The following is a 57,671-nucleotide window of genomic DNA, read 5'->3' on the forward strand; positions in this document are numbered from 1 at the left end:
CGACTGGGGACTGGGGCTGGCACGGCGCGTCCCGGACGCCGCATCGGTACCGGTGACGATTGCCGCCTACGTCGCGGTCGCGGCCTGCGTCATGCTGTTCGCCCACCTGTGGCAGCGGCATGCGAAGCGGGGGCCACTGGAATGGCTGTGGCATGCCTCGTACGAGCGGCTGACGCGCGGGATGAGATCCGGGCCTGTCGCTGCGGCCTGATCCACGGCCGCAAGCGCAGCCCGTCCGTCATAATGGCGCCATGACCGCCGACCGCATCATCGATTCCTCCGCCACCCGCGAAGACGACGCCATCGAGGCCAGCATCCGGCCCAAGCGGCTGGACGAGTACCTCGGCCAGAAGCCGGTGCGCGAACAGCTGGACATCTACATCCAGGCGGCGAAAGGGCGCGGCGAGGCGCTCGACCACGTGCTGATCTTCGGTCCCCCCGGTCTCGGCAAGACCACGCTGAGCCATGTGATCGCCAACGAGCTGGGCGTGAACCTGCGGACGACCTCGGGCCCGGTGATCGAGAAGGCCGGCGATCTCGCGGCGCTGCTGACCAACCTGCAGCCGCACGACGTGCTGTTCGTCGACGAAATCCACCGCCTCTCGCCCGTCGTCGAGGAAGTGCTGTACCCGGCGATGGAAGACTTCCAGATCGACATCATGATCGGCGAGGGTCCCGCGGCCCGGTCGATCAAACTCGACCTGCCGCCGTTCACTCTGATCGGCGCCACCACCCGCGCCGGCTTGCTGACCGCGCCGCTGCGGGACCGCTTCGGCATCGTGCAGCGACTGGAGTTCTACACGCCGGAAGAGCTCACCCGCATCGTGCAGCGCTCCGCGCGCATCCTGGGCATGGACTGCGAACCCGAAGGTGCGGCCGAGATCGCGCGCCGCGCCCGCGGTACGCCACGCATCGCCAACCGCCTGCTGCGCCGCGTGCGCGACTACGCGCAGGTCAAGGCCAACGGCCATATCGACACGGACGTGGCGCGCGCCGCCATGCAGATGCTGAAGGTCGATCCGGAAGGCTTCGACGAACTCGACCGCCGCATGCTGCGCACGATCATCGACAGTTTCGATGGCGGGCCCGTCGGCGTGGAATCGCTGGCCGCCGCACTCAGCGAAGAGCGGGGCACGCTCGAGGATGTCATCGAGCCGTATCTGATCCAGCAGGGCTTCCTGATCCGTACCGCGCGCGGCCGCATGGCGACGCGCAAGGCCTACCTGCACCTGGGGCTGACGCCGAAGGGACGGGTGCCGGAGCCGGGCGAGGCCGGCGGCGAACTGTTCTGATCCACTGGTCGCAGGTTGGTATGCACGATTCCGTGCGGGAGCGCATGTTTTGACGACGGATTCCCCGATGATCGCCGCGGATGCGGCCCCGTTCATCTTTCCGACACGCGTCTATTGGGAAGATACCGACGCCGGTGGCGTGGTCTACCACGCGCAGTATGTGGCCTTCCTGGAGCGCACCCGTACCGAATGGTTGCGGGCCCGCGGTCATCACCAGGAGCAACTGCGCCAGACCCACGACCTGGTGTTCGCTGTCCGTGCGATGCGCCTGGATTTCCTGCGCCCCGCACGGCTGGACGACCTGCTGCAGGTGACCGCGCGCATCCACCAGTGCAAGCGGGCCAGCGTGGTGTTCGCCCAGACGATCGAGCGCGATGGTGAGCGGTTGCTCACCGCCGAGGTCAAGGTCGCGGCACTGAGCGCATCCGGGTTCAGACCCGTTGCGCTTCCCGACACGTTGTACGAAGAGTTCCGCCGGCTCGAGACACCGGGCCCACCGCTTTAACCGACACGCAAGACAACACGAGAATCGAGGAACGACGGATGATCGCAACGCTGCTGGCCTTCCAGGACACCGTGGTGGAGGCGCTGCCGCCGGAAACCGCCGCCGCTGCCGCCCAGGCGACGGCCGAGACCGTGCACAGCGGGATCAACTACATCGACCTGATGCTGAAGGCCAGTCTGCCGGTCAAGCTGATCGTGCTGCTGCTGCTGGCCGGCTCGCTGATCAGCTGGATCATCATTTTCCGCAAGGCGCGGGTGTTCAAGACCGCCAACCGCGATGCCGACGAGTTCGAAGGCCGGTTCTGGTCCGGCGCCGAGCTGCACAAGCTCTATGCCGGTGCCGCCGACCGCAATCGCGTCGTCACCGGGCTGGAGGCGATCTTCGAAGCCGGCTTCCGCGAGTTCACCCGCCTGCGCGACAAGCGCGGCCTGGACGGACGCGCGCAACTCGAAGGCGCGCAGCGCGCGATGCGCGTGACCTATACGCGCGAGGTCGACCAGCTCGAGCGCAACCTGGAATTGCTCGCCAACATCGGCTCCACCGCGCCCTACGTGGGCCTGGTGGGTACCGTGTTCGGCATCATGGTCACCATGCACGACATGCTCAACAGCGGCGAGCAGGCCGGTATCGCGGCGGTGGCGCCCGGCATTTCCGAAGCGCTGTTCGCGACGGCGATCGGCCTGTTCGTGGCGATCCCCGCGGTGTGGGCCTACAACCGCTTCACCACGCGCGTCGAGCGCCTGTCGGTGCGCTACGAGAGCTTCGCCGAGGAGTTCAGCTCGATCCTGCAGCGCCAGAACTCGGGCGAATAAGCGGAGCTCCCCATGGCCGGAAGCATCTTCCATCGCAAGCGCCGCAAGCTGAAGTCCGAGATCAACGTCGTGCCGTACATCGACGTGATGCTCGTGCTGCTGATCATCTTCATGGTCACCGCGCCGCTGCTGACGCTCAGCGTGGACGTCAAGCTCCCGTCTTCGAATGCGAAGGCGGTCGAGACGCGCAACGAGCCCATCATCGTCATCGCCTATCCCGACGGTCGCTTCGGCCTGAAGCTGCCTGAAGCCAAGCAGCCGGAGGTGCTGGACGCCGCCGCGCTGGAAGCCAGGGTCGCCGCGATCCGGGGCGAGCAGGGCAACGAACTGCGCATCATGGTGGCCGCCGAAGGATCGGCGCCGTACCAGAAGGTGCTGGACGCGATGGACGTGCTCCGTCGCGCCAAGGTCAGCAACGTCAGTCTGATGACCAACGCGGGTGGCAATGCACGCTGACGTCGCCCCGCGCCATCCGGCCCAACGCGACGAAGGGCTGGGCAGGGCGGTCGCCTGGGCGGTCGGCCTGCATCTGTTGCTGGCCGTACTGCTCATCGTGTCGCCCTTGCTGACATGGGACCGCGACCGCCTCAACGCGGCCGGCGCACCGACGATGGAAGCCACGCTGGATGCGTCGGCGGCCGATCAACGCGCGGTCGAACGCGCGCTGGATTTCACCCCCGCACCGATGCCCGAGCCCGTGGAAGAGCCGGCGCCGGAAGACACGGTGCCGCCGCCGCAGCCGATCCCCGAACCCGCCCCGCAGGATGCGCCGGTCGAACGCCAGGCCGAGGCGCAGGAACGCGTGCCTGTTCCCGACACAACCGAACAGGACGAGGCGCGGCTGGATGCGATCTCGCAGGAAAAAGCCCTGCAGGAGCAGGAAGCCAAGCGCCGCCAGGAGCAGATCGACCTGACCGAGCGCAAGCGCCAGGAGCAGGCCGAACAGCAACGCCGCCTCGCCGCGCAGCAGGAAGAAGACCGCCAGAAGCGCATCGCGACCGAGGCGCAGCAGAAGGCGGAGGCCGACAAGAAGCGGCTGGAGGAAATCCGTCGCCAGCGCGCCCAGGCGTCGCGCGAAGCCCAACTGGCCGAACAGAAGCTCCGCCAGTTGGCTGATGCGCGTGCGCGTCAGGCCGCGGGTGCGGCGGCGGCCACACCCGCGCCCGCGGCCACCAGTCCGACCGGCAACGGCGGCACCGACGAAGACCTGCGCGGCCGCTACGCGGCAGCCATCCAGGACGCGGTGCTCAGGCAATGGACCCGGCCCGAATCGGTCCCGGTGGGGACCCGATGCAAGGTCGTGATCCGCCAGTTGCCGGGTGGCGAAGTCGTCAGCGCTGAGGTCCAACCGGGCTGTGCGATGGATGCCGCGGGCCAGGATTCGGTCGAGCGCGCGGTGCTGAAAGCCCAACCGCTGCCGTACCGGGGCTACGAATCTGTATTCGCCCGGACCCTGACCTTGAACTTCGAGGCCCGGGACCGCTGACTTCACACGGCGTTTCGGCGCCCCTCGTTCACAATTGTTAAAACGTTCACGCGGAGGCTGGTATCCCTTTGCAGCCCCGCCCAACCGCAGAGTTGCCGTGCCCATGATGAAGTCGCTGCGCTGGTTCGCCCTCGTTCTCTTCACGCTCGCCCCGGTCCTGGCCGCTGCCCAGCAGCAGGGTCTGGAGATCGACATCATCGGCGGCAACGCCTCGGCGCTCCCGATCACGGTTGTGCCGATGCCGTACCAGGGCTCCGCCGCTGCGCCGCCCACCGACGTTGCCGATGTGGTCCGCTCCGACCTGGAGCGCTCCGGCGCCTTCCGCACCCTGCCGGAAGCCAGCATCACCGAACGTCCGACCCGTGGCAGCGAACTCCAGTACCCGACCTGGCGCGCGCTGCGCCAGGACTACATCGTGGTCGGCCGCGTGGTGGACGCCGGCGATGGCAGCTACCGCGTGGAGTACGAACTGTTCGACGTGGCCAAGCAGGAGCGCATGCTCGGCCTGGCGATGACCGCCCGCGCCAACGCCTTGCGCGACGTCGCCCACCAGATGGCCGATGCCATCTACGAGAAGATCCTCGGCGTGCGCGGCGCGTTCTGGACCCGCATCGCCTACGTGACCGCCGCCGGCACCGGCAAGGCGACCCGCTACGCGCTGATGGTGGCCGACTCGGACGGCTACAACCCGCAGACCGTGGTGCGCTCGGCCGAACCGCTGCTGTCGCCGTCGTGGAGCCCGGATGGCCGCAAGCTGGCCTACGTCAGCTTCGAGGGCGGCAACTCGGCGATCTACATCCAGGACATCTCCACTGGCGCGCGCGAGAAGGTGGCCAGCTTCCGCGGCATCAACGGGGCGCCGTCGTTCTCGCCGGATGGCCGCCAGTTGGCGCTCACCCTGTCGCGCAGCGGCAACCCCGAGATCTACGTGATGGACCTGGGCAGCCGCTCGCTGCGCCAGCTGACCAACACCTCCGCCATCGACACCGAGCCGGTGTGGAGCGCGGACGGCGGCACCCTCTATTTCACCTCCGACCGCGGCGGCCGCCCGCAGATCTACCGCGTGCCCGCTGGCGGCGGCAGCGCGAGCCGCGTGACCTTCGAAGGCACCTACAACGCGACCGCGAGCGTTTCCTTCGACGGCAAGAAGATCGCCGTGGTGCAGGGCTCAGGCAACAACTACCGCATCGCCCTGATGGATAGCAGCCTGGGCGGCGCCCGCTGGTCGTCGCTGTCGCCGGGTTCGCTGGACGAATCGCCGAGCTTCGCCCCGAACGCCAGCATGGTGCTCTATGCGGCGCGCGAAGGCGGACGTGGTGTGCTGTACGCAGTCTCGGCGGACGCCCGCGTACGCCAGCGTCTGGTCGTGGCCAACGCCGACGTCCGCGAACCGGCGTGGTCGCCCTATCGCACTGCGCGTTAAGTTTATGTCTACAATGTCGAACCCCTGATCCCCCTGTTCCAACGACGCAAGGAATGACCATGAACAACACCACCCGTGTTCTGATGCTGTCCCTGATGTCGGTCGCTGTGCTGGCCGGCTGTAAGAAGGCTGTCAAGCCGGAAGCACCGACCGATACCACCACCACGACGCCGACCACCCCGACCACCCCGACCACCTCGGGCGTGTACGGCCCGGGTGACCTCGACACCGACGCCTGCCTGCGCCAGCGCGTGGTGTACTTCGACCTCGACCAGGACGCCCTGAAGCCGGAGTTCCAGGCCATCATGGGTTGCCACGCCAAGTACCTGCGCGACCGTCCGTCCTCGCGCATCTCGCTGGAAGGCCACGCCGACGAGCGCGGCAGCCGCGAGTACAACCTGGGCCTGGGCGAGCGCCGCGGCAACGCCGTGAACTCGGCCCTGCAGGCGGCCGGTGGTTCGGCCAGCCAGCTGACCGTGGTCAGCTACGGCGAAGAGCGTCCGGTCTGCACCGATTCCAGCGAGTCCTGCTGGTCGCAGAACCGTCGCGTCGAGATCGTGTACACGGCGAAGTAAGCCGTCGTCATCACGATGATCGCGAAGAAGTACATGCTGGTCCTCGCGGCGGCCCTCGTGGCCGCCGCACCCGCCCACGCACAGCGCGTGAGCCTGGCCGACCGCGTCGCCGCGCTGGAAGCGAAGGCCAACAATCCCCAGCAGAACCTCGACCTGCTCAACAAGGTCACGCAGCAGGAATCCGAGCTGCGCGAACTGCGGGCGCAGCTGGAGCAGCTGCAGAACGAGAACGAGCAGCTCAAGCAGCGCAACCGCGACCAGTACCTGGATCTGGATGGTCGGCTCAATCGCCTGGAAGGCAGCGCCACGCCGACAGCGCCTGCGCCCGCCTCGACGACCCCGCCGCTGGGCACGGCACCGAAGCCGGCCACCGTGCCGGCCTCTGGCGCCACCACCGCCGAACGTCCGCCGAGCGTGCATGGCGACATGGGCGCGATGTCCGCCACCGGCGACGAGCGCACCGCCTACAACGTCGCGTTCGACAAGCTGAAGGCCGGCGACTACGCCGATGCCGCGCAGCTGTTCACCAGTTTCCTGCAGCTCTATCCGTCCGGTGTCTATGCGCCCAACGCGCTCTACTGGCTGGGCGAGAGCTATTACGTCACCCAGAACTACGCGCTGGCCGCGGATCAGTTCCGCGCACTGCTGGCGCAGTACCCGACCCACGACAAGGCCTCCGGCGCGCTGCTGAAGCTGGGCCTGTGCGACTACGGGCTGGGCAAGCTGCCCGAAGCCGAGCGCACGCTGGGCGAGGTCATCGCCAAGTACCCGGGCACCGACGTCGCCCGCACGGCCGACGACCGCCTGCGCGCCATCCAGCTCGGCCGCTTGCGCTGACCCCGCCGCGTCCGGTGCCCCTGCGGGCTGCCGGGCCGACAGGGCGTATCATGCGCACCCCATGAACGACGCCGCCCGCCCGAGCGAGATCGTCCAGTCCCCGCTGGAACGCCTCAAGATCACCGAAATATTCCTCTCGCTCCAGGGCGAGGCGAATGCGGTCGGCTGGCCGACGGTATTCGTGCGCCTGACCGGCTGCCCTCTGCGGTGCCAGTACTGCGACACGGCCTACGCGTTCCACGGCGGGCAATGGTGGGAGATCGACGACATCGTCGCCGAGGTCGCGCGCCAGGGCGTAAGGCACGTCTGCGTGACCGGCGGCGAGCCGCTGTCGCAGAAACGCTGCCTGCTGCTGCTGCAGAAACTCTGCGATGCCGGCTACGACGTTTCGCTGGAAACCTCCGGCGCGATCGACATCGCCGGCGTGGACCCGCGGGTGTCGCGCGTGGTCGACCTGAAGACGCCCGGTTCGAAGGAAATGGCGCGCAACCGGCTGGAGAACCTGCCGCTGCTCACCGCGCGCGACCAGGTGAAGTTCGTGCTGTGCGGACGCGAGGACTACGAGTGGGCGCGCGGCATGCTGGCCGAACATCGCCTGGCCGAACGCTGCGACGTGCTGTTCTCGCCCAGCAAGAGCGAACTCGATCCGCGCGACCTGGCCGACTGGATCGTCGCCGACCGCCTGCCCGTGCGCTTCCAGATGCAGCTGCACAAGCTGCTGTGGAACGACGAGCCGGGGCGCTGACGCAGCGCCTGCGGTAGCCTACCCCTCACCCCACGAAGCACCACGCCATGAAGAATGCCGTCGTCCTGTTATCCGGAGGCATGGACTCCGCCGCCGTTGTCGCGATCGCCCGCGAACAGGGCTTCGCCGTGCACGCGCTCAGCGTGCGCTACGGCCAGCGGCACACCTCCGAACTCGACGCGGCCGCGCGCGTGGCGCAGTCGCTTGGCGCGGTCGCGCACAAGATCGTGCATGTGGACCTGCGCAGCATCGGCGGCTCGGCGCTGACCGACGACATCGACGTGCCCGAGGCCGGCGGCCCCGGCATTCCCGTCACCTATGTGCCGGCGCGCAACACGATCATGCTGTCCGTCGCGCTGGGCTGGGCCGAGGTGCTGGGCGCCAGCGATATCTTCTGTGGCGTCAACGCGGTGGACTATTCCGGCTACCCGGATTGCCGCCCGGAGTTCATCGAAGCCTTCGAAAAGCTCGCCAACCTCGCCACCAAGGCGGGCGTGGAAGGCGCCGGCCTGCGTATCCACGCGCCGCTGCTGCGCCTGAGCAAGGCCGACATCGTGCGCGAGGGCATGCGGTTGGGCGTGGATTTCTCCCAGACCGTGTCCTGCTACCAGGCCGACGAGCAGGGCCGCGCCTGCGGGCATTGCGATGCCTGCCGCCTGCGTGCCGCCGGCTTCGCCGACGCGGGCGTGCCGGACCCCACGCATTACGCGTGAACCAGCCGGATTTCGCGCCCTCGCGGACGATGCGCTAGAATGCGCGTCCCGGTGCAAGGCCGGGATGCGTTTCCGGGCCGTTAGCTCAGTCGGTAGAGCAGAAGACTTTTAATCTTTTGGTCGAAGGTTCGAATCCTTCACGGCCCACCACTCGGACTCAGTCGCACATGCCGTCGCGGGCACCCGCGATACGGTCGCAAAGCGCTGCTCAGCACGCATGCGAATCCTGACGATGCAGTCCCGGTCCGCGTGACGTCCCACTGGTGTCGCCCGATCGAAGCGCTGCATGTGTCCGCACGGCGGGCAACACGACACGGACAGCGGTCGATCTCTTCTCGCGGAATCGGGTGGTGGCGGCGTTGTCGCAGGTCTACTGATCACGAAGAAGCGCGTGCCGCTTGCGATGCCAGGATGATCGCTAATGTGATGCATCTGGCCTGAAATACAGCATTGCCGCACGCGATAAACCGGTAGCCTGTGCATGGCTATCCGGCTGTTTCAGCTCACATTTTTCCGGATGGTACACGTGCGATGTCAAGTGCGATGCATCGGTTGCGACGCATCGGCAAATCCTACCTATCGGGGAGCAAGAGGATGAGTGCAGGGAAGGTGTGGGTCATGGTCGTGGCCGCGGCAATGACATTGGTTGCTTGCGACAAAACCGATCCACGAACGGACGCAGGCGCGGGCGCCGGCGAGAGTGCGGGCGTCGAGACGGTCGATGCCGAACAGCGAAGTGTCGAGAAGGTCAATGCCTACACGAAGGGTTACAACGACATGGCGGGCATGTTCTACGGCAGTACCAAGGGCCTGGACGGCCTGCTGGAGGACTACAAGGCGCAGGACATCGCGGGCATGACGTCGGCCAACGCCGATACGCGGTTGGTCGTGTACTTGAATACCAGCATGTTGCGCAACAGCCTGGGGAATCTGAAGAAGGGCTTGGCGCTTTCCGGCGGCGCGGATACCGCCAAGGTCGACCAGGTCGTCGAGAAAATGGTGGCCAACGGCGAGGTGCTGTTCAAACAGGCCACGGATCTCGATGGCTACATCGACTCCAAGAAATATCTCGAGGACAACCTGGCGAAGGCGAAGGCGATGGACGCCGAATTCACCCGGCGTTGGGCGCAGCTGAACGGTGATTTCGATGCACTCTCCGATGAGCTGGACGCTATCGAGCGGGCCAATCGGACCAAGGTGCTCGCCCGCCTGCAAGCCGATGGCCAGACCACGTGGGTCGACATCAAGAAGGGCACCTACGCGGCCAATGATCTGCTCGCCCTGTTCGACAAGGCTTCCGACTTCGAGGATGCTGGCAAGATGAAGCAGGCCGATGCGCTGGCCAAGCAGGTCGAGGACAGTGCGACCAGGATCAAGGCGCAGCTCGACGCGAAGACCGATGGCGAGCAGCATGGCGAGGAAATGGGCGCCTATGACGACATGATGTCGTTGCTCGGCGCGTATCGGCAGATCAAGGCCGGTGGCGACACGGGGCAGTTCGATGAGATGGTCCGTCAGTACAACGAACTGATCGACCGGGATCGTTCCTGATCCGCCAGGGAGGGCGCCCCGTGCGCCCTCCCACGGCAGCTTCGTCCGGGTGCCGAGCCAGTTCGGATCGGGCCGGGTTTGCTAAGCTTGGGCACTTGGCGCCGGGCCCATGCGGCGCAGCAGAGGAAACCGCGTGACCATGGCAGCGCGCGACTGGACGGCGCAGGCGATCCAGCGCATCGAAGCGGACTTCAACCGGTCCGCCGACACCCATCTGATTCCGATGCCCTTGCCCGGCTTCCCGGGCATTGATGTCTACCTGAAAGACGAATCCAGCCACCCGACCGGCAGCCTCAAGCACCGGCTCGCACGCTCGCTGTTCCTGTATGCGTTGTCGAATGGATGGTTGCGCGAGGGCGCGCCGGTGGTCGAGGCGTCGAGCGGTTCGACGGCCGTGTCCGAGGCGTACTTCGCGCGCCTGTTGCGCCTGCCGTTCATCGCCGTCATGCCGTCCTCGACTTCGCCGGACAAGATCGCCGCGATCGAGTTCCAGGGCGGCCGATGCCACCTGGTCGAAGAAGCCGGCGCGATCAATGAAGTGTCGCGCCAACTCGCCCGCGAGACGGGCGGGCACTTCATGGACCAGTTCACCTATGCCGAACGGGCGACGGACTGGCGGGCCAACAACAACATCGCCGAAGCCATCTTCCGGCAGATGGAGGCCGAACCGCACCCCGTCCCCGCGTGGATCGTCTGCAGCGCGGGGACCGGTGGCACGAGCGCCACGCTCGGCCGCTACGTACGGTATCGCCGCCATCCGACCCGGGTGTTGTGCGCCGATCCCGAGCACTCGGTGTTCTTCGATCACTACCGTGGCGCCTGCGACGGGCAGCAGGACGACCAGCTCACCTGCGAACGGGGTTCCGGCATCGAGGGCATCGGCCGGCCGCACGTCGAGCCGAGCTTCATCCCCGCCTGCATCGACGCCATGGTGAAGGTCCCCGATGCCCTGAGCCTGGCGGCGATGCGCCACGTCAGCGCGGTGCTGGGGCGCCGCGTCGGAGGCTCCACCGGCACCAACATGGTGGGCGTGCTGGCCGTCGCGGAGCGCATGCGTGCGGCGGGGCAGGGCGGCTCCATCGTCAGCATTCTGTGCGACAGCGGTGAACGCTACGCGCACAGCTACTACAACCGGGACTGGTATCTCGCGCGCGGCATCCCCATGGTGGAGAGCGACGATGCCATCGCCGCGGCCGTCGCCGGTCGCTGCCTGCCGGTCCTCGCCCACGCGCAGTGGCCGGCCTGATCCCATTTCCGAAGGTGTTCCCATGACCAATCCGTTGCTCGACTTCTCCGGCCTGCCGCGTTTCGACAAAATCCGTGCCGAACACATCGCACCCGCCATCGACCGGTTGCTGGCCGACGCGGAAGCCGCGGTCGCGGCCGCCGAGGCGGTCGCGCCAGTGGCGTGGGATACCTTCGTCGTGCCGCTCGATGACGCGACCGAACGTCTCGCCCGTGCCTGGAACCAGGTGACCCATCTGGAGGCGGTGGTGAACACGCCCGCGCTGCGCGGTGCCTACAACGCGCTGCTGCCGAAGGTGACGCGCTTCTGGAGCGCGCTGGGGCAGAACCTCGCGCTGTACCGCCAGTACCGCGCCCTCGGCGATGCGCCCGAGGCCGCGCAGTACGACGATGCGCGGCGGAAGGTGCTGGAGAACGCGCTGCGCGATTTCCGCCTGGGTGGCGCGGAGTTGCCGGAGGCACAGAAGACGCGCTTCGGCGAAGTGAAGGAGGAACTCGCCAGCCTGTCGGCCAAGTTCTCGCAGAACGTGCTCGATGCCACCGACGAGTACGAGTTCTGGATCAAGGACAAGCAGCACCTCGGCGGCTTGCCGCCCGACGTGGTGTCCGCGGCGCGCGCCGCGGCCAAGGCCGACGACGAGCCCGGCTGGAAGTTCACCCTGCAGATGCCGTGCTACCTGCCGGTGCAGACCTATGCCGACGACCGCGCGTTGCGCGAGACGCTGTACCACGCCAATGCGGTGCGCGCTTCGGAACTGGCCGAGAACGACGCGCTCGACAATTCCACGTTGATCGACCGCATTCTGGCGCTGCGCGCCGAACTGGCGACGCTGCTGGGCTTCCCCAGCTACGCCGCGTATTCGCTGGCCACCAAGATGGCCGATACGCCGGACGAAGTGCTGCATTTCCTCCGCGACCTGGCTGCGCGCGCGAAGCCGCATGCGCAGCGCGACCGCGCCGAACTGGAAGCCTTCGCAGGCGAACACCTCGGACTGGAAACCGTAGAGGCCTGGGATCTGGCGTATGCGAGCGAAAAGCTCAAGCAGGCGCGCTACAGCTTCTCCGCGCAGGAAGTGAAGCAGTACTTCACCGAACCGGCCGTGCTGAAGGGCCTGTTCTGCGTGATCGGCGACCTCTACGGCCTGCAGGTGGAACAGGACACGGCACCGACCTGGCACCCGGACGTGCGCTTCTACCGCCTGGTGGACGGCGCGGGCGCGCTGGTGGGCCAGTTCTACTTGGATCTGTACGCGCGTGAAGGCAAGCGCGGCGGTGCGTGGATGGACGATTGCCGCAATCGCCGCACGACGACGCGCGGCGAACAGACGCCCCTGGTCTACCTGGTCTGCAATTTCGGCAAGGGCGTGGATGGCAAGCCGGCGACCTTCAGCCACAACGACGTGACCACGCTGTTCCACGAGATGGGACACGGACTGCACCAGCTGCTCACCCAGGTCGGCGAACTCGGCGTGGCCGGCATCAACGGCGTCGAGTGGGATGCGGTGGAGCTGCCCAGCCAGTTCATGGAGAACTTCTGCTGGGAGTGGTCGCGCGTGCAGGCCATGACCGCGCACGTGGACGGCGGCGAGCCCTTGCCGCGCGCGCTGTTCGACAAGATGGTCGCGGCGAAGAACTACCAGAGCGGCATGGCCACGGTCCGGCAGCTGGAATTCGGTCTGTTCGACATGCAGCTGCACAGCGGCTTCGACGCCGCCGGCGATACGGTGTTGGCGTTGCTCGACCGGGTGCGTGCCGAGGTCGCCGTGAACCTGCCGCCGGAATGGAACCGCTTCCCCCACCAGTTCAGCCACATCTTCGCGGGCGGCTATGGGGCGGGCTACTACAGCTACAAGTGGGCCGAAGTGCTGAGCGCGGACGCCTACGAGGCCTTCGAGGAGGCCCCCGACAAGGTGGCCGAGACGGGTGCGCGCTTCCGCCATGAAATCCTGGCCCGCGGCGGCAGCCGCGGCGCGGCGGAGAATTTCAGGGCGTTCCGGGGCCGGGCGCCGCGGATCGACGCGCTCCTGCGCCATGCCGGCATGGCAGGTTGAGCCTTCTGCGACGGGGCCGGGACGGGCAATCGGGGCGCCAGCGGCGGGTTTGACCGTGACTGTAAACGTTTTCATAATGGCTCCCCCGTAACACCCGCGTTCCCGGGAGGACCGCTTACATGCCGCATCAGCGCAGGATCGAGGGACTGATCGCCGAGATGACGCTGGAAGAGAAGATCGGCCAGCTCGGCGCGTTCGCCGATGCGCTGCGGCCGTTCGCCTTCGAGGTCAACCCGGAGACGTTCGCGCGCGATGCCGAGCAGGTTCGCCAGCAGATCCGCGCTGGTCGTGTCGGTGCCCTGTTCAACGGCGTGGGCGCAGCGGAAGGCCGCGAAGCGCAGCGCATCGCAGTGGAGGAAAGCCGCCTGGGCATTCCGCTGCTGCTCGGCGCCGATGTCATCCACGGCATGCGCACCGTGTTTCCGATTCCGCTGGGCGAAGCCGCCAGCTTCGAGCCCGACCTCGCCGAGCGCACCGCGCGCGCCACCGCCAAGGAAGCCACGGCGACCGGCATCCACTGGACGTTCGCGCCGATGGTGGACATCGCGCGCGACCAGCGCTGGGGCCGGGTGGCGGAAACGTCGGGCGAGGACGTGCACCTGTCGTGCGAGTTCGCCGCGGCCCGCGTGCGCGGCTTCCAGGGCGACGACCTGACCGCGCCCGATTCGCTGCTGACCACGCCGAAGCATTTCGCCGCCTACGGCGCGATCTCCGCCGGCCTGGACTACAACTTCGTGGACATGGCGCCGCAGACGCTGCGCGATGTGCACCTGCCGCCGTTCAAGGCCGCGATCGATGCCGGCGCATTGACGTTGATGAGTTCGTTCAACGACATCAACGGCGTGCCGGCGTCGGCCAACCGCGAACTGCTGACCGACATCCTGCGCGGCGAGTGGAAGTTCGAAGGCTTCGTCGTGTCCGACTACACTTCGGACCTGGAACTGATCGCGCACGGCTACGCGGCCGATGAGGCGGATGCCGCGCAGAAAGCGCTGTCGGCCGGCCTGGACATGAGCCTGCAGAGCGGCGTGTACGCCAACCATGTGGCCGCACTGGTCGAACAAGGCAGGCTCTCGCTGGCCGAGGTCGATGAGGCCGTGCGCCGCGTGCTGCACGTCAAGGCGGTCGCCGGCCTGTTCGATGATCCGTACCGCTGCCTGGACGCCGCGCGCGAAGCGGATCAGTCGCACATTCCGGCGCACGACGCCCTGGCGCGAGACTGCGCACGGCGTTCGATCGTCCTGCTGAAGAACGAAGGCGACGTGCTGCCGTTGAAGAAGGCCGGCCAGCGCATCGCGCTGATCGGGCCGTTCGCGCAGGACACCGCCAACCTCGGCGGCTGCTGGAACATCTTCGGCGATGCCTCGCGCATGGTCGATCTGGAAACCGGCCTGCGTGCCGCGCTGGATGATCCGACCGCGCTCGTCGTCGTGCCCGGCAGCGGCATCGAAGAGACGATCGAGGGCGGCATCGACGCCGCGGTCGTGGCCGCGCGCCAGGCCGATGTCGTGCTGCTGGCCCTGGGCGAGCCGCACGAATTCTCAGGCGAGGCGCAGTCGCGTACGCAGATCGTCATTCCCGCCGTGCAGCAGGCGCTGGCCGAAGCCGTCGCCGCAACCGGTACGCCGGTCGTCGTCGTGCTGCGCAATGGCCGTGCGTTGGCGCTGGAAGGCGCCGTGCGCGATGCGCAGGCGGTGCTGGTCGGCTGGTTCCTCGGTACGCAGACCGGGCCGGCGGTGGCCGATGTGGTGTTCGGCGATTACAACCCGTCCGCGCGCCTGCCGGTGAGCTTTCCGCAGGACGCGGGCCAGCAGCCGTATTTCTACAATCACCCCGCCACCGGCCGTCCCAACGTGCCGGGCACGCCGCGCTTCTTCCAGACGCGCTGGCGCGAAGTCAGCCATGCGGCGCTGTATCCGTTCGGACATGGCCTGACGTACACGCGCTTCGATTACGGCGTCCCGCACCTCGACGCCACGCAGCTCGGCTGGGACGACACGCTGACGATCCGCACACGCATCACCAATAGCGGCGCGCGCGATGGCGAGGAAGTCGTGCAGCTTTATCTGCGCGACCGCACCGCCAGCCGCGTGCGGCCGGTGCGCGAACTGAAGCGGTTCTGCAAGATCGCGCTGGGTGCCGGGCAGTCGCGGGATGTCGCGTTCACCCTGACCCGTGCGGACCTTGCCTTCCACGGCGTGGACAACCAGCTCGCGGCGGAGCCCGGCCTGTTCGACCTGTGGGTCGCGCCGTCCGCGACTGCGGGCGATGCGGTGCAGTTCGAACTGCTCGCGTCCTGATCCGGCATGTCGATTCCCGATGACGCAGCCGCCCACGGCGGCATGACCGCGGACGGGCCCGGCGCGCGCGAACGCATCGCCACGCGTATCGCCTTCTTCATCGGCGGCTTCGCGGTGTCCGCCTGGGCGCCGCTGATTCCCTTCGCCAAGCGGCGGCTCGCACTCGACGATGCACAACTCGGCTTGATGCTGCTGTGCCTGGGCGTCGGCTCTGTGTTGATGATGCCGCTGGCGGGCGGACTGGCCGCACGCTTCGGCTGCCGCCGCACGATTCTCGTCGCGGGCGCGATGATCTGCCTGTGCATGCCGGCGTTGATGTTGGCCCCCTCGATCCCGATGCTGGCCGTGGCGCTGGCCGTGTTCGGCGCCAGCCTGGGTGTACTGGACGTGGTGATGAACGTGCAGGCGGTGATCGTCGAGCGCGCCAGCGGGCGCGCGATGATGTCCGGCTTCCACGGCATGTACAGCGTCGGCGGGATCGCCGGCGCCGGTGGCGTGGCCGGCGCGCTGGCGCTGGGGGCCTCGCCCTTGCTCGCGATCGGCGGCACCGCCGTGCTCGCGGCGCTGCTGCTGGCGTATGCGCGCGGCGGCCTGCTGGCGCGGGGTGGCGACGGCGATCATCCGGCCTTCGTGCTGCCGCGTGGTCGCGTGTTGCTGGTGGGCGCGGTGTGCTTCGCGATGTTCCTGTCCGAAGGCGCGGTGCTCGACTGGAGCGCGGTCTTCCTCAGCACGGTGCGCCACGCCGACCCCGCGACTGCGGGCTTCGGCTATGTCGCCTTCGCGGTGACGATGACCCTCGGTCGCCTGACCGGCGACCGCATCGTGCAGGCGTTGGGTGCGTTCCGCGTGGTGGTCTGCGGTGCGCTGGTCGCCGCGGCGGGATTCACCCTGGCCATCCTGTCCACATCGCCGATGGCGGGCCTGGCGGGATTCGCGCTGGTCGGTGCAGGCGCGGCGAACGTGGTGCCGGTGATGTTCTCGGCCGCCGGGCGCCAGCGCGACATGCCCACCCACCTGGCGGTGGCCGCCGTCACGACGATGGGCTATGCGGGGGTCCTGCTGGGGCCGGCGGCGCTGGGCTTCGTCGCCAAGGCGACGTCGTTGCCTATTGCGTTCGGCCTGCTCGTCGTGCTGCTGCTGTGCGTGGCGGGTGCCGCGCGTCCGGCGACGCGCGGCTGACGGCAGATCAGGGCCGCGGTGCGCCCCGCATCATCGGTCCGGGGCCATAACCGGGACCGTAGTAGTAACCGGGGCCGTCGGAGCGACTGACGTTGATGTCGAGATTGAACGTGCGCGGCTTGCCTTCGTCGTTGTACGTGGTCTTGCACAGGTTGAGGTTGGCCGCGTTGTAGGTGCTGCGGCCATGGCCCTTGCTGTAGCCGATGCCGGTGGTGATGCTGCCGGACACGCCGTCGCCGTCGTCATCGCCGTACCAGGCGCAGGGATCGATCGGGGTTTCGGCGCGTTGCCCCTTCGGCGTGGCGGCCTGGCGGTCGCCGTACCAGGTGCCCGGCGCATCGTTCGCGTAGGCGCTGGCGTTGGGCAGGGCGAGATCGAGGGCCTCGGCGCTCTGTTGCGCCCAGGCAGGCGCAGTCATCAGGGCCAGCAATGCGAACGGGAACGTCTTCATGGAAGGCTCCTGGAAGTGGCGTGCCGTGGGGGCACCTGCACCGCACGCTAGCAGTCGTGGATTGAACGCCGGCTGATGGGTGGCCGGCCGGCGCAGGAACGTCAGCCGGTGGCGCCGAGGGCTTCCAGCACACGCTCGCCGTAGCGTGCCAGCTTGGCGCCACCGATCCCGCCGACGCGCGCCAGGTCGTCGAGCGTGGCGGGCTGCTGTTCGGCGATGTTGCGCAGCGTGCTGTCGTGGAAGATGACGTAGGCCGGCACGTTCTGTTCGCGTGCCAGTTGGGCGCGCAGGTCGCGCAGGGCCTGGAAGCGGGGCAGGTCGACGGCCTCCACGGCCACGCCGCTGCGGGGGCTGCGGTCGCGTTCGCGCCGCTCGCGCTGTTCCTTGCGCAGCTGCAGGCGGCGCTCGCCGCGCAGCACCGAGCGGCTGCCTTCGGTCAGGCGCAGGCTGCCGAACTCGGCCTCCACCTCCAGCAGGCCGCAGGCGACCAATTGCCGGAACACGCTGCGCCACGCGGTGGCATCCAGGTCCTTGCCGATGCCGTAGGTGGTCAGGTGGTCGTGGCCGCACTGGCGGATGCGCTCGCTCTCGCTGCCGCGCAGTACGTCGATCACGTGGTTCACGCCGAAGCGCTGGCCGCTGCGGTACACGCAGCTCAGCGCCTTCTGCGCGGCTTCGGTGGCGTCCCAGGTCTCGGCCGGACTCAGGCAGTTGTCGCAGTTGCCGCAGTCGTGCGGGTACACCTCGCCGAAGCCGGCCAGCAGTACCTGCCGGCGGCACTGGGTGGATTCGCAGTAGCCCAGCAACTGGTCCAGCTTGCGGCGTTCCAGGCGCTTGCGCTCCTCGCCGGCTTCGGACTGCTCGATCATCTGCTTCAGCAGCACCACATCGCCCAGCCCGTAGCAGAGCCAGGCTTCGGCGGCCTCGCCGTCGCGGCCGGCGCGGCCGGTCTCCTGGTAGTAGCCCTCCATCGACTTCGGCAGGTCCACGTGGGCCACGAAGCGCACATCGGGCTTGTCGATGCCCATGCCGAAGGCGATCGTCGCCACCATGACGATGCCGTCCTCGCGCAGGAACCGCCGCTGGTTGTGCGCGCGCACCTCCGCATCCAGGCCGGCGTGGTAGGGCAGGGCATTGAAGCCCTGTTCGGCCAGGTAGTCGGCGAACTGCTCGACCCGCTTGCGCGACAGGCAGTAGACGATGCCGGCCTCGCCACGGTGCTTGCGCAGCACGTCGCGCAGCTGGTGGCGTGCGTTGTCTTTCTGCACCACGGTGTAGCGGATGTTGGGGCGGTCGAACGAACTGACGAAGCGCTGGGCGTCCACCAGGTTCAGCCGCTCGGCGATCTCGCGTTGCGTGGGCGGATCGGCGGTGGCCGTCAGCGCGATGCGCGGTACGTCCGGCCAGCGCTCGTGCAGCAGGGTCAGTTCCAGGTACTCGCGACGGAAGTCGTGGCCCCACGCCGAGACGCAGTGCGCTTCGTCGATGGCGAACAGCGCGATCCGGCTGCGGTCCAGCAGCGACAGGAAGCGCCCGGTCAACAGCCTTTCCGGCGCCACGTACAGCAGGTCCAGCTCGCCACGCAGCAAGGCCTGCTCCACCTGGACGGCCTCGTCGGCGGCCAGCGAGGAGTTCAGGAACGCCGCGCGCACGCCCAACTGGCGGAGTGCGTCCACCTGGTCCTGCATGAGGGCGATCAGCGGCGAGACGACGATGCCGGTGCCCTCGCGCAGCAGCGCGGGCACTTGGTAGCACAGCGACTTGCCGGCGCCCGTGGGCATCAGCACCAGGGCATCGTGGCCGGCGGCGAGGTGTTCGACGATGGCCTGCTGGTGGCCACGGAAGGCGCTGTAGCCGAAGACGCGCAGCAGCGTTTCAAGTGCGGGGGACGACATGGGTACAGGATACCGCGACGGACGCCAGCGTCCCTGAGCGATGGGCGCGTCGCAGGGTCGGAATTCTCCGGCCGGAAGCACGGACGCCCGGCCGGAGCCGGGCGTCCAGGTCAGCAGAGGGCGGCGTTACTGCAGCAGCGAGCGCAGCATCCAGGCGTACTTCTCGTGGGTCTGCAGGCGCTGGGTCAGCAGGTCCACCGACGGGTCGTCGCCGGCATCGTCGGCGACTTTCAGCACCTTGCGGGCCGTGCGGCAGACCGCCTCGTTGCCGACGGTCAGCTGGCGGACCATTTCGCGCCAGTCGGCGCTGTCGGTCAGGCCGGGCTCTTCCGGGATCGAGGTCAGGCCGACGAACTCGCGGTACGAGCCGGGCGCGTTGTAGCCCAGGGCGCGGATGCGCTCGGCCACTTCGTCCAGCGCCGTCCACTGCTCGGTGTACTGGGTCTCGAACATCGTATGCAGCGAATTGAACATCGCGCCGGTGACGTTCCAGTGGAAATTGTGGGTCTTCAGGTACAGCGTGTACGCATCGGCCAGGTAGCGCGACAGGCCGTCGGCGATCTTCTTGCGGTCGCCGGTGCTGATCCCGATATCGATGTTGGGCGCGGTCGGCGCCGACGGGATGGGCGCGGTGACGGCCGGGGCCTTGGCCGGCTTGGACTTCGTCTTGGCCATGCGGATTCTCCTGAGGGTGGGTTGAGGCGGCACAATAGACACACTAGAACATGTGGCGTGAGCAAAAAGTTTCAACCGCTTGCTGAAGAATGAATATCCCTCGTGACCCATCCCCCGCTTCCCCCGACCGCGCTGCCCTCGAGCAGGGCCGGCGTGCGCTCGACCGTGCGCTGAGCCGCGACCGCGGCCGCCTGCACGGGCTGTGGTCGCGCTGGCAGGGCAAGCCCGCGGACGCCGGGGCGCGACAGGCCTTCGAGCAGGCATTGAGCGCGTCGATCGTCGCCCGCGGGCGACGTCTGTCGACGGTGCCGGCGGTGACGCTGGACGCGTCCCTGCCCATCGCGCGCGAAGGCGAACGCATCGTCGAACTGATCCGTAACCACCAGGTGGTGGTGATCGCCGGCGAGACCGGGTCCGGCAAGACCACCCAGCTGCCGAAGCTCTGCCTGGCGGCCGGGCGCGGCGTCGCCGGCATGATCGGCTGCACGCAGCCGCGCCGGATCGCCGCGCGCGCGGTGGCGCGACGCGTGGCGGAGGAGTTGAAGACGGAGATCGGCCGCGGCGTCGGCTTCCAGGTGCGCTTCAACGACCAGGTGGGCGATGACACCCACATCAAGTTCATGACCGACGGCATCCTGCTGGCGGAGATCGCCAGTGATCGCTGGCTGTCGGCCTACGACACGATCATCGTGGACGAGGCGCACGAACGCAGCCTCAACATCGACTTCCTGCTCGGTTACCTGAAGCAGCTGTTGCGCAAACGCCGCGACCTGAAGGTCATCGTCACCTCGGCCACCATCGACACCGGGCGCTTCGCGAAGCATTTCGACGACGCCCCGGTGATCAGCGTGGAAGGCCGGGCCTATCCGGTCGACGTGCGTTACCGGCCGTTGGAGGGCGAGGGCGACGGCGATGAAGAAGGCCGCGGCGGCGACCGCACCGTCAACGACGCCATCGTCGGCGCCATCGACGAGATCACCCGGCTGGATTCGCGCGGCGACGTGCTGGTCTTCCTGCCCGGCGAGCGCGAGATACGCGATGCGCACCAGGCGCTGGAGCGGCGCAAGTATCGCCAGACCGACGTGCTGCCGCTGTATGCGCGGCTGTCGAACCAGGACCAGGACCGCGTGTTCAACCCGGGGCCCCAGCGGCGCATCGTGCTGGCCACCAACGTGGCCGAGACGTCGCTGACGGTGCCGCGCATCCGCTACGTGGTCGATCCCGGCTTCGCCCGCGTCAAGCGCTACAGCCCGCGCAACAAGCTCGATCGCCTGCATATCGAGCCGGTGTCCCAGGCCAGCGCCAACCAGCGCAAGGGCCGTTGCGGCCGCATCGCCGAAGGCATCTGCTATCGGTTGTATGCGGAAGCGGATTTCCAGGCGCGCGCGGAGTTCACCGATCCGGAGATCCGCCGCTCCAGCCTGGCCGGCGTGATCCTGCGCATGCTCCAGCTGGGGCTCGGCCGGATCGAGGATTTCCCGTTCCTGGAAGCGCCCGATGAACGCGCCGTCGCCGACGGTTGGCAGCAGCTGGCCGAGCTGGGCGCGATCGATGGCGAGCGCCGCCTGAGCGCCATCGGAAAGCAGATGGCGCGGTTGCCGGTGGACGTGAAGCTGGCGCGCATGCTGGTCGCCGCGCAGGCCGCCGGTTGCCTGCGACCGATGCTGGTGATCGCGTCGTTCCTGGGTATCCAGGATCCGCGCGAGCGTCCGGCCGATGCGCGCGGCGCGGCGGACGCGGCGCACGCCCAGTTCGCCGACGGCCGCTCCGAGTTCGTCGGCGTCCTGCGCCTGTGGGATGCCTATCGCCAGGCCCACGAAGACCTGACCCAATCCAGGCTGCGCGACTGGTGCGGTCGCCATTTCCTGGGTTTCCTGCGGATGCGCGAGTGGCGCGAACTGCATCGGCAGCTGCGCCTGCTGTGCGAGGAACTGGGCTGGAAGGAAGAGGACGGCGATGCCTCGATGGCACCGCTGCTGGCCGGCAGCCGTGCGCCGCCAGCGGTGCGCGACGACGCCACGGCCGTGAAAGCGACCCGCGGCCAGTTGCATCGCGCGGCACGATTGGCCCGCGAAGGAAAAACCGAAGCCGCACCGGCGCCGGTGGCTGCGCGCGCCCAGAACGAGCAGGCGCTGGACGGCGGCTACAGCGAGCGGCAGCGCGCCAACGCCTACCAGGCCCTGCATCGCGCGTTGGTCGCCGGACTGCCGACGCAGATCGGCCACCGCACCGAGAAGGGCGACTACCAGGCGCCGCGGCAACGCCGTTTCCTGCCGTTTCCCGGCTCGGCGCTGTCCAAGCGACCGCCGCCGTGGCTGTTGGCGGCCAACCTGCTGGACACCCAGAAGGTGTGGGGCATGACGCTGGCCGGGATCGAACCGGACTGGGTGATCGCCGAACTGCCGCACCTGCTGTTGCGCAAGCATTTCGATCCGCATTGGTCGCGCGCGCAGGGCCAGGTGCTGGCGTCCGAACAGATCAGCCTGTTCGGGTTGGTGCTGGCGCCGAAGAAGCCCGTGCACTACGGCCGCATCGCTCCGGTCGAGGCGCACGACATCTTCATCCGGCAGGGCCTGGTCACGGGCGAGATCAATACGCGCGCCGGCTTCGTCGCCGACAACCTGAAGACGCTCGAACAGGCGCGCGAAGAAGAGGCCAAGCTGCGCCGCGCCGGCCTGGTGGCCGACGAGGCCTGGCAGGCGCGCTGGTACCTGGACCGGGTGCCGCCCGAGATCCACTCCGCGGCCGGACTCGATGCATGGTGGAAGACGCTTCCGGCCGACAAGCGACGCGTGCTGCAGTGGTCGTTGACCGACCTGCTGCCGGGCGAGGGCAGCGAAGAAGACCGCTACCCAAAGTACTTCGCCCTTGGCGACGCGCGGCTGCCGCTGCACTACAGATTCGAGCCGGGCGCGACCGACGACGGCGTGACGCTCGAGGTGCCGCTGCACCTGCTCAACGCGCTGGACCCCGCGCGCCTGTCGTGGCTGGCGCCGGGTTTCGTCGCGGACAAGGCCTCGGGCCTGATCCGCAGCCTGCCGAAGGCGATGCGACGCAACTACGTGCCGGCGCCGGATTTCGGGCGCGCGTTCTTCGAGGCGTTCCCGAAGCCGGGCGCTGACGATATGCGCGGCGAGCTCGCGCGTTTCCTGTCGCGCGCCACCGGCGTGGCGGTCGCGGCGCTCGACTTCGACGAGGCCGCGCTGGAGCCGCACCTGCGCATGAACCTGCGGCTGCGCGAGGACATCCCCGTGCAGGGCGGGCGCGGCGGCGGGGAAGGGCGCGTGCTGGCGGAATCGCGCGACCTGGATACGTTGCGCGCGCGCTTCGGCGCGAAGGCGGGGCAGGCCTTCGCGGCACGTGCCGGCCGCGAGATGGCGGCCACGGGGCTACGCGATTTCCCGGCGCAGCCGATACCGCGCGAAGTGCCTGGCGAAGCCGGGGTACCGGCGTACCCGGCACTGCGGGACGAGGGCGACGCGGTGGCGCTGCAGGTGTTCGCCGACCGTGCCGAGGCGGACGCAGCGCACCCGCGCGGTGTTCGCCGCCTGCTGGAGATCGCCCTCGCCGACAAGGTGAAGCAGGCGCGCAAGCAACTGCCCGTATCGCCCAAGACAGGCCTGCTGTACGCGGCCATCGAATCGCAGGAACGCCTGCGCGGCGATATCGTCGATGCCGCGATCAATGCCGTGCTCGCCGAGGGGCTGGACGCGATCCGGGACCGTGCGGCGTTCGAGCAACGCCGCGACGAGGCCGGCAAGCGGCTGTTCGGCGAAGCGATGGAGCGGCTGAAGCTGGCCGAGGCCATCCTGTCCGCCGTCGCGGAACTCAAGCCGCAGCTGGAAGCGCCCCTGATGGGCTGGGCGCGCGGCAACCTGGACGACCTGCGCGCGCAACTCGCGGCGCTGGTGCATCCCGGCTTCCTCCGCGAAACCCCGGCCGATGCGCTGGCGCAGTTGCCACGCTACGTGAAGGCCATGCGGCTGCGCGCCGAGCGCGCGGTGCGGGACCCGGCCAAGGACCAGGCCCGCATGCTGGACATCAAGCCGTTCGCCGACGCGTTGGCGCGGGCGGTGGCGGATGGCGTTGCGGGATCGGCGGACTGGCAGGCCCTGCGTTGGGACCTGGAGGAACTGCGCGTGTCGATGTTCGCCCAGGAACTGGGCGCGCGCGCCGGTGTTTCGCCGAAGAAGCTCGCGCAGCGCCTCGAGGCGCTGCGCGGCTGAAGGCCATTACTTGACCCGACGGACCTTGGCCGTCGTGTTGTAACCGTCGATGCGCAGGAACCAGTTGTTGAACAGGCCGGGCTTGATGGTCACGGCCGGGTTGTTCTTGCGGACACCGGCGAGGCTCGCGGGTTCGATCTGCTCCCACACCTGGCCATTGGCCAGCGTGTAGCGATTGCCCTTGGCGAAGCCCCTGAACTCGCCTGCCAGCGTGCTGGCGATCGGTTCGTCCGAGCCGAAATCGAAGAAGCCGCGATTCTCCTGTTCCACCTGCTTGCGCGTGTCCGACTGGGCCTGCGCGACCGCCGTCTGCGTTTCCTGCCGCACCTGCTCCACCGCGCGCGCGGTTTCCGTGCCGACCTTGCGGTTCAGCCACGCACTCAGCGCCGATAGTTCGGCATCGCTCAGCTTGTCCAGGCCGGCGGCCTTGAATTCTTCCTGCGTCATCGAGGCGCGCAGGTCGGCGAACCGCGCTTCGGTCGCGGCGTCCTGCGCGAAAGCGAACAACGGGGAGGTCAGCAACACGAGGGATAGAAACAAGCGGCTCATCTTCATGGTTGTTCCTGCGGGCGACTGGCCGGTAGTGTAGTCATTCCGGCGGCGCCTGGCCGCCCTGATCGATTGCCATGGTGTCCCCCGTTCACGACATCGCCACGTTGCTCCAGCGGCCCGCACTGAAAGCGCTGCCGGAGTCGCTGCGGCGCACGCTTGTCGAGGCCTCCGCGCGTGAGGGCGCGGTGGCCGGCATGCCGGATCCCGTCGGCGTGGCCGCAGACACCCTGGACACGCTGGCGGCCCTCTCCGCAGACGGCGACGTCATCCTGGCCGCACTGCTGTACGCCCTGCCGGCGCTGCAGCCCGCGGTGCCGGCGGGAAAGCCGTCAGCGGGCCTGGCGGATCTGCTCGAGGGCCAGGCGGCCGCAGCGCAGGTCTGGGCGCTGCATGCCGAGCAGGCGCGCGGCGCGAACACCGAAGGCTTGCGCCGCCTGTTGCTGGCGATCGTGCGCGACCTGCGCGTGGTGCCGATCCTGCTCGCGCGGCAATTGGCCCGCATGCGCGCGGCGGGCGGCCTGCCCGAGGAGCAGCGGCAGGCGCTGGCCAGGCTCACGCGCGACATCCACGCGCCGTTGGCCAACCGCCTGGGCATCTGGCAGCTGAAATGGGAACTCGAGGACCTCGCGTTCCGCTATCTGCAGCCGCAGACCTACAAGCAGGTCGCCTCCCAGCTCGATGAGAAGCGCACCGGCCGCGAGCACTACATCGCCGGCGTGATCGGCAGTCTGCATGCTGCGCTGGCCGAGCACGGCATCCGCGCGGACATCAGCGGCCGCCCGAAGCACATCTACAGCATCTGGCGGAAGATGCAGCGCAAGCAGGTCGGCTTCGACGAGCTCTACGACCTGCGCGCCGTGCGCATCGCCGTGGACGACGTGGCGGCCTGCTATGCGGCGCTGGGGATCGTGCATGCGCTCTGGGTGCCGATCCCCAGCGAATTCGACGACTACATCGCGCGCCCCAAGGCCAACGATTACCGCTCGTTGCATACCGCGGTGGTGGGCCCCGAAGGGCGTACGCTGGAAGTGCAGATCCGTACCCACGAGATGCATGCGCAGGCCGAACTCGGCGTGGCGGCGCACTGGAAGTACAAGGAAGGCAAGGGCGGTGGCGACGCCTTCGACCGCAAGATCGCGTGGATGCGCCGTCTGCTCGACGGTGCCGGCGAAGCGGCAGGCGAAGGCACGCTGGCGGGGGACCTGGACGCCGAACTGGTCGAGGACCGCGTCTACGCGCTGACGCCGAAGGGCGAGGTGGTGGATCTGCCGCAGGGCGGCACCGTGCTCGATTTCGCGTACCACGTGCACACGATGGTGGGCCATCGCACGCGCGGGGCGAAGGTCAACGGCCGCATCGTGCCTTTGAGCCATGCGCTGGCCAGTGGCGATCGCGTCGAGATCCTGACCTCGAAGGAGCCCGAACCCCGCCGCGACTGGTTGCTGCCGGCCAATGGATTCCTCGCCAGCGGACGTTCGCGCGACAAGGTGCGCGCGTGGTTCCACAAGCTGGACCGCGCCCGCAACCTGCAGGCAGGTCGCGAGTTGCTGGAGAAGGAGCTCAAGCGGTTGGGGCTGCACCATGCCGACCTCGCGGGCGTGGCGAAGAAGTTCCATGCCGATTCGGTCGACGACCTCTACATCCAGGTCGCGCTGGGCGACGTAGGGCCCCACCAGGTGGGCCGTGCCCTGCACGAGGAGCAGCGTAGCGCCGCCGAACCGGATGAACCGGTGTTGCTGGCCCGCCGTCCGCCACGCAAGGTGGCTGCGCCCGGCAAGTCGAAGTTCACCGTCCAGGGCGTCGGCAACCTGCTCGTGCAACTGGCGCGCTGCTGCCAGCCGGTGCCGGGAGAATCGATCGCCGGCTACCTGACCCGTGGGCGCGGCGTCACCGTGCATCGCACGGATTGCCCCTCGTTCTCGCGGCTCTCGGCAGCCAACCCGCAGCGCGTGCTGCCGGTGGAATGGGGCCAGGCAGGCGGCGGTTACGAGGTCGATGTGCAAGTCACGGCGATCGACCGCAAGTGGCTGCTGAAGGACATCACCACGCTGATCGCACAGGAAGAAGCCAACGTCCTGGACATCAACAGCCAGAACAACCGGGCCAGCGGACGCGTGCACCTGCGCTTGCGCCTGAAGGTCGCCGACTTCGGCCAACTCTCCACGCTGCTGGGCAAGCTCGATGCGCTGCCCGGCGTGGAAGACGCACGGCGTTCAGGCTGAGTCGCTATCCTGCGGGGGTGACCCGCGAAGACCGCCCCGACGACGGCCGTGATCGCCGCATCGAGCCGCGCATCGATTGGACGCGTGCCATCGAGGCGGCCCGTACGCATCGCGATGATCCCGTGTCCCCTTGGCGCGAACGGCGGCAATGGCGGTGGGGCGTTGCGATCGTGCTGCTGTTCGTCGTGCTGCTCATGCTGTTCCGCAGTCCGTTGGCGGACATGCTCTGGCCTGAAACACGCGTGCAATCACTGCTCGACCAGGCCGGCCGCGCATTGGCCGAAGGGCGGCTCGATGCCGACGACGGTACCGGCGCACGGCAGCTGTACGAAGCCGCGCAAGCACTCGACACCGACCGGAATGAAGCGGCCATCGGCCTGCGGCGCGTGGCGGTGGATGCCCTGCGCCAGGCCTCCACGGCGCTGGGGCAGAACCGTTTCGACGAGGCGCGCGACCGTCTTGCGCTCGCGCGCGAGTTGCAGGTGCCACGCGCGCAGGCGGACGCGTTCGCCGCACGACTGCGCGCGCGCGAGGCCGAGCATGCAGGCCTCGACGGCGTACTGCAGGCGGCGACGCAGGCGCATGCGGCCGGCCATCTCGTCGGCAGTGAAGACGCCGCGTTGCCGCTCTACCAGCGCGTGCTGGCGCTGCAGCCGACCCGGCTGGAGGCGTTGGAGGGTCGCGAAGATGCGTTGTCGGATCTGTTGCAGGAGGCCGGCCGGCTGCTGGCGCGCCATGAACTGGGCCAGGCATCCGCCCTGATCGGGCAGGCGCAGGCATTCGATCCGGGACACGTCGATCTGCCGCAGGCGCAGGCCGCGCTGGCCAGCGCGCTGGAGGCGCGTCGCCGTGCAGCCGCACGCGATGTCGCCGGCGGACGCCTGGTTCCTGCGCGCGCCGCCTTCGAGGCGGTGCTGGCGGTGGTGCCGGACGATGCCGCCGCGCGCCAGGGCCTGGAGCAGGTGGGCGTAGCCCATGCGGCGCTTGCGGAGCGGCAGGCGGCCGATTTCCATTTCGGGCAGGCCCGGAGCGAACTCGCGGTAGCGCGTGCACTCGCGCCGCAGTCGCCGCGCGTGACCCAGGCGGAGCAGGCCGTGGCGCGTGCAGAACAAGTGCGTGGCCGGCTGGGTACGGGCCTGCCGGCGCGCGAGCGCGACCGCCGCGTGCAGGTGTTGCTCGCGGCGATGGCCGACGCCGAAGCGCAGGGTCAATGGCTGACGCCGCCCGGCGAAAGCGCCTACGACAAGCTGCGCGCCGCGCAGGCACTCGCGCCGGACGCACCGGCGGTGCGACAGGCGTCGGCGCGGCTGTTGCCTGCGGTACGCGGATGCTACGAGGACGAACTGCGCGCCAACCGCATCCGTCGCGCACAGGCCTGCCAGCAGGCATGGCAAACGCTCCAGCCGCGCGATGCCGGCTTGCCCGATGCGAAGCGGCGATTGGCGGAGAAGTGGGTCGCGGTGGGCAGTGAGCGGTTGGGTGCCGGCGACGTCGCGTTCGCGGCGAAGGCGCTGGATGAGGCGCTTCAGCTGGATGCCGCTGTTCCGGGCCTGGATGACTTCAGGGCACGCGTTCGCCTCGCGCAGGCGCCGCCCTCGCGCTAGAAGAACACCCGCCGCACCACGTCGCGCGCCGTGTCGAGGGAGAAGTGCTGGCGGATGTTGTCGCGCCCATTCGCCGACAGCCGTTCCCACAGGGGGGCGTCCCCGTACAGGCGCACCACCGCATCGGCGAAGGCGTCGGCGGTTCCTGCGACGAGCACGTCGTGTCCGTCCACGAGATGCATGCCTTCGACCGCACAGGGTGTTGCCACCACCGGTTGGCCATGCGCCATGCTCAGGTTCACCTTGCCTTTCACGCCGGCGCCGAAACGAAGCGGCGCGACAGCGATGCGCGCGCCCTCCATGTGGGGCGCGAGGTCCGGCACGTGGCCGTGCACGACGATGCCCGGCTGGTCCTGCAGCGCGCGCACGTCGGCCGGAGGCTCGGCGCCGATGCAGTGGAAGCGAACGTCGGGTAGCCGGGCGCGGACAAGCGGAAAGATGTCGCGGCCGAACCACAACACGGCGTCCACATTCGGCGGGTGACGGAAGCCGCCGACGAACACGATGTCCTGGCGCTGCGCGAAGGGTGCGCCGCCGTCCGCGAGTTCATGCAGGTTCGACAGCACCTCGACCTGGGCCGCCGGCAGCAGCGCGGACAGCATGTCGCGTTCGGCGGGGCTGACCACCAGCGTCGTATCCGCCTGGCGCATCAGCGCGAGTTCGCGTTCGCGCGTCTTCTCCGCGCTACGGCGGAGCGCATCGTCGCCGGCCACCTCCGCGCCACGCGATTCGCGCAGGAAATGCAGGTCGACCGTGTCGAACACGATCCGTGCCTGCGGCGCGAACCTGCGCACGAGGGGCAGGAATTCGGCGGCGACATAGTGGCGGGACAGCAGCACCACGTCGAAGCGCGGCCCGTGCTCGCGCAGCCAGGACGCTACGCGGCCGGCGAACGGCGCATGCCAGGTTTCGATCCCGTGCTGGCGGAGCGCAGAGGTATCCGCGCCGGCATGGCGCAGGTCCGCCGGCAGGAACACGACGTGCGCGCCTTCACCGACCAGCAGGCGCATCAGATTGGCCATGCGCAACGATGCGGAATCATGCTGGGGGCGCGGCGTTTCCGCATCGACGACCAGCACCTGCCGCTGGTCGCGTGCCAGCACGGCGGGCGAGGGCAGCGTGCCTGCCGCCGGTTGCCGGGCGAGTGCGTCGGCCCACTTCTGCGCGAACACGCCGCGGTTGCGGACCTGATAGGCCTTCGCGCCGCTGCCGGTGTCCGTGCCGGCGGTGATGCCTTCCAGGTGCACCACGCGCGAGGCCGGTTGGTAGAGCACGCGATGGCCGCGGGCGCGGACGGCGAACGCCAGGTCGGTGTCTTCGTAGTACGCCGGTGCGTAGCGCGTATCGAAGCCGCCGATCTCGCGGAACAGCGCCGTGGGCAGCATGATCGCCGCGCCTGAGCAGTAGTCCGCATCGCGCACGCTGGTATAGCGCGGATCGTCGGGCGACTCGAAGCGGCCGTAATTCCACGCCGACCCGTCATCGAAGACCACGCCGCCGGCTTCCTGCAGGCGGCCATCCGGGTAGACCAGCTGCGCGCCGACCAGGCCCGCCTCGGGCCAGGCGCCGAACGTATCGAGCAGCGCATCCAGCCAGCCCGGCTGCGGGAAGGTGTCGTTGTTGAGGAAGACGAGATAGGTGCCGCGGGCGAGCGCTGCGCCGTCGTTGCACGCGGCGATGAAGCCGCCATTGGTGGCGCGCAGGTGGTAGCGCAGCCCGCCGATCGCTTCCATCCATGCGCGGGTGTCGTCCTGCGACCCATCGTCGACCACGATGATCTCGCAGGCGGTCGCCGGCGGATGCTCGGCCAATGCGCGCAGGCAACCCAGCGTATGCGTGGCCTGGTTGTAGACGGGGATCACGATGCTGACACGCGGTGCGTCGCTGGACGGCACCGCGAAGGGCGCGAACGCGGCGTCTGCGGGCCGGTACAGCGCGCCGGGCGGAAGCCGGGGATGCTGCGCGAACTGCCGCCGCACCCGTGCCCAGGTCGCCGACAGGCCGCGCGTGCGCAGGCTGGCCAGGCCGCGCCGGACCAGGCCGCGCGTGCGTTCCAGCATGAAGCGCAGGTCCGCCCACGACATCGACATTCCGTTGCAACTCCAGCTGAGTGAGGGGCCTGGGGGCCGGGCGCACCTCTGGCGGCTGCGCTAGACTCGCCCGAATTCCCATTGTCGCATCCCCTGTGGCCCGCAACGACTACGACGACGAAGCGCTGGACGAAGACGACATCGATGACGGTGACGGCAACCCGCCGGTATGGCGGCAGCGCCTGCTGAGCTGGGGACTGGCGGCGATGGGGCTGGGCCTCGGCTTCCTGATCCCGTACACGCTCTACCTGAATCACCAGGTCACCCAGCGTTTCGGCGAACTGCAATGGCAGATCCCGACGCGCGTGTACGCGCGCCCGCTGCAGGTCGCGCCGGGTCTGGCGATGGACGCGCAGACGCTGAAGACCGAACTGGATGCCGCGTCCTACCGCGACGACGGCACCGGACAGAGTCCAGGCACGTACGCACGCGAAGGCGGGCGGTTCACGATTTCCAGCCGCGGCTATGTCGATGTCGACGGCCGCGTGGCGCCGCGCCGCATCCAGGTGAGCCTGTCCGGTGGGCGCGTGGCGGCCGTGCGCGACATCACGCGCAAGCAGTCGCTGAAGGTCGCGCGGCTGGATCCCGCGCGCATCGCGACGCTCTATGGGCAGAAGCAGGAAGAGCGACGCCTGGTGCGGCTGGAAGAAGTGCCGGACCTGCTGGTGACCGGCCTGCAGGCCGTCGAGGATCGCGACTTCAAGGACCACCACGGCATCGACCTGTCGGGCATGGTGCGCGCGGCATGGTTGCTGGTGAAGTCCGGCGGCGACACCCGCCAGGGCGCCAGCACGCTGACCCAGCAGCTGGCACGCAGCGGCCTGCTCGGCATCGGCAAGGAACAGACGCCGACCCGCAAGTTCAACGAGATCCTCTATGCGCTGATCCTGGAGGCGCGCTACGACAAGCGCACGATCCTGGAGGCGTACTTCAACCAGGTCTACCTGGGGCAGCGCGGCAGCCAGGCCATCCATGGCGTCGCGGCCGGCGCGGAGTTCTGGTTCGGTCGCGACCTCGACAGCCTGACCACCGAGCAGGTGGCGTTGCTGATCGGCATGGTGAAGGGGCCGTCGTACTACGACCCGCGCCGCAATCCGGAGCGTGCGAAGGAGCGTCGCGATTACGCGCTGCTGAAGCTGCACGAAACCGGCCTGATCGACGACGCCGAGTACAAGCGCGCGCTGGTCGCCCCGTTGGGCGTGACCAAGACGCCGGGCATGGCGGCGGCGAACCGTTTCCCCGCCTATGTGGACCTGGTGCGTCGGCAGCTGGCGCGCGACTATCCCGAGAGCGCTCTGCAGGGCGCGGGCCTGACCGTGCTGACCGGCATGTCGCCCTCCGCGCAGGCCTATGCCGAGGCGTCGGTGACGCGCACGGTGAAAGCGCTGGAGAACAAGCGCCGTCCGCCGCTGCAGGCCGGCATGGTGGTCACCGACGTGCATGACGGCGATGTGCTCGCCGTGGTCGGCAGCCGCAATGTCGCCGAGCAGGGCTTCAACCGCGCGGTGGAAGCGCAGCGCCCGGTGGGATCGTTGCTGAAGCCGTTCGTCTACCTGCTCGCACTGGCGCAGCCGGACGAGTATTCGCTCGCCAGTTGGGTGGACGATTCGCCGGTCACCGTGCAGCTCGGGAAGAACAAGCGCTGGACGCCGGCCAATTCCGATCGTCGCAGCCATGGCACTGTACGGCTGGTCGATGCGTTGGCGCATTCGTACAACCAGGCCACCGTCCGCGTAGGCATGAAGGTCGAACCCGACCGCCTGGCGCAGTTGATCCGGGTGTTGGCGGGCATCCAGGCCGAGCCGAATCCGGCGCTGATCCTCGGGTCCACCGACCAGAGCCCGTATGCGATGGCGCAGCTCTACCAGTTCCTGGCCTCCGGTGGCGAAATCCAGCCGTTGCATGCGGTGCGCGGCGTACTCGACCCGAACGGCAAGCTGCTGAAACGCTACGACAAGACACCTGCGCCGGCGCAGGAAGGCGATTCCATCGCGGCGAACCTCATCACCGTCGCGCTGCAGCAGGTCGTCGCCAACGGTACCGGTCGGCAGCTGCTCGGCGATGGCCTGGGCCGCCTGCAGTCGGCGGGCAAGACCGGTACCAGCAACGATGGCCGCGACAGCTGGTATGCCGGCTACACCGGCGATCACCTTGCTGTGGTGTGGATGGGCAACGACAAGAACGAGCAGACCGGCCTGTATGGCGCCACCGGTGCGATGCGCGTGTGGTCGGGCCTGTTCGCCCGGCTGCCGAGTGCGCCGCTGAAGGCGTCGGGCAAGGGTCTGGACTGGCAGTGGGTGGTCTCGTCGAACAGTACCGACCCGGGATGCCCGGGCGCGCGCCAGTTGCCGTTCGTGTCCGGCTTCGCGCCGGCCTACGCCGCCTGCGTGGTCGAACAACCGGTCGAAGGCGAAGAGGCCGACAGCGGTGGCGGTTGGCGCAGCTGGTTCGGCCTGGACCGCAAAGAAGAAGCACCGCCGCCCCAGGATCCCCCCCCGCAACAGCCATGATGATGAAGTACGCCGTTCCCCTGTTCCTGCTGGTCCTCGCCGGTTGCGCCTCCGCGCCGGCGCCCGAACCCCCCGTCGCGAACGATCCGGTCACGCCCGAACAGCGCGTGGCCGCGATCCATGCCGCTGCCGGCGCCGACGACCGCGAGCTGGCCGTGCAGCCGCTGCGCGATCCGGAAGTCGACGACCTGCGCGAGGCCGCGCAGCGGGCGCTCGCCGCGCGCGATCTGGCCGCCGCGGGCTCGGCGCTCGACCGCGCGGTCGCGATCGTTCCGGAAGACCCCGCCATCCTGCAGGAGCGCGCCGAACTGGCCTTGCTGCAAGGCGACTACGCCCGCGCCGATACCCTGGCGCAGCGTGCGTTCGAACTGGGCTCGCGCGTCGGGCCGCTCTGCCGCCAGCATTGGGAAACCGTCCGCCAGGTGCGCCAGCACCAGCGCGCGGTGCTGCCGCCCCTGCCTGCGAGGCATACGCCGGAAGACGCAGCCCAGCATGCGGCGCGTGCCGCCACCCAGGAGGCTTCCATCGGCGACGCCGAGCGCCAGCGCGATGCCTGCACGGTGCCGGTGATCGAGCGCATGTAAGGCACGGGCCGGTCGCGACGCGGTACCCTTGCCGCCGCAACCGCCCGATGTTTCCCCGATGTCCCAGCTCGCCCAGGCCAGCAGCGACGCCCTCAGCGAGGGTGGCGCCCTGGCGGACCGCCTCGATGCCTTCGTACCCCGCGACGCCCAGCAGCGCCTGACGGCGGCGATCGCCGACGCCTTCGATGGGCGCGACGTGCTGCTCGCCGAGGCGGGCACCGGGACGGGCAAGACCTTCGCGTACCTCGTCCCGGCGCTGCTGTCGGGGTTGAAGACGATCATTTCCACCGGCACGCGCGCGCTGCAGGACCAGCTGTACCACCGCGACCTGCCGCGCGTGCGCGACGCATTGGGCGTGTCGGGACTGAAGTCGGCACTGCTGAAGGGGCGCAGCAACTATCTGTGCCGCTATCGCCTCAACCAGGCCAAGGGCGATCCGCAGGCGCTGCGCACCACCTTCACCAGCCGCGAGCAGGTGGACCAGTTCCAGCGCATCGTCGCGTGGGGCGGCCGCACGCAGTTCGGCGACATGGCCGAACTCGCCGCCCTGCCGGACGATTCGCCGCTGGTGCCCCTGGTCACCTCCACCGTCGATAACTGCCTCGGCAGCGAGTGCCCATTCTGGGACGACTGCTTCGTCGTGCAGGCGCGCCAGCGCGCGCAGGCGGCGGACATCGTGGTGGTGAACCACCACCTGCTGCTGGCCGACCTCGCGCTCAAGCAGGAAGGCTTCGGCGAGATCCTGCCCGGCGCGCAGGCGTTCGTGATCGACGAAGCCCATCAGTTGCCCGAACTGGCGGCGAACTTCTTCGGCGAAGGCTTCGGCATGCGTCCGTTGCAGGAACTCGCACGCGACTGCCTGGCCGAGTGCAAGGACGTCGCCGGTGCGCTGTCCGCGTTGCAGCCGCCCGTGCGTGCGCTGGAGCAGGCGTTGCGCGAGGCCCGCGCGGCGATGGAGGGCATGCCCGCGCGCGGTACGCGCGAGCGCTTGTTGGCCAAGCCCGAGGTGGCGGCCGGGTTCGACGCCATCGATCACGCGCTCGCCGACCTGTCCGCCGCGCTCGCGCCGCTGGCGCCGGCATCCATGGGGCTCGAAGCGTGCGCCGCGCGCGCCACCGAATTCGCCAAGCGGCTGGCGCGCTGGTACGCCGCGCCGTCCGCCGTGGGTGCGTTCGACGATGCGGAGGCGGCATCGCAGGCCGACGATGGCGACGTGCTCTGGTACGAACTCACCCCGCGCGCGTTCCGCTGCCAGCGCACGCCGCTGGATGTGTCGGGCCCGCTGCGCCAGCACCGCGAGCAATCGCGGGCGGCCTGGGTGTTCACGTCGGCGACGCTCGCCGTCGGCGGCCGCTTCGACCACCTGGCGCTGCGCCTCGGCCTGGAAGACCCGCCGACGCTGCTGCAACCCAGTCCGTTCGACTGGCCGCACCAGGCGTTGTGCTATCTGCCAACAGGCCTGCCTGATCCGAATGCGCCCACCTTCGGCAAGGCACTGATCGCCACGTTGCGGCCGGTACTGGAAGCATCGCAAGGGCGGGCCTTCCTGCTGTTCGCCTCGCACCGGGCGCTGCGCGACGCCGCCGACGCACTGCGCGGCGGGCCGTGGCCGCTGTTCGTGCAGGGCGAAGCGCCGCGCGGCACGCTGTTGCAGCGGTTCCGCGAATCCGGCAACGGCGTGCTGCTGGGCGCGGCGAGTTTCCGCGAGGGCGTCGACGTGGTCGGCGATACGTTGAGCGTCGTCGTGGTGGACAAGCTGCCATTCGCCGCGCCGGACGATCCGGTGTTCGAAGCGCGCCTGGAAGCGGTGCGCCGCGCCGGTGGCAATCCGTTCCGCGACGAGCAACTGCCGCAGGCCGTCATCGCGCTCAAGCAGGCCGTCGGCCGCCTGATCCGCAGCGAGACCGACCGCGGTGTGCTGGTGCTGTGCGATCCGCGCCTGACCGGCAAACCCTATGGCCGCGTCTTCCTGGATTCGCTGCCGCCGTTCGCGCGCACGCAGCGCGTGCAGGACGTACAGGGATTTTTCGGGGCCGCGATCAGCGAGGACGAGGCGCCGGCAACCGCGCCTGCGGCCGACGACTGGTTCGCCGACGCCCGGTTCTGAGCCGCACGGGTATCCTTGTCCCATGAACGCCGGTCGATCCGCATGAAACTGCTCGCCTTCGAAACCGCTACCGAAGCCTGTTCCGTCGCCGTCTACGTCGATGGCGAGGTGCGCGAGCGCTTCGAGATCGCGCCGCGCCGCCATGCCGAACTGGCATTGCCGTGGGCCGAACAACTGCTGGCCGACGCCGGCATCGCGCGTTCGCAACTCGATGCCGTGGCGCTCAGCCGCGGTCCTGGCGCTTTCACCGGCGTGCGCCTGGCGATCGCGATCGCGCAGGGCATCGCGTTGGCGCTGGATCGCCCCTTGCTGCCGGTTTCCACGCTTGCCGTGCTCGCCGCGCAGGTACCGCCACCCGCCGTGCTGGCGGGCGAGGGTGGCTGCGATGTCGGCGCACCGCACACCATCCTCGCGGCGATCGATGCGCGGATGGGCGAGATCTACACCGGCGCGTTCGTGCGCCAGGGTGATGGCTTGCAGGCGACGACCGACGAAGCCGTCATCGCACCTGCCGATTACCGGCTGCCCGGCGATGCGCTCGGCTGGATCGGCGTGGGCACCGGCTTCGCCGCGGCCGAAGGCGCACTGGCGACCGCGCTGCGGGCGCGCTTTGCCCGTATCGACGCGCAAGCGTTGCCGCACGCCGCCGACCTCGCGCACCTGGCCGTGGAGGCCTGGCACCGGGGAGAGGCGATCGCGCCCGAGCGCGTCGAACCGGCCTATCTGCGCAACAACGTCGCCCTGACCCTGGAAGAACAGAAAGCCTTGCGCGCCCGCCGCTGAGGCGGCGTCCCGGACGGGTGCCGTCGGTCATGGTTGACGGCTTCCGTTCTAACTGTACTATGTGTGTTAGTACAGTTGCCTGGAGGCTGCCATGGCCCGCACGACCCCGTTGATGCTGCAGATCGCCACCGGCGATCCGCGGCCCATCGTCCGCCAGATCGTCGATGGCGTGCGCATGCAGATCGCCACCGGCGGATTGCGGGCGGGCGACCAGTTGCCCAGCGTGCGCGGACTGGCCCAGCAGCTGGCGATCAATCCGAACACGGTGGCCAAGGCCTATGCCGAGCTCACCACGGAAGGATGGCTGGAATCGCGCCAGGGCATGGGCCTGTACGTGGCCGCGCCGCGCCAGCGGTTGTCCGATGCCGAACGCGAGCGTCGCCTCGACGACGCCGTCGGCCGCTTCGTCAACGACGTGATCCCGCTCGACTTCGCCGCCGACGAGGTGGAGTCGCGCGTGTCGCACGCCCTGCGGCGCCTGGCGCCGCGCCGCATCGCCTGAGCCTGGACCGCCGACATGTCCGATGACTATGTGATCGAAACCCGCGCGCTGACCCGCCGCTACGGCGCGAAGCTGGCGCTGGACCACCTCGACCTGGCGATTCCGCGCGGACGCATCCACGCGATCGTCGGCGCGAACGGCGCAGGCAAATCGACGCTGTTCCGCATCCTGCTGGGATTCCTGCCGCCGACCTCCGGCACGGCACGCATCCTGGGTCGCGACAGCCAGCAGTTGCTGCCCGCCGACCGTGCGCGCGTCGGCTTCGTCAACGAAGAACACACGCTGCCCGGCTGGATGCGCGTGGAGCAGGTGCGGGCGATGCAGCAGCATCAGTATCCGCGTTGGAGCGCGCGCGCTTACGAAGACGTGATCGGCCACTACCACGTGTTGCCGCAGCAGAAGGTCTCGCAGCTTTCGCGCGGTGAGCGTGCCGGGCTCAACCTGGCGCTCGCCCTCGCGCAGACGCCGGAACTGCTGGTGCTCGATGAGCCGACGCTCGGGCTGGACGTGGTCGCCAAGCGCGCCTTCCTCGAATCGCTGATGTACAGCAATGCGGCCGAGCAGTGCACGGTCATCTATTGCTCGCACCAGATGGAGGAGATCGAGCGCGTCGCCGACAACCTCATCATCCTCGAGCGCGGACAGCTGAAGAACATGTCGGCGCCGGAAGACTTCACCTCGCGCGTGGCGTTGTGGGTGGCCGACATCCCCTTCAAGGGCCCCGATCCGCAGAGCGTGCCCGGTCTGCTGGAAGTGCAGCGCCTGGACGGGCTGCACCACTACCTGGTGCTGGACCAGGACGAAGGCTTCGCCGACTACCTGCGCGCGCAAGGTGCGCGCTCCATCCGCAGCATGCCAGTGAGCCTGGACCGCGCGGTCAACGGCTTCCTGGCCAAGAACCACGCCGCGCCGGCCGCCGCCTGAGGAACGACCCCATGTACGACTTCTTCAAGAGCGAACTGATCCGCTTCCGCGGCTGGGCCCTGCTGGCGGCCATCGTGCACCTGCTTGCACTGGCCTTCATGGCGCGGGTGGTGGACCTGGCCCAGCAACCGCTGGTGGTGCACCGGGTGATCGGCGGCGTGTACGCGCTGTGCGGGCTGCTGCTCGGGCTGTACCAGATGGGCACCTACCGCAAGCCCAGCCAATGGTTGAGCCTGCTGCACCGGCCGATGGCACCGGCGCGCGTGGCCTTCGCCCTCGCGGCGGCTGCGGCGGTATTGCTCACCGTCGCCGTCGCGCTGCCCTTGCTGCTGGTCGCCCTCTGGCAGCACGCGCTGACGCCGCGCGTGGTCGACCTGCGCCATTGGCTGCTGCCGCTGTCCGGCGCACTGATCGCGACAGCCGCCTATCTCGCCGGTGCGTTCTGCAGCCTGCGTGGATGGCGCTGGGCGGGCGCCGCGCTCGTGCTGCTGGTCTGGCTGCTGGTCAGCCGCGCCTACGGCTTCGGAATGATCGCGATCGAACTGATCGTGCTGGCCTGGCTGGCGGTGCTGCTGCGCGTGGCGTTCGTCGCCGACCTGGATTCGCCGCCGCGCGGGCTGTTCGCGACGGCCGCCGTCGCGCTGCCGCTGCAGGTCGCGGTCCAGGTGATGACGCTCGTGCTGCTGTTCGGCCTGGAGATGCTGTGGATCGCGCAGGGCAGCCATCCGAACAACACGCCTGCGCCGCCGGTGGGTGGGCACAACGAAGTGGAGAAGATGGATCCGCGCGAGCGCATGATCGCCGGCCTGCGCGACAGCCATCACCCGGATGCGCCGCTGTTGCGCGAGCAGATCCGCCTGTCCGAACCCGACGGGATCGGCGTGCAGGTACCCAAGCTGCCGCAGTACCAGGAACTCGGCAACTTCCGGCCGATGGAGTTCGACGACGGCGAGCGTCGCGAGCGCTGGGTCTTCAGCCACGACGACATGCGCCTGCACGGCTACCGGCTGGCGGACAATCGCGCGGTGGGTGTCCTCGGCATCGGTGCGGACCAGGCCGCGTTCCCCGCAGTGGTGCTGCCGGGGGATGCGCTGCCGGGCATGGAGCCGGGCGATGCGATCCTGGTCGGCGGCAATACCCTCTACCAGTACGTGAGCGCCGAGCATCGCGTCCTGCCGCGCGTACGCGTCGCTGCCGGCGAAACCCTGATGGGCGGCGGCCCGTTGGGGCAGGGCATCGGCATGCTCAGCGACCGCGCACTGTACTTCTACGATGCGCGCCCTTTGGTGGAAGGCCAGGGCCTGCTGGCACCGCGTTTGCGCGTACCGCTGCCGGGCGAGATGGGTGACCTGCGCAACCTGGACCTGGTGGAACTGGTCGATGGCCACCTGATCTCGATCGCGTTCTCGGCACGCTCGCATGCCAGCGATGGCGCCGCGCCGATGCAGGTCACGCTGCGCACGCACGACGATGGCCGTATCGAAACCGTGCACCGTCGCGCGCTCGCCTTCGACTACCCGCCCGTCTATCGCTACCGCGGCGTTTGGCCATCGCCGGCCTTGCACGCGATCACCGACGCCGCGCGCGACCTGTTCGCGCCGCCGTTGCCGCTGGATGTCACCCGGCCTGCCGCGACTCCTGCATCGGTGCGGTGGCTCGCAGGCGTGCTGTCGCTGCTGTCGCTGATCGGCGCAGTGTGGCTGACGGCGCGCTCGCAACTATCCACCGCGGGTCGCTGGACGTGGGTGTTCGCTTGCGCCTTGATCGGGCTGCCGGCCCTGGCGAGCTTGTGGTTGCTGGTGCCACGTCGTGAGGACGTCCGCGTGCCGTTGCCGCAGCCGGCTGCGGCTTGATCGCGCGGATCACAGAGTCGAGGAGAGGACCATGAATCTGTTCCCGCCGAACGCCGGGAGGCGCGTCGCGCTGTCTGCATGCGCCTTGCTGATCGGGATCGCCGCTGTCCCGCAGGCGGCGGCCAGTGAAGGGCTGCAGGACTATGTCGCGACGGAACGCGCACGCGCCGTCGCGCCGGTGCTGCCCCGCACAGCGTTCCTGCAGCGCGGCGCGGTCGTGGCGATCCGGTTGTCGCCCGACGGCAGGCATGTGGCATGGCTGCGCGATCGCGGCGAGCAGCGCGAAGTGTGGCTGCGTGCGACGGCCGGCGGCACGCCGCGGCGCATGCTGGGCGATACCGCAGCGAGCGCGCTGGACTGGAGCCGCGACGGCGCCTGGCTGCTGCTGCGCTCGTCGCGTGATCTGCAAGCGTTGGCGATAGGCGGCCAGGCAGGATCGGGACGCATCGCGACGCTGGGCGGTACGACGTCGGTCGCGATGCTCGATACGGATCCCAGCCAGCCGGCCGCCGTGCTGTTGATCGAACGGGAAGGCCCGGCCGCCGCGCCGCGCGCCTGGCGATTGCTTCGCGTGGACATGCAAGGGCGACGCACGGTGCTTTGGCAGGATCGCCAGCGCATCGTCGACGCCGTGATCGATGCGCAGGGCCGGCCGGCCTGGCTGCAGCGCGTGGAAGGCGATGAACTGGTGATCCATCGGATCGTGCGCGGCGTGCCGCAGCCCGTCCTGCGCTGTGAGCCCAGCCGGCGCTGTGCCTTGCGCGGGCTCGCGCCCGACGGCGGCGCCTGGCTGCGCACCGACCTGCAGGGCGACCTGTCGCGCCTGGCACGGCTGCAGGCGGACGGGCGGATCGTCGAGGTCCATGCCGATCCGCAGCGCACGGCGGACGTCGACGAGATCATCGAAGATCCGGTCGGGCGCCAACCGCGCTTTATCGCTTACCGCAGCACGACCTCGCAGCTGTATGCGCTCGCCGCCGCCGACGGCGCGTACTTGGCGGCACTGCGCGCGGCGTTGCCCGGGTGCGACCTCGACCTGCAGCCGGGCGTCGGCGCTGGCGCACGCTGGCTGGTGGAAGCCGCATCGCCGCAGGCGCCGCTCCGACGCTGGCATCTGTACGACCCCGCGACGCGCCGCGTTGCGCCGTTGCTGGATGACGCGCCACTGGATCGGCGTTCGGGCGCGCCGGCCGACGCAGTGGACGAGGCGGTGCTGGCGCGGCCGACATCGCTGACGTGGACCGCGTCCGATGGTCGCCCTCTGCACGGATTCCTCTGGTTGCCGCCCGGCCGTGATGCCTCGCGCCTGCCGCTGGTCGTCGTGCCGCACGGCGGACCTTGGAATCACTGGAAGCCGGAGTACCGCGCGCTGAGCCAGTTGTTCGCCAATCGCGGTTACGCCGTGTTCGAACCGAACTTCCGCGGCTCCACCGGCCATGGCCGCGACTACGTGCTGGCGGCGCGTGGCGACTTCGGCCACGGTCGCGTCCAGGCGGACATCGTCGAAGGCACGCGCTGGCTGCTGGACCAGGGCGTCGGTGATCGCGAGCGCGTGGGTATCGTCGGCGCCTCGTTCGGGGGCTATTCCGCATTGCTGGGGGCGACGTTCGATCCCGACCTGTTCAAAGTGGCCGTGGCGATGGTGCCGCCACCGGACTTCGGCTGGGCGCTGCGCTGGGTGCTGCGCAATCCGGAGGCGCTGGAAATCGGCGACGTGGTGCCGATGGAAACCTGGTTGCTCGGCCAGGGTATCGACGTCACCGACAAGGCGACCATGGCGCGGTTGCACGCGCAGTCGCCGTTGGCCAATGTCGCGCGCCTGCAGCGGCCGGTCTTGCTGGTGGCGGGGGGCGAAGACCGGCGGGTGGGCCTGGCGGGCGTCATCGAGTACGCGGCGCGGCTGAAGCTGGCCGACAAGGAGGTCGCCCTGCTGGTCGACGAACAGGCCGGCCACGATGGTGGCTCGCCGCTGGCGCGCGAAGCGCGGGCGTATCTGATGGAGACGATGTTGCACCGGTCGCTGGGCGGCGCGGCGCCGGCACCCCCGCCTGCCGATGTGCGGGCCTATCTGAGGCGGAACTTGCGATTGCCGGGCGCGCTGGCGCCCTGAGCCGGCTCAGTCGTCGCGCACTTCACCACCCGGCAGGAAGCGCCAGGTGCGGGTGACGTGCAGGATGTCCACGTTCTCGCTGGTCTCGGGCAGCGGCGGGAAGGGTGCCGCGAGCTGCACGATCCGCTTCGCCGTGGAATCCAGCAGCGGGATGCCGCTGGACTGGATGATGCGCGTCTGCTCGACGCTGCCGTCGCGGCGCACCGCCACGCTGATCACCAGCGTGCCGGCCACGCGCTTGCGGCGCGCTTCGTCGGGATAGTTGAGGTTGCCGACGCGCTCGGCGCGGTCCACCCATGCGCGCAGGTAGTTGGCGTAGACGTATTCCCTGGTGCTTGCCGAGACGAACTTGCGCTTCGGCCGCTTGGCGTACAACTCCGAACGCAGGTGGTACTCGGCCGCCAGGCGCGCCATCTCGGCGTCGCGCTGCACTTTCTGTTCGCCTTGCGGCAGGTCGGGCTGGTCCGGTTGCGGACGGGCTTCCGGGGTCGGCGTGCGCGTGTCGCTGTCGCGGGTGGTGACCACGCGGCTTTCCGGCGGAGGCACCGGCGCGGTGGTCTGCGCGCGCAGCGGCTGCGGCGCCAGGCCGGTGTCCGGCTGCGGAACCCACCCCGCCTGGCTGTCGCGCGGACGCTTGGCCTGCTCGCTCTCCCCGCCGCCTTCCTGGTTGGCGGCGGCCAGGAAGTCCGCTTCCTTCGGCGTCAGCGGCGTGCTGGTCTGGCTGAGGATCACGTCCAGCGTCGGCATCACCGGCGCCGCGTCGTCGAGGGCGAAGCCGACGCCCAGCACCAGCAGGCCGTGCACGATCAGCGACAGCGCCAGGGTGGCGCCGAGACGTTCGTTCGCGCCGATCTGCGGCGGAGTGACCGGGACCGCTGCCATCTCAGGCCAGTTTCTTCTCGATGGCGTCGAACAGCAGGCCGGCGATGTTCAGGCCGAACTGCGCGTCCAGTTCGCGCACACAGGTGGGGCTGGTGACGTTGACCTCGGTCAGGTAGTCGCCGATCACGTCCAGGCCGACGAACAACATCCCGCGGCGCTTCATCTCCGGTCCGACCTGGGCGGCGATCCAGCGGTCGCGATCGCTCAGCGGGCGGCCTTCGCCGCGGCCGCCGGCGGCCAGGTTGCCGCGGAACTCGTCGCCCTGCGGGATGCGCGCCAGGGCGTAGTCCACGGGCTCGCCGTCGACCAGCAGCACGCGCTTGTCGCCGTCCTTGATGCCGGGGATGAAGCGCTGCGCCAGGGTCAGGTGGCCGGGGCCGACCAGGGTTTCGAGGATGACATTGGTGTTGGGGTCGCCGGCCTTCACCCGGAAGATCGAGCGGCCGCCCATGCCGTCCAGGGGTTTCAGGACCGCTTCGCCATGCTCGGCGACGAAGGCCTTCAAGGCGGCAGGGTCGCGACTGACCAGGGTCGGCGGGCAGCACTGCGGGAAGAGCAGGGCGGCCAGCTTCTCGTTGTAGTCGCGCAACCCCTGGGGGTCGTTGACGATCAGCGCGCCCGCCTGCTGGGCGATGCCGAGCACGTGGGTGTCGTAGAGGTATTGGTCGTCGACCGGCGGGTCCTTGCGCATCAGCACGACCTGGCCGGGGCCGAAGGCGAGTTCGTGCGGCTCGCCCAGGGTGAACCAGCCGGCCTTGTCGTCCGCCACGGCCAGCGGGGCGACCTGGGCGAAGGCACGACCGTCGCGCAGGGCCAGCCGGCCGGGAATCACGTAATGCAGCCGGTGGCCGCGCCGCTGGGCCTCCAGCAGCATGGCGAAGGTGGTGTCCTTGGCGATCTTGATGGACCCGATCGGATCCATGACGACGACGATGTCCAGCGGCATGGGGGCGGTTCTGCGGATGACCGCGTGATGGTATCAGGCGGCACCGGGCCGCCCTCCCGGCGTCGTCGGAACAGGGCGTCCCGCGGGTGACCGGAAATTGAGACGCAGTTCGCATCGCGCCGTTCAGCCGAATGGCCCGTGGAGGCGTGGCTTGACAGTGCGCGCCGGGATAGGGGATATAAGCAGGCAACGCAGCGCGGCCAGTTCGTCAATGAAGCCGCGCGCGCATGGGGAAATCAGGTAATGACGCAGAATGAAGGCCAGGCCGGCGGACTCAACGGCCTACGGGTCATGGTGATCGATGACTCGAAAACCATCCGCCGCACCGCGGAAACCCTGCTTAAACGCGAGGGTTGCGAAGTGGTGACGGCGACGGACGGGTTCGAGGCGCTCGCCAAGATCGCCGACCAGCAGCCGCAGATCATCTTCGTGGACATCATGATGCCGCGCCTGGACGGCTATCAGACCTGCGCGCTCATCAAGAACAACCAGGTTTTCAAGTCCACGCCGGTCATCATGCTCTCGTCCAAGGACAGCCTGTTCGACAAGGCGCGCGGACGCATCGTCGGCTCGGAGCAGTACCTGACCAAGCCGTTCACGCGCGAGGAGCTCCTCGACGCCATCCGCGCCCACGTCAGCACCTGAGGGGCTGGCGGCATGGGGACCAATCGCACTGAGTGCACAGGGGGCGGGCCATGATCCGCACACCGTTCGACACGCTTGCCGAATATGAGCGCCGCAGCCTGGCGCATGCCGTGGTGCAGCCCGCGCGTGAGGTCGCGCAGGACCAGTACCGCGGCGTCGGCTACCGGGTGGGCAAGCGCCGGCTCATTTCCAACTTCGGGGAAGTGGTGGAAATCGTGCCGATGCCGCCGGTCACGCCGGTGCCGGGGGCGCAGCCGTGGCTGCTGGGGATCGGCAACCTGCGCGGCAACCTGTTCCCGGTCGTGGACCTGAAGCAGTTCCTCGAAGGCGAGCGCACCGTGCTGCACGAAGGCCAGCGCGTGCTGGTCATGCGGCAGTCCGGCGGCGACGTCGCGCTGACCATCGACGAGCTGTACGGCCAGCGCAGTTTCCACGAATCGCAGCAGGTCGAGCCGGGGGATCTGGCGGACGGCCGCTACGCGCATTTCATCGAGCGGGCATTCGCCAGCGACGATCAGCAATGGGGTGTATTCGCGCTGGGATTGCTCGCGCGCACGCCCGAGTTCCGCCAAGCCGCGCTCTGAGCGCGGACGACACGCTATTTTCCAGGGGTTGAAAAATGAGCACTGCGTCGGATTCTCCTAGCGCCAGCAAGATCGGCAGCTTCAGCAACAGCTTCTGGCTGGCGTTGCTGGCGCTCTCGGTGATCGTGTTCGGTGCGAACACGGGCGTGGCGACCTACAACGGAAGCCGCCTCTCCGGCGCCAGCACCGGCGCATCGGACATGCGCGTGCTCTCGCAGCAGCTGGCCAACCAGGGCCGTGAGGCGGTCGCCGGCAACGCGTCCGCGTTCAAGGCCTTCAAGGAAACCAAACAGTCCGTTGAAGCCACCGTGTCTGATCTTCAGGCCCGCTACGGTACCGATGGCACGATCTCCGGTCCGCTGGAGAAGCTGGCGACCACCTGGGCGCCGCTGGGCAAGAACGCCGACCAGATCATCGCCTCCGAAGCGGCCGTGCTGGCGCTGGCCGGCAATGCCGACCGCTTCGCCGCGCAGGTGCCTAGCCTGCAGGCGCAGTTGAACGAAGTCGTGCGCGCCATGTCGGCCGGCGGCGCGCCGTCCTCGCAGATCTACAGCGCCCTGCAGCAGGTCGTGCTGGCGGGCACCATGGCCCGCCGCGTGACGGAAATCCGCGCCGGTGGCGCCGGTGCCTCCACCGCGGGCGACGCGCTGGGCCGCGACGCCGTGCTGTTCGGCCAGGTGCTGGAAGGCCTGCGCAACGGCAACAACGAACTCGGCATCGCCGCCGTCCGCAACGGCGCCGCGCTGGCCGCGCTGCAGAACTCGCAGACGCTGTGGGCCACGATGAAGAAGGACCTGGACGCCATCCTCGCCAGCTCGCGCAACCTGTTCGCTGCGCAGGGCGCGGCGGCCGCGCTGACCAACGGCTCCGGCCAGATGCTCCAGGACAGCACCAACCTGTTCCAGGCGTTCTCGGCCTTCGGTTCGGTGCGCGACACGCGCCTGTTCCCCAACTTCTGGCTGGGCATCGCCTCCGGTGCCGCGGCGCTGGTCTCCATCATCGGCCTGTTGTATTCGTTGTACCGCACCCGCCAGCGCGAGCAGGAAGTGCGCTACCAGACGCAGGTGGAATACAACAGCCGCAACCAGCAGGCGATCATGCGGCTGCTGGACGAAATCAGCTCGCTGGGTGAAGGCGACCTGACGGTGAAGGCGTCGGTGACCGAAGACATGACCGGCGCCATCGCGGACGCCATCAACTACGCCGTGGACGAACTGCGCAACCTGGTGACGACGATCAACGACACCTCGGTGCAGGTGGCCGCGTCGACGCAGGAAACCCAGGCCACCGCGCTGCAGCTGGCCGAGGCCGCCGGCCACCAGGCCGACCAGATCACCACCGCGTCCGACCGCATCAGCGAGATCGCGACCAGCATCGACCAGGTGTCGAAGAACTCCACCGAGTCCGCCGAAGTGGCGCAGCGCTCGGTGCAGATCGCGACCGAGGGCGCGGGCGTGGTGCGCGAGACGATCCGCGGCATGGACCAGATCCGCGATCAGATCCAGGAAACCTCCAAGCGCATCAAGCGACTGGGCGAGTCCTCGCAGGAAATCGGCTCGGTCGTGGAACTGATCAACGACATTTCCGAGCAGACCAACATCCTGGCGTTGAACGCGGCCGTGCAGGCGGCCTCGGCCGGTGAAGCGGGCCGCGGCTTCGCGGTCGTGGCCGACGAAGTGCAGCGCCTCGCCGAACGTACCTCGGGCGCGACGCGCCGCATCGAATCGCTGGTGCAGACCATTCAGGCCGATACCAACGAGGCGGTCAGCTCGATGGAGCAGACGACGGCCGAAGTGGTCTCCGGTGCGCGGCTGGCCGAGGACGCGGGTACCGCGCTGGGCGAAATCGAGCGCGTGTCGAACGACCTCAACAACCTCATCAAGAACATCTCCTCGGCCGCACAGCAGCAGTCCACCGCGGCACTGGACATCACGCAGACGATGGGCGTGATCCGGCAGATCACCTCGCAGACCTCGCTGGGCGCCGGCCAGACCGCTGAATCGATCGGCCACCTGGCGCAGCTCGCGTCGGACCTGCGCCGTTCGGTCGCCGACTTCAAGCTGCCGGGCTGAGGACGGGACGTACCGCATGAACTTCCTACGCCATCCCGCCCACCCGCAGCGCGAGGCTGACGGTTCCGCCGTTGCCGCGGGGGTCCGCCGATGAGTGCGCTGCGCGAGGCCATGAGCCATGCCGTACTCGGCTGGGTGAAGCCCGAGCTGGACGAAACCCTGCGCCTGGTGCGCCAGGAGATCGAGTCCTTCGTCGAGGCGCCGGCCGACACCAGCCGCATGCGCTTCTGCGCCGGCTACCTGCACCAGGTGCAGGGCACGCTGCGCATGGTGGAGTTGTATGCCCCGGCGATGGTGGCCGAGGAACTGGAACTGCTCGCCAAGGCATTGCAGGACGGCGGGGTGGGCGATCGCGACGATGCCTGCGCCACGCTGATGCGCGGTGCCGTGCTGCTGCCGGACTACCTGGAGCGGCTGCAGGAAGGACATCGCGACATCCCGATCGTGCTGCTGCCGCTGCTCAACGAGATCCGCGCGGCGCGCGGCGCGTCGGGCCTCAACGAAAGCATGCTGTTCCCGCCGGGTTCCCGCGATGACGCGACGCCCAGCGAGGCCGAGATCGACCATGCGCGCAGCAGCCTGAGTGGCCGCAACCGCGAACTGCTCGATACCGTCGGCAACGCGGTGAAGGAAGAGCTGTTGCGGGTGAAGGACGCGCTCGATCTGCACCTGCGCACCGGCAATGCCGCCAACGAACTCGAACCGCAGGTCGCCGAGCTCGGCAACGTGGCCGACACGCTCGGCATGATGGGCCTGGGCGTGGCGCGCGATGTGGTCATGCAGCAGCGCGACACGCTGCGCGATGTCGTGGCGGGCAGCCGTCCGGCGGACGAAGGCACGCTGCTGGATGTCGCGGGCGCGCTGCTGTACGTGGACGCTTCGCTGGACGACCAGGTCGCCCGCCTCGGCAGCGCCGGCGACGCCGCCCCCGATCCGAATGCCGCCGAGTCCCAACGTACCGTCGAAGTGCTGGCCCAGGAGGCCATCATCAACTTCGCCGGCGCGCGCGAACGCTTCGTCGCGTTCATCGAAACCAACTGGGACCACGGCGAACTGGCCGACGTCCCGCGCCTGCTCGACGAAGTCGCGGGCGCGCTGCGCATGCTCGAACTGGGCCAGGCCGGCGACTACGTGGTCGGCGTGCGCCGGTACGTCAGCGGCGAACTGATCGGCAAGAAGCGCGTGCCCGGCGGCCAGCAGCTGGACACGCTGGCCGACGCGATGGCCAGCCTCGAGTACTACCTGGAAGCGCTGCGCGAGCGCCGCCCCAATCGCGAGGACATCCTCGAGATCACCCGTGGCAGCCTGGAAGCGTTGCGCTACTGGCCGCTGCCGCCGGAAGCGGCAACGGCCGTCGAACCGGAGATCGCGGCGGTCGCCGCGGTGCCCGCCGTCGAGCCGGTGGCCGTGCAGGTCGCCGAGCCCGCATCGGTCGAAACGGCGACGGAAGATGCAGGCGCATCGAACTTCGGCGAGCTGACACTGGAGCCCGTCGATGCCGCGCCGGCGCTGGCCGACGCGAACCCCTTCGATCCGGTCGGTTTCGAGGAAACCGGCGCGGATGTCGAAGCCACGACCTTCGTCGTCGAACTGGAAGACGAAGCGGCCGCCCAGCCGCCGGTGGACGCGCCCATCGAGATCGAGGTACAGGCCGCCCTCGAGGACGCTGCACCCGCCACGCCGGTCGAAGTGGAAGACGAAGCGCTACCGGACCTGCGGCACGAGATTTCGGCGGCAGCCGCTGCATTGCCGGTCGCCACGGTGATCGGTGGCTTCGACAGCGATGCCACCGACATCGACGACGAGATCCGCGAGGTCTTCCTCGAGGAGTTCGACGAAGAGATCGTCAACCTTCGCCAACTGCTGCCTACCTGGCGCAGCAACCCGGAGGACCTGGAGCGCCTGCGGCCGATCCGTCGCGTGTTCCACACGCTGAAGGGCAGCGGCCGCCTGGTCGGCGCGAAGACGCTGGGCGAGTTCAGCTGGAAAGTCGAGAACATGCTCAACCGCGTGCTGGACCGCACGCGAGAGCCGAGCCATGCCGTCGAAGCGCTGCTGGAACTGGTGTGCGATGCATTGCCGCAGCTCAACGCCGCGTTGCGTGGCCAGGGCAGCGTGACGGCCGACCTGGCCGGGCTGCAGGACGTCGCGGACCGTCTCGCCGCAGGCGAAGAGGCGTACTACAGCGCCCAGCCGACCGTCGTGGACGAGGATGCCGAGTTCGCCGAGCCCGCGCCCGTCGCGCCCGCCACGCCGGCGATCGAGGACGTGCCCGCGGTGTTCGAGCCGGAGACCGAAGGCACGCCCGCATCCGTCGATGCCGTGCTGCGCGAGATCCTGGAGGTCGAGGTCGACAACCACCTCGACACGGTCGATACTTGGCTGCTGAAGGCGCAGGTCGACGCGGTGCCGGTGACCGAGGAACTGTTGCGTGCCGTGCACACGATGAACGGTGCGTTGGCGATGGCCGATGTCCCGGAGATCACCGGCGTCACCTCGGCGGCCGAGCAGTACGTGAAGCGCTTGCTGGCGTCGGGCGAAACGCCGACGCCGGAAGGCGTGTCCGCCATCGCCGATACCGCGCAGGCGATCCGTCGCAGCGTGGCCGCGCTGCAGGCGCCTTCGCCGCGCATCCCCGTATTCGCCGCGCTCGCCGGCCAGCTGGTCGCGCTGCGCGACAGCCTGCCCGAGCAGCGCCAGGGTGCGCAGATCGTCGACGATGCGCGCCAGGGCACCTATGTCGAGCAGATGCCGACGATCGCGCCGCCCGTCGCGCCGACCGATATCGAACTGGCCGCGCTTGACCTGTCGGCGTACCTGGACGACACCGCGCACGGCGCCGGTGGCGACCTGGTGCCCGATGTCGCCGCGGCCGATCGCGCCGAGCAGGCCACGACCGCGGATACCGGGTCGCCGTCGCCGTTGCCGTCGCCGTCGTCGCCGGAAGTGACGTTCTACGACATCGACTACCGCATCCTGCCGCGCACGCATGGGGGCGCGACGGACGTCGCAGCCGGAACCACCGATGCGGAAGACGCCGCCGCCGTTACCGGCGATGCGGCCGTCGCGTCGACACCCGACGAGGAGGCCATCGACGATGCGCTGGTCGTCGATGCCGACCTGCCTACGTTCCTGTCCGATGCGGTCGAGCCCGCCACCGATACGGTTGCGCCGGTCGAGGAAGCCGCCGTCGAAACCGCGCCGGTGGAAGCCGCTACCGTTGAGGAGGTCGTGGTCGAAGAGGCCGACGCCCTCGATTCGATCACGGTCGAGGATGTGGCGATCGAAACGCCCACCACCGGGCAGGCCGCTGTCGAGCCTGCGGACGTGGAGGAGATCGCGGTCGAGGAGATCGTGCTCGAGGCCACCGGCGAGGCTCCTGCGTCCGTCGAGGACGTGGTTGTTGCCGAGGCAGCGGCCGAGGACGTCGCCGTCGAGCACGTTGCTGTCGAAGCGACGACCGTCGAAGAAACTGACGTCGAAGCCGCGGCCATCGAAGAAACGGCCATCGAAGAAACGGTCGCCGAAGAAACGGTCGCCGAAGTGCTGCCCGTCGAAGAAGCCGCCGCCGAGGACGTCGCTGTCGAGGATGCCGTCGAGGCGTCCGTCGATACGCTGGATGCCAGCGAACCCGCCGAGCCTGAAGTCGTCGCCTCCGCCGAAGCCGAGGAGTCTGCCGTGACCAGTGCGCCTGCCGACATGCCGGAGCCGGAGGAGGCCCTCGACCTGACCGGTCTGGACCTGGATCTGGTGGAGATCTTCATCGAGGAAGGCAACGACCTGCTCGACCACTCCGACGATCTGCTGGCCAGGCTGCGGGAGACCCCGGAAGACCGCACGCTGCTCATCAGCCTGCAACGCGACCTGCACACCTTGAAGGGCGGCGCGCGCATGGCGGGCATCCATGCCGTCGGCGACCTGGGCCACGCGATCGAATCGATGCTGGAATCCATCGTCGGCCAGCGCACCGAGCTGGACCGTCGCGCGATCCAACTGCTGGAGCGCGGCTTCGACACGCTGCACGGGCAGCTGGCACGCGTCACCGCCCGTCGCGCAGTGACCATCCCCGACGGGATGATCGCCGAGTTCAACGCCCGCGCCCGCGGCATCGAGCTGCCGGACGCACCGGCAACGAACGATGCGCCGGTCGCGCCGGTGGACTTGGCGCCGCTGTCGGCACCGATCGAGACCGATCTGACGGCCCACGTGGAGGAAGAATTCTTCCCGATGGGCCAGCAGGAACAGGTGCGCGTCCGCGCCGACCTGCTGGACCGCCTGGTCAACCACGCCGGCGAAGTCGCCATCTACCGCGCACGCCTGGAGCAGCAGCTCGGCGCGTTCCGCGGCGCGATGGCCGAGCTGGACCGCACCAACATCCGTCTGCACGACCAGCTGCGTCGCCTCGACCTGGAAACGGAAGCGCAGATCGTCGCCCGCTACCAGCGCGAGCACGAGAAGCAGGACCCGACGTTCGATCCGCTCGAGCTGGACCGCTTCTCCACGCTGCAACAGCTCAGCCGCGCGCTGGCCGAATCGGCCGCCGACATCAGCGGCCTGCAGGGCGTGCTGGACGACCTGTCGCGCCAGTACGACAGCCTGCTGCAGCAGCAGTCGCGGGTCAGTTCGGAACTGCAGGACGGCTTGATGCGTGCGCGCATGGTGCCGTTCGAAGGCATCGTGCCGCGCCTGCGTCGCGTGCTGCGCCAGGCCGGTACCGATACCCACAAGCAGGTCAACCTGCAGCTGTCGGGTACCCACGGCGAAATGGATCGCAATGTGCTGGAGCGCATGACCGCGCCGCTGGAGCACCTGCTGCGCAATTCCGTGGCGCATGGCCTGGAATCGCCCAAGGACCGCCGCAAGGCGGGCAAGGCGGAAGAGGGCACCGTGCAGGTCGCGTTGCGCCGGGAAGGTTCGGAAATGGTGCTGGTCGTCTCCGACGACGGCGCCGGCCTCGACCGCGGCGCGATCCGTCGTCGCGCCGAACAGCGCGGAATCATCCAGCCCGGCGCCACGCTGGCCGACGCCGACCTCGACCGCCTGATCCTGGAATCCGGCTTCAGCACCTACGACAAGGTCAGCCAGCTGGCCGGCCGCGGCGTGGGCATGGACGTGGTCCACAACGAAGTCCGCCAGCTCGGTGGTTCGCTGGATATCGCGTCCACGCCGGGCAAGGGCGCCGTCTTCACTCTGCGCTTGCCGCAGACGCTGGCGGTCACCCAGGCGGTGTTCGTGCAGATCGGCGAGGCCCAGTTCGCCGTGCCGGTCGCTGCGGTCAGCGGCATCGGCCGCATCAGCCACGCGCGCTTCAACGCCGGTGCCGGTACCTACCACTACGCCGGCGAAGACTATCCGCTGTACAACCTCGGCCACCTCGTGGGCCACAGCCCCGCGAAGGCGGAAGGCCAGGCGCAGGTGCCGCTGCTGCTGGTGCGTGCGGGTGACCTGCGCGCCGCCGTCGCCGTGGACCAGGTGCTGGGCAACCGCGAAATCGTGGTCAAGCCGGTGGGCCCGCAGATCGCGTCCATCCAGGGCATCTATGGCGCGACCATCACCGGCGACGGCAGCGTCGTGGTGATCCTGGACGCCGCCCCGCTGGTGCGCCGCCACCTGGCCCAGCCCGCGCAGCCGGCGCAGCCGACCACGGCCGTCGAGCAGCGGCGCGTGCCGCTGGTGATGGTGGTGGACGACTCGCTGACGATGCGCAAGGTGACCAGCCGCGTGCTGGAGCGCCACAACTTCGAGGTCGCCGCCGCGCGCGATGGCGTCGAGGCGCTGGAGAAGCTCGAGGAGCGTGTTCCCGACCTGATGCTGCTGGACATCGAGATGCCGCGCATGGACGGCTACGAACTGGCGACGGCGATGAAGGCCGACCCGCGCTTCAAGGACGTGCCCATCGTGATGATCACGTCGCGTACCGGCGACAAGCATCGCCAGCGCGCGTTCGACATCGGCGTGCAGCGCTACCTCGGCAAGCCGTACCAGGAACTCGACCTGCTGCGTAACGTCTACGACCTGCTGGGAATCGCCCGTGTCCGTGAGTGAAGCCAAGCGCGTTGCCCTGTTGGCCCGCCCGGGCGAGGCGCGCGAGCGCCTGCGGGTGGCCCTGCACGAAGCCGGCGCCGACATCGTGCTGGAAGACGATCCGAATACGCTCGACGCCGACGCGCTGGGCAGCAGTGCGCCCCAGGTGGTGCTGGTCGCGCTGGAGCCGGCGATCGAGGACAGCCTCGAACGCTTCGATGGCGTGCTGCACGACCCCGCGGTCTCGGTGATCTTCGATGAGGCCGAACTGGCCGCCCGCCGCCAGGGCTGGGAAGCGCAGCGCTGGGCCCGCCATCTGGCGGCCAAGCTGCACGGCCACCAGGATGTGCTGCCGCCGGGCCGCGAGGAAGAAGTGAGCCTGCAGCTCGAACCAGGCCTGCCGGTCACGCCGGCGCAGCTGCACCAGGATGCAGAGATTTCGCTGCACCTGGAGGAAGCGGCCGACATCGCCCAGGAACTACCGCGCGACGATTTCGCTTACACCGGCGGACTGGCGGCACGGCAGATCGACGACGCCGTGATCGATGCGGACGACTGGCTGCGCAACACTTCGCAGGCGACCGCGCCCGCCGCCGACGTGCCGCCGCCGCTCCCGCCGCCGCTGCCCGAACCCGCTGCAACCACGCCGCCACCGCTGCCGGCGCCGAAGTTCGACCTGTCCTCGCTCTCGCTGGAACCGCTGGACGCGACAGGCGGCAAGACCGGCGAGCGCGTGCAGGGCGCGGTGCTGGTGTTCGCCGGCATCGGCGGTCCCGACGCCGTGCGCAAGCTGCTGGCGGAACTTCCCGATGGCTTCCCCAAGCCGCTGCTGGTGCACCTGCGCCTGGATGGCGGTCGTTACGACAACCTCGTGCGGCAGATGGAGCGCGTGGCGCACATGCCGGTCGCATTGGCGGAAGCGGGTACGCCCGCCGAGCCGGGCCACATCTACGTGATGCCCGGCGATGTCGTGCCGCTGGTCGACGCGGGCGTGGTGAGTTTCCGCCCCGGCGCCGTCATCCACACGATGATCCCGCAATTGCCTGCCGCCGACAGCGCGGTGCTGCTGCTCAGCGGCAGCGATACCGCGCTGGTCGAGCCGGTCGCCGCGCTCGCCGCACAGGGTGCGCTGGTGCTCGGCCAGTCGCAGGACGGCTGCTACGACCCGGCCGCGCCGCGCGCGCTGGCCGCCCGCGGCGCTGAGCTGGGCACGCCCGCGCAGCTCGCCCAGCGCCTGACCGACCGCTGGTTCTGAGGAACACACGATGGCCCATTCCAACGACGAAATCCGCGGCGTCCTGATCCAGGCCGGCGAGTACCGCCTCCTGTTGCCCAACGCCACCATCGCCGAAGTGCTGACGCGCGCGCCGGTCGAACCCATCGCTGGCATGCCGGACTGGCTGCCCGGCCAGATCGACTGGCACGGGTGGCCGGTGCCGCTGGTGGCCTTCGGTCGCCTGAGCGGCAACCCGAACGACCCGGTCGCGCTCAACAGCAAGATCGTGGTGCTGAAGGCGTTGAGCGGCGACAAGGACCGTCCGTACTTCGCTCTGTTGACGCCGTCGTTCCCGCGCCTGGTGTCGGTGCCGCGCGATGGCCTGCTGGCCGACGCGACGGAGGAAGAGCTGCCGGTCGGCGTCAAGGTCCGCGTGCTGCTCGGCGACGAAGCCGCCGTGCTGCCTGACCTGGAAATCGTCGAAACGATGATCGGCGACGCGCTGGCCAACGCGGCCTGAGGTAGCGCTACCCGGCGTGGGCCTCGGCCCGCCGCCACCCTTTGCGGATGGATCCTCCGGCCGCGGCCCGTCGAACCCGATGCGGTGCGATGGCGGGCTGGAGCCCGCCCTACAGGTCGCCGAAACGCGACTGCAGCGCCGCGATGGCGGCCAATCCGGCGGTTTCCGTGCGCAGGATGCGCGGCCCCAACCGCAACCCGATGAACCCTGCCGCCGACAGGATCTCCCGGTCGCGCGGCGACCAGCCGCCTTCGGGACCGATGGCCACCACCACGCGCGCCGCGACCTGTACGGTCGCCAGCGACACGTCGCCGGTGGGGTCGAGGGTCAGCCGCGTGGCCTCGCCGTCGATACCGCGTGCAGCGTCGTTGAGCGCCGCAGGCGCGGCCAGCGTCGGCAACCGCGCGCGACCGCTCTGTTCGCAGGCGGAGGCGATGACGCTGCGCCAGTGCGCCACGCGCTTCTCCGCACGCTCCGCATCCAGCTTCACCTCGGTGCGCTCCGCCATGACGGGAATGACGGCGGCGACGCCCAACTCCGTCGCCTTCTGCAGGATCAGGTCCATCTTCTCGCCGCGCGCGATCCCCTGCAGCAGGGTGACGTGCAGTGGAGACTCGGTGTCCACCACGCGCGCGCCCTGGAGTTCCGCGACGACCTCGCGCTTGCTGATCGCCTCGATGCGGGCGTCGTAGTCATTGCCATCGCCGTTGAACAGCACGCAGGCATCGCCCTCGCGCAGGCGCAGCACACGGGCAAGATGGTTGGCGGTCACCTCCGGCAGCGCGATGCGCGCGCCGGGGCGCAGCGGCAGATCCACGTAACAGCGGGTCAGGCGCATGCGGTGGCCTCGTCGATGGCATGGCGGGTGACGTCGGCGAGATGCTGCAGGTCGCCGGGTTCCACGCAATAGGGCGGCATCCAGTACAGCACGTCGCCCAGCGGGCGCAGTACCACGCCCCGGTCCAGTGCGGCGCGGTAGGCCTTCAGGCCGACGCGCGCGGCGGCGGGGAAGGGCGTGGCCTTGTCGCCGTCCCGGGTGAGTTCGAACGCCAGCATCATCCCGGCCTGGCGCACGTCGGCGACATGACGATGCGCGGCCAGCGGTTCGGCGAGCGCGGCCATCGCGCGTGCCGTCGCGCGGTTGCGCGCGAGGATGTCGTCGTCGCGGAAAATGTCCAGCGACGCGAGCGCCGCCGCGCACGCCAGCGGATTGCCGGTGTAGCTGTGCGAATGCAGGAAGGCGCGTTCCCGCGAATCGTCCAGGAAACCGTCGTAGAGCGCCTGCGTCGCCAGCACCGCCGCCAGCGGCATGAAGCCGCCGGTCAGCCCTTTCGACAGGCACAGCAGGTCGGGCATCACGCCGCTCTGCTCGCTGGCGAACAGCGTGCCGGTGCGGCCGAAGCCGACCGCGATCTCGTCGGCGATCAGGAATGCGCCGCTCGCGTCGCAGAGCTCGCGCACGCGCGTCAGGTAATCCGGGTGGTGCATGCGCATGCCGCCCGCGCACTGGACGCGCGGTTCGACGATGACCGCGCAGATCTCGCCGGCGTGCTGGTCGAGCAGCGCGGCCAGCTTGTCGGCGGCGCGCGCCGCGCAGTCTGCGGGCGATTCACCGTCCTGGGCCAGGAACGCATCGGGCGAGGGTGCGAACACGGCCTCGGTGAGCAGGGGTGCGTACACGCGGCGGTACAGCGGAATATCGCCCACCGCCAGCGCACCGAGGGTTTCGCCGTGGTAGCCGTTCTCCAGCGCGATGAACCGGGTGCGCCGGTGTTCGCCACGGTTATGGAACCAGTGGAAGGCCATCTTCAGTGCGACTTCCACGCCCGCCGAGCCGTTGTCGGCGTAGAACACCTTCGCCAGCGGCGCGCGGCCCGGTTGGCGCGGGGCGAGGGCCAGCAGGCGCTCGGCCAGTTCCACTGCCGGCGCATGGGTGAAGCCGGCCAGCATCACCTGTTCCAGCGCGCCCGCCTGGGCGGCGATGGCGGCCCCGATGCGCGGCTCGGCATGGCCGAACAGGTTCGTCCACCAGCTGCTGACCGCGTCCAGGTAGCGCGCGCCGTCGTGGCCGACCAGCCACGCCCCTTCGCCGCGCGCGATCGGCACCAGCGGCAAGGTGTGCGGGTGTTCACGCATCTGGGTGCAGGGGTGCCACACCACCGACAGGTCGCGGGCACGCCAATGGTCCGCCTCTGTTAGCATGCTGGCTTGATGATCCGTTTGTCGCATCCCCCCATGATATCGGCCCCCGCCCCCTGCCGTCGCTGCGCCTCGCGCACCTGGCGCGGATGCCGTTTCTCCGCATGAGCCGCCTGCCGATCATCCACGGGATCACCCAGCGCACCGACGGGCCGGACCGCCATGTCGAGGAGTTGGACCTGGAGTTCAGCAACGGCGAGCGTCGTCGCTACCACCGGTTGCGCTCGCAGGGCCACGGCGCCGTGGTCGTGGTGCCGATGCGCGACGACGACACGGTGCTGCTCGTGCGCGAGTACGCCGCTGGCATGCACCGCTACGAACTGGGCCTGGTGAAGGGCCGCATCGACGCCGGCGAGACGCCTGAGCAGGCCGCCGACCGTGAACTGAAGGAAGAAGCCGGCTTCGGCGCGCAACGGCTGGACGTGTTGCGCAGCCTGACCCTGGCGCCCACCTACATGAGCCACCAGTCCTGGCTGGTGGTGGCAAGAGACCTGTACCCCGAGCGCTTGCCGGGGGATGAACCCGAGGAGTTGGAAGTAGTGCCCTGGAAGTTGCAAGACCTCGACCAGCTGATGCTGCGCGAGGATTTTTCGGAAGGCCGTTCGCTTGCGGCGTTGTTCATCGCCCGCGAATGGTTGAAAGAGCGGACATGAGCCGCATGACCGCAGACCTGCACGAAGCCGTCATCGTCATCGCCCGCGAAGCGGGCCAGGCCATCATGGCCGTGTACGAGGGCGTCATCGATGTGCAGCGCAAGAACGACGACAGCCCGCTGACCGCC

The 57,671-nt window shown here is 69.2% G+C and carries 44 protein-coding genes and 1 tRNA gene (2 of these 45 only partly in view); 36 read left to right on the forward strand and 9 right to left on the reverse strand.

Annotated elements, in window-relative coordinates; translation table 11 throughout:
* From ASD72_RS09520 to ASD72_RS09600, 17 genes are all read left to right on the forward strand, one after another.
* A protein-coding gene (locus ASD72_RS09520) for a DUF418 domain-containing protein (protein WP_056879659.1) crosses the window boundary here: on the forward strand, positions 1 to 211 show its 3' portion. It extends 953 nt beyond the left edge of the window; 211 of the gene's 1,164 nt are visible here — the last part of the coding sequence; its start codon lies off the left edge, out of view; it ends in the stop codon at positions 209 to 211.
* 40 nt (positions 212 to 251) lie between these two features.
* Entirely contained in the window at positions 252 to 1,292 is a 1,041-nt protein-coding gene (gene ruvB, locus ASD72_RS09525; protein WP_056879660.1) for a Holliday junction branch migration DNA helicase RuvB, read from the forward strand.
* Between the two features lie 67 nt (positions 1,293 to 1,359).
* Positions 1,360 to 1,797, forward strand: a complete 438-nt coding sequence (ybgC, locus tag ASD72_RS09530; RefSeq protein ID WP_155944568.1) for a tol-pal system-associated acyl-CoA thioesterase — start codon at positions 1,360 to 1,362, stop codon at positions 1,795 to 1,797.
* A 38-nt stretch (positions 1,798 to 1,835) separates the two neighbouring features.
* Positions 1,836 to 2,609 carry a protein TolQ gene (tolQ, locus tag ASD72_RS09535; protein ID WP_056879662.1) on the forward strand — a complete coding sequence of 258 codons (774 nt, stop codon included), beginning with the start codon at positions 1,836 to 1,838 and terminating at the stop codon, positions 2,607 to 2,609.
* Positions 2,610 to 2,621: 12 nt separating this feature from the next.
* Complete coding sequence (locus tag ASD72_RS09540) at positions 2,622 to 3,065, forward strand: ExbD/TolR family protein (protein WP_056879663.1); 444 nt, start codon at positions 2,622 to 2,624, stop codon at positions 3,063 to 3,065.
* Positions 3,055 to 4,095 (forward strand): cell envelope integrity protein TolA, encoded by a 1,041-nt coding sequence (tolA, locus tag ASD72_RS09545; protein ID WP_056879664.1) that lies wholly within the window; start codon positions 3,055 to 3,057, stop codon positions 4,093 to 4,095. The genes ASD72_RS09540 and tolA overlap by 11 nt, the downstream gene beginning before the upstream one ends.
* A 103-nt stretch (positions 4,096 to 4,198) precedes the next feature.
* Positions 4,199 to 5,518 (forward strand): Tol-Pal system beta propeller repeat protein TolB, encoded by a 1,320-nt coding sequence (tolB, locus tag ASD72_RS09550; protein WP_056879665.1) that lies wholly within the window; start codon positions 4,199 to 4,201, stop codon positions 5,516 to 5,518.
* Between the two features lie 59 nt (positions 5,519 to 5,577).
* A complete protein-coding gene (gene pal, locus ASD72_RS09555; protein WP_056879855.1) occupies positions 5,578 to 6,093 on the forward strand; it encodes a peptidoglycan-associated lipoprotein Pal in 516 nt (171 codons plus the stop codon).
* Positions 6,094 to 6,108: 15 nt separating this feature from the next.
* Positions 6,109 to 6,930 carry a tol-pal system protein YbgF gene (gene ybgF / locus ASD72_RS09560; RefSeq protein ID WP_081420249.1) on the forward strand — a complete coding sequence of 274 codons (822 nt, stop codon included), beginning with the start codon at positions 6,109 to 6,111 and terminating at the stop codon, positions 6,928 to 6,930.
* 61 nt (positions 6,931 to 6,991) lie between these two features.
* Positions 6,992 to 7,675 carry a 7-carboxy-7-deazaguanine synthase QueE gene (gene queE, locus ASD72_RS09565; protein WP_056879666.1) on the forward strand — a complete coding sequence of 228 codons (684 nt, stop codon included), beginning with the start codon at positions 6,992 to 6,994 and terminating at the stop codon, positions 7,673 to 7,675.
* A gap of 47 nt (positions 7,676 to 7,722) precedes the next feature.
* Positions 7,723 to 8,388 carry a 7-cyano-7-deazaguanine synthase QueC gene (gene queC / locus ASD72_RS09570; RefSeq protein WP_056879667.1) on the forward strand — a complete coding sequence of 222 codons (666 nt, stop codon included), beginning with the start codon at positions 7,723 to 7,725 and terminating at the stop codon, positions 8,386 to 8,388.
* A gap of 74 nt (positions 8,389 to 8,462) precedes the next feature.
* Positions 8,463 to 8,538, forward strand: a tRNA-Lys gene (locus ASD72_RS09575).
* A gap of 444 nt (positions 8,539 to 8,982) precedes the next feature.
* The gene (locus ASD72_RS09580; RefSeq protein ID WP_162250371.1) at positions 8,983 to 9,939 is read left to right on the forward strand and encodes a DUF3829 domain-containing protein; all 957 of its coding nucleotides are present in this window, start codon (positions 8,983 to 8,985) and stop codon (positions 9,937 to 9,939) included.
* A gap of 139 nt (positions 9,940 to 10,078) precedes the next feature.
* Positions 10,079 to 11,185 carry a PLP-dependent cysteine synthase family protein gene (locus tag ASD72_RS09585; protein WP_056879669.1) on the forward strand — a complete coding sequence of 369 codons (1,107 nt, stop codon included), beginning with the start codon at positions 10,079 to 10,081 and terminating at the stop codon, positions 11,183 to 11,185.
* A gap of 22 nt (positions 11,186 to 11,207) precedes the next feature.
* On the forward strand, positions 11,208 to 13,235 hold the full coding sequence (locus tag ASD72_RS09590; RefSeq protein ID WP_056879670.1) for a M3 family metallopeptidase: 2,028 nt from the start codon (positions 11,208 to 11,210) through the stop codon (positions 13,233 to 13,235).
* Between the two features lie 119 nt (positions 13,236 to 13,354).
* The gene (gene bglX / locus ASD72_RS09595) at positions 13,355 to 15,535 is read left to right on the forward strand and encodes a beta-glucosidase BglX (RefSeq protein ID WP_056879671.1); all 2,181 of its coding nucleotides are present in this window, start codon (positions 13,355 to 13,357) and stop codon (positions 15,533 to 15,535) included.
* A gap of 6 nt (positions 15,536 to 15,541) precedes the next feature.
* Positions 15,542 to 16,714 (forward strand): MFS transporter, encoded by a 1,173-nt coding sequence (locus ASD72_RS09600; protein ID WP_235577984.1) that lies wholly within the window; start codon positions 15,542 to 15,544, stop codon positions 16,712 to 16,714.
* A gap of 7 nt (positions 16,715 to 16,721) precedes the next feature.
* On the opposite strand, the gene ASD72_RS09605 is transcribed toward ASD72_RS09600, so the two are convergent.
* From ASD72_RS09605 to ASD72_RS09615, 3 genes are all read right to left on the reverse strand, one after another.
* Entirely contained in the window at positions 16,722 to 17,165 is a 444-nt protein-coding gene (locus ASD72_RS09605) for a hypothetical protein (protein ID WP_056879672.1), read from the reverse strand.
* Between the two features lie 101 nt (positions 17,166 to 17,266).
* The gene (gene recQ, locus ASD72_RS09610) at positions 17,267 to 19,060 is read right to left on the reverse strand and encodes a DNA helicase RecQ (protein WP_056879673.1); all 1,794 of its coding nucleotides are present in this window, start codon (positions 19,058 to 19,060) and stop codon (positions 17,267 to 17,269) included.
* 126 nt (positions 19,061 to 19,186) lie between these two features.
* Entirely contained in the window at positions 19,187 to 19,735 is a 549-nt protein-coding gene (locus ASD72_RS09615) for a Dps family protein (protein WP_056879674.1), read from the reverse strand.
* Between the two features lie 89 nt (positions 19,736 to 19,824).
* Between ASD72_RS09615 and hrpA the strand changes: the two genes are divergently transcribed.
* The gene (gene hrpA / locus ASD72_RS09620) at positions 19,825 to 23,961 is read left to right on the forward strand and encodes an ATP-dependent RNA helicase HrpA (protein ID WP_056879675.1); all 4,137 of its coding nucleotides are present in this window, start codon (positions 19,825 to 19,827) and stop codon (positions 23,959 to 23,961) included.
* A gap of 6 nt (positions 23,962 to 23,967) precedes the next feature.
* Here hrpA and ASD72_RS09625 read toward each other — a convergent pair whose 3' ends face one another.
* A complete protein-coding gene (locus ASD72_RS09625; RefSeq protein ID WP_056879676.1) occupies positions 23,968 to 24,516 on the reverse strand; it encodes a hypothetical protein in 549 nt (182 codons plus the stop codon).
* Between the two features lie 71 nt (positions 24,517 to 24,587).
* Here ASD72_RS09625 and ASD72_RS09630 point away from each other — a divergent pair, with 71 nt between their 5' ends.
* Entirely contained in the window at positions 24,588 to 26,735 is a 2,148-nt protein-coding gene (locus ASD72_RS09630) for a bifunctional (p)ppGpp synthetase/guanosine-3',5'-bis(diphosphate) 3'-pyrophosphohydrolase (protein ID WP_056879677.1), read from the forward strand.
* Positions 26,736 to 26,929: 194 nt separating this feature from the next.
* Entirely contained in the window at positions 26,930 to 28,339 is a 1,410-nt protein-coding gene (locus ASD72_RS09635; RefSeq protein WP_056879858.1) for a hypothetical protein, read from the forward strand.
* Here ASD72_RS09635 and ASD72_RS09640 read toward each other — a convergent pair.
* Entirely contained in the window at positions 28,336 to 30,429 is a 2,094-nt protein-coding gene (locus tag ASD72_RS09640; protein ID WP_056879678.1) for a glycosyltransferase, read from the reverse strand. The two genes, ASD72_RS09635 and ASD72_RS09640, sit on opposite strands and share 4 nt — an antisense overlap.
* A 125-nt stretch (positions 30,430 to 30,554) precedes the next feature.
* On the opposite strand from ASD72_RS09640, the gene mrcB reads away from it, so the two are divergent.
* From mrcB to ASD72_RS09680, 8 genes are all read left to right on the forward strand, one after another.
* Complete coding sequence (gene mrcB, locus ASD72_RS09645) at positions 30,555 to 32,939, forward strand: penicillin-binding protein 1B (RefSeq protein WP_235577991.1); 2,385 nt, start codon at positions 30,555 to 30,557, stop codon at positions 32,937 to 32,939.
* The gene (locus ASD72_RS09650; protein WP_056879680.1) at positions 32,936 to 33,523 is read left to right on the forward strand and encodes a hypothetical protein; all 588 of its coding nucleotides are present in this window, start codon (positions 32,936 to 32,938) and stop codon (positions 33,521 to 33,523) included. Before mrcB ends, ASD72_RS09650 begins: the two co-directional genes overlap by 4 nt.
* Before the next feature lie 58 nt (positions 33,524 to 33,581).
* Positions 33,582 to 35,630 (forward strand): ATP-dependent DNA helicase, encoded by a 2,049-nt coding sequence (locus ASD72_RS09655; protein ID WP_056879681.1) that lies wholly within the window; start codon positions 33,582 to 33,584, stop codon positions 35,628 to 35,630.
* Positions 35,631 to 35,672: 42 nt separating this feature from the next.
* Complete coding sequence (gene tsaB / locus ASD72_RS09660) at positions 35,673 to 36,413, forward strand: tRNA (adenosine(37)-N6)-threonylcarbamoyltransferase complex dimerization subunit type 1 TsaB (RefSeq protein WP_056879682.1); 741 nt, start codon at positions 35,673 to 35,675, stop codon at positions 36,411 to 36,413.
* 91 nt (positions 36,414 to 36,504) lie between these two features.
* Entirely contained in the window at positions 36,505 to 36,915 is a 411-nt protein-coding gene (locus tag ASD72_RS09665; RefSeq protein WP_056879683.1) for a GntR family transcriptional regulator, read from the forward strand.
* Positions 36,916 to 36,930: 15 nt separating this feature from the next.
* Entirely contained in the window at positions 36,931 to 37,839 is a 909-nt protein-coding gene (locus ASD72_RS09670; protein ID WP_056879684.1) for an ATP-binding cassette domain-containing protein, read from the forward strand.
* Positions 37,840 to 37,850: 11 nt separating this feature from the next.
* Positions 37,851 to 39,692, forward strand: a complete 1,842-nt coding sequence (locus ASD72_RS09675) for a hypothetical protein (protein ID WP_056879685.1) — start codon at positions 37,851 to 37,853, stop codon at positions 39,690 to 39,692.
* A 31-nt stretch (positions 39,693 to 39,723) separates the two neighbouring features.
* Entirely contained in the window at positions 39,724 to 41,802 is a 2,079-nt protein-coding gene (locus tag ASD72_RS09680) for a prolyl oligopeptidase family serine peptidase (protein ID WP_056879686.1), read from the forward strand.
* Positions 41,803 to 41,808: 6 nt separating this feature from the next.
* Here the strand turns inward: ASD72_RS09680 and ASD72_RS09685 are convergent, their stop codons facing one another.
* The gene (locus tag ASD72_RS09685; RefSeq protein ID WP_056879687.1) at positions 41,809 to 42,684 is read right to left on the reverse strand and encodes an energy transducer TonB; all 876 of its coding nucleotides are present in this window, start codon (positions 42,682 to 42,684) and stop codon (positions 41,809 to 41,811) included.
* Between the two features lies 1 nt (position 42,685).
* The gene (gene gshB / locus ASD72_RS09690) at positions 42,686 to 43,630 is read right to left on the reverse strand and encodes a glutathione synthase (protein ID WP_056879688.1); all 945 of its coding nucleotides are present in this window, start codon (positions 43,628 to 43,630) and stop codon (positions 42,686 to 42,688) included.
* A 243-nt stretch (positions 43,631 to 43,873) separates the two neighbouring features.
* Here gshB and ASD72_RS09695 point away from each other — a divergent pair, with 243 nt between their 5' ends.
* The 6 genes from ASD72_RS09695 (at position 43,874) to ASD72_RS09720 (ending at position 54,691) form a co-directional block, all read left to right on the forward strand.
* Positions 43,874 to 44,275, forward strand: coding sequence for a response regulator (locus ASD72_RS09695; RefSeq protein ID WP_056879689.1), 402 nt, complete (start codon positions 43,874 to 43,876; stop codon positions 44,273 to 44,275).
* A 53-nt stretch (positions 44,276 to 44,328) separates the two neighbouring features.
* On the forward strand, positions 44,329 to 44,859 hold the full coding sequence (locus tag ASD72_RS09700; RefSeq protein WP_056879859.1) for a chemotaxis protein CheW: 531 nt from the start codon (positions 44,329 to 44,331) through the stop codon (positions 44,857 to 44,859).
* Positions 44,860 to 44,894: 35 nt separating this feature from the next.
* Positions 44,895 to 46,931 (forward strand): methyl-accepting chemotaxis protein, encoded by a 2,037-nt coding sequence (locus ASD72_RS09705; RefSeq protein ID WP_056879690.1) that lies wholly within the window; start codon positions 44,895 to 44,897, stop codon positions 46,929 to 46,931.
* Positions 46,932 to 47,021: 90 nt separating this feature from the next.
* On the forward strand, positions 47,022 to 52,976 hold the full coding sequence (locus ASD72_RS09710; RefSeq protein WP_056879691.1) for an Hpt domain-containing protein: 5,955 nt from the start codon (positions 47,022 to 47,024) through the stop codon (positions 52,974 to 52,976).
* Positions 52,963 to 54,210 carry a chemotaxis protein CheB gene (locus tag ASD72_RS09715; RefSeq protein ID WP_056879692.1) on the forward strand — a complete coding sequence of 416 codons (1,248 nt, stop codon included), beginning with the start codon at positions 52,963 to 52,965 and terminating at the stop codon, positions 54,208 to 54,210. Before ASD72_RS09710 ends, ASD72_RS09715 begins: the two co-directional genes overlap by 14 nt.
* 10 nt (positions 54,211 to 54,220) lie before the next feature.
* Positions 54,221 to 54,691 (forward strand): chemotaxis protein CheW, encoded by a 471-nt coding sequence (locus ASD72_RS09720; protein ID WP_056879693.1) that lies wholly within the window; start codon positions 54,221 to 54,223, stop codon positions 54,689 to 54,691.
* A 109-nt stretch (positions 54,692 to 54,800) separates the two neighbouring features.
* Here ASD72_RS09720 and ASD72_RS09725 read toward each other — a convergent pair whose 3' ends face one another.
* Both ASD72_RS09725 and bioA read right to left on the reverse strand, forming a co-directional pair.
* On the reverse strand, positions 54,801 to 55,529 hold the full coding sequence (locus ASD72_RS09725) for a 16S rRNA (uracil(1498)-N(3))-methyltransferase (protein ID WP_056879694.1): 729 nt from the start codon (positions 55,527 to 55,529) through the stop codon (positions 54,801 to 54,803).
* On the reverse strand, positions 55,520 to 56,920 hold the full coding sequence (gene bioA, locus ASD72_RS09730; protein WP_056879695.1) for an adenosylmethionine--8-amino-7-oxononanoate transaminase: 1,401 nt from the start codon (positions 56,918 to 56,920) through the stop codon (positions 55,520 to 55,522). Before bioA ends, ASD72_RS09725 begins: the two co-directional genes overlap by 10 nt.
* Positions 56,921 to 56,994: 74 nt before the next feature.
* On the opposite strand from bioA, the gene nudE reads away from it, so the two are divergent.
* The gene (gene nudE, locus ASD72_RS09735; RefSeq protein WP_056879696.1) at positions 56,995 to 57,543 is read left to right on the forward strand and encodes an ADP compounds hydrolase NudE; all 549 of its coding nucleotides are present in this window, start codon (positions 56,995 to 56,997) and stop codon (positions 57,541 to 57,543) included.
* Positions 57,540 to 57,671, forward strand: the 5' end (the start) of a protein-coding gene (gene cysQ, locus ASD72_RS09740; protein WP_056879697.1) for a 3'(2'),5'-bisphosphate nucleotidase CysQ. Its footprint extends 705 nt past the window's final position; 132 of the gene's 837 nt are visible here — the first part of the coding sequence; the start codon lies at positions 57,540 to 57,542; its stop codon lies off the right edge, out of view. The genes nudE and cysQ overlap by 4 nt, the downstream gene beginning before the upstream one ends.

Source organism: Pseudoxanthomonas sp. Root630 (assembly GCF_001427585.1).
Classification (GTDB): Bacteria; Pseudomonadota; Gammaproteobacteria; order Xanthomonadales; family Xanthomonadaceae; genus Pseudoxanthomonas_A.

What these genes read in the sequence shown, in the direction of transcription:
- queC (WP_056879667.1), top strand. Translation starts at nt 7,723, where the DNA reads ATGAAGAATGCCGTCGTCCTGTTATCCGGAGGCATGGACTCCGCCGCC.
- tolA (WP_056879664.1), top strand. Translation starts at nt 3,055, where the DNA reads ATGCACGCTGACGTCGCCCCGCGCCATCCGGCCCAACGCGACGAAGGG.
- ASD72_RS09650 (WP_056879680.1), top strand. Translation starts at nt 32,936, where the DNA reads ATGATGATGAAGTACGCCGTTCCCCTGTTCCTGCTGGTCCTCGCCGGT.
- ASD72_RS09685 (WP_056879687.1), bottom strand. Translation starts at nt 42,684, where the DNA reads ATGGCAGCGGTCCCGGTCACTCCGCCGCAGATCGGCGCGAACGAACGT.
- recQ (WP_056879673.1), bottom strand. Translation starts at nt 19,060, where the DNA reads ATGTCGTCCCCCGCACTTGAAACGCTGCTGCGCGTCTTCGGCTACAGC.
- nudE (WP_056879696.1), top strand. Translation starts at nt 56,995, where the DNA reads ATGAGCCGCCTGCCGATCATCCACGGGATCACCCAGCGCACCGACGGG.
- ASD72_RS09670 (WP_056879684.1), top strand. Translation starts at nt 36,931, where the DNA reads ATGTCCGATGACTATGTGATCGAAACCCGCGCGCTGACCCGCCGCTAC.
- bglX (WP_056879671.1), top strand. Translation starts at nt 13,355, where the DNA reads ATGCCGCATCAGCGCAGGATCGAGGGACTGATCGCCGAGATGACGCTG.
- tolQ (WP_056879662.1), top strand. Translation starts at nt 1,836, where the DNA reads ATGATCGCAACGCTGCTGGCCTTCCAGGACACCGTGGTGGAGGCGCTG.
- ASD72_RS09705 (WP_056879690.1), top strand. Translation starts at nt 44,895, where the DNA reads ATGAGCACTGCGTCGGATTCTCCTAGCGCCAGCAAGATCGGCAGCTTC.
- ybgC (WP_155944568.1), top strand. Translation starts at nt 1,360, where the DNA reads ATGATCGCCGCGGATGCGGCCCCGTTCATCTTTCCGACACGCGTCTAT.
- ASD72_RS09605 (WP_056879672.1), bottom strand. Translation starts at nt 17,165, where the DNA reads ATGAAGACGTTCCCGTTCGCATTGCTGGCCCTGATGACTGCGCCTGCC.
- pal (WP_056879855.1), top strand. Translation starts at nt 5,578, where the DNA reads ATGAACAACACCACCCGTGTTCTGATGCTGTCCCTGATGTCGGTCGCT.
- ASD72_RS09725 (WP_056879694.1), bottom strand. Translation starts at nt 55,529, where the DNA reads ATGCGCCTGACCCGCTGTTACGTGGATCTGCCGCTGCGCCCCGGCGCG.
- ASD72_RS09695 (WP_056879689.1), top strand. Translation starts at nt 43,874, where the DNA reads ATGACGCAGAATGAAGGCCAGGCCGGCGGACTCAACGGCCTACGGGTC.
- ASD72_RS09630 (WP_056879677.1), top strand. Translation starts at nt 24,588, where the DNA reads ATGGTGTCCCCCGTTCACGACATCGCCACGTTGCTCCAGCGGCCCGCA.
- ASD72_RS09540 (WP_056879663.1), top strand. Translation starts at nt 2,622, where the DNA reads ATGGCCGGAAGCATCTTCCATCGCAAGCGCCGCAAGCTGAAGTCCGAG.
- ASD72_RS09655 (WP_056879681.1), top strand. Translation starts at nt 33,582, where the DNA reads ATGTCCCAGCTCGCCCAGGCCAGCAGCGACGCCCTCAGCGAGGGTGGC.
- tolB (WP_056879665.1), top strand. Translation starts at nt 4,199, where the DNA reads ATGATGAAGTCGCTGCGCTGGTTCGCCCTCGTTCTCTTCACGCTCGCC.
- ruvB (WP_056879660.1), top strand. Translation starts at nt 252, where the DNA reads ATGACCGCCGACCGCATCATCGATTCCTCCGCCACCCGCGAAGACGAC.
- ASD72_RS09615 (WP_056879674.1), bottom strand. Translation starts at nt 19,735, where the DNA reads ATGGCCAAGACGAAGTCCAAGCCGGCCAAGGCCCCGGCCGTCACCGCG.
- ASD72_RS09665 (WP_056879683.1), top strand. Translation starts at nt 36,505, where the DNA reads ATGGCCCGCACGACCCCGTTGATGCTGCAGATCGCCACCGGCGATCCG.
- ASD72_RS09600 (WP_235577984.1), top strand. Translation starts at nt 15,542, where the DNA reads ATGTCGATTCCCGATGACGCAGCCGCCCACGGCGGCATGACCGCGGAC.
- ASD72_RS09675 (WP_056879685.1), top strand. Translation starts at nt 37,851, where the DNA reads ATGTACGACTTCTTCAAGAGCGAACTGATCCGCTTCCGCGGCTGGGCC.
- ybgF (WP_081420249.1), top strand. Translation starts at nt 6,109, where the DNA reads ATGATCGCGAAGAAGTACATGCTGGTCCTCGCGGCGGCCCTCGTGGCC.
- ASD72_RS09590 (WP_056879670.1), top strand. Translation starts at nt 11,208, where the DNA reads ATGACCAATCCGTTGCTCGACTTCTCCGGCCTGCCGCGTTTCGACAAA.
- ASD72_RS09585 (WP_056879669.1), top strand. Translation starts at nt 10,079, where the DNA reads ATGGCAGCGCGCGACTGGACGGCGCAGGCGATCCAGCGCATCGAAGCG.
- ASD72_RS09680 (WP_056879686.1), top strand. Translation starts at nt 39,724, where the DNA reads ATGAATCTGTTCCCGCCGAACGCCGGGAGGCGCGTCGCGCTGTCTGCA.
- tsaB (WP_056879682.1), top strand. Translation starts at nt 35,673, where the DNA reads ATGAAACTGCTCGCCTTCGAAACCGCTACCGAAGCCTGTTCCGTCGCC.
- ASD72_RS09580 (WP_162250371.1), top strand. Translation starts at nt 8,983, where the DNA reads ATGAGTGCAGGGAAGGTGTGGGTCATGGTCGTGGCCGCGGCAATGACA.
- ASD72_RS09625 (WP_056879676.1), bottom strand. Translation starts at nt 24,516, where the DNA reads ATGAAGATGAGCCGCTTGTTTCTATCCCTCGTGTTGCTGACCTCCCCG.
- ASD72_RS09710 (WP_056879691.1), top strand. Translation starts at nt 47,022, where the DNA reads ATGAGTGCGCTGCGCGAGGCCATGAGCCATGCCGTACTCGGCTGGGTG.
- ASD72_RS09635 (WP_056879858.1), top strand. Translation starts at nt 26,930, where the DNA reads ATGCTGTTCCGCAGTCCGTTGGCGGACATGCTCTGGCCTGAAACACGC.
- ASD72_RS09640 (WP_056879678.1), bottom strand. Translation starts at nt 30,429, where the DNA reads ATGTCGATGTCGTGGGCGGACCTGCGCTTCATGCTGGAACGCACGCGC.
- bioA (WP_056879695.1), bottom strand. Translation starts at nt 56,920, where the DNA reads ATGCGACAAACGGATCATCAAGCCAGCATGCTAACAGAGGCGGACCAT.
- queE (WP_056879666.1), top strand. Translation starts at nt 6,992, where the DNA reads ATGAACGACGCCGCCCGCCCGAGCGAGATCGTCCAGTCCCCGCTGGAA.
- ASD72_RS09720 (WP_056879693.1), top strand. Translation starts at nt 54,221, where the DNA reads ATGGCCCATTCCAACGACGAAATCCGCGGCGTCCTGATCCAGGCCGGC.
- hrpA (WP_056879675.1), top strand. Translation starts at nt 19,825, where the DNA reads ATGAATATCCCTCGTGACCCATCCCCCGCTTCCCCCGACCGCGCTGCC.
- gshB (WP_056879688.1), bottom strand. Translation starts at nt 43,630, where the DNA reads ATGCCGCTGGACATCGTCGTCGTCATGGATCCGATCGGGTCCATCAAG.